38 protein-coding genes, 1 tRNA gene and 1 pseudogene are annotated in these 43,562 nt (G+C 50.7%); 17 read left to right on the top strand and 23 right to left on the bottom strand.

The features are described 5' to 3' along the window. The first annotated feature begins 313 nt into the window (after positions 1–313). Genes ABLV11_RS18400 through ABLV11_RS18415 form a run of 4 tightly spaced genes read left to right on the top strand, consistent with a single transcriptional unit; the run spans position 314 to position 3,377 of the window. Positions 314–1,123 carry an ABC transporter substrate-binding protein gene (locus ABLV11_RS18400; RefSeq protein ID WP_004099328.1) on the top strand — a complete coding sequence of 270 codons (810 nt, stop codon included), beginning with the start codon at positions 314–316 and terminating at the stop codon, positions 1,121–1,123. A 13-nt stretch (positions 1,124–1,136) separates the two neighbouring features. Continuing rightward, the gene (locus ABLV11_RS18405; protein WP_004099327.1) at positions 1,137–1,955 is read left to right on the top strand and encodes an amino acid ABC transporter ATP-binding protein; all 819 of its coding nucleotides are present in this window, start codon (positions 1,137–1,139) and stop codon (positions 1,953–1,955) included. After that, positions 1,952–2,704 carry an amino acid ABC transporter permease gene (locus tag ABLV11_RS18410; RefSeq protein ID WP_004099326.1) on the top strand — a complete coding sequence of 251 codons (753 nt, stop codon included), beginning with the start codon at positions 1,952–1,954 and terminating at the stop codon, positions 2,702–2,704. The genes ABLV11_RS18405 and ABLV11_RS18410 overlap by 4 nt, the downstream gene beginning before the upstream one ends. Next, on the top strand, positions 2,694–3,377 hold the full coding sequence (locus ABLV11_RS18415; RefSeq protein ID WP_126488565.1) for an amino acid ABC transporter permease: 684 nt from the start codon (positions 2,694–2,696) through the stop codon (positions 3,375–3,377). Before ABLV11_RS18410 ends, ABLV11_RS18415 begins: the two co-directional genes overlap by 11 nt. Before the next feature lie 192 nt (positions 3,378–3,569). Here the strand turns inward: ABLV11_RS18415 and ABLV11_RS18420 are convergent, their stop codons facing one another. The 7 genes from ABLV11_RS18420 to ABLV11_RS18450 all read right to left on the bottom strand — a co-directional run bounded on the left by ABLV11_RS18420 (position 3,570) and on the right by ABLV11_RS18450 (position 11,673). After that, on the bottom strand, positions 3,570–4,112 hold the full coding sequence (locus ABLV11_RS18420; protein ID WP_004099323.1) for a helix-turn-helix transcriptional regulator: 543 nt from the start codon (positions 4,110–4,112) through the stop codon (positions 3,570–3,572). A gap of 687 nt (positions 4,113–4,799) precedes the next feature. After that, positions 4,800–5,504 carry a fimbria/pilus periplasmic chaperone gene (locus tag ABLV11_RS18425; RefSeq protein ID WP_004099322.1) on the bottom strand — a complete coding sequence of 235 codons (705 nt, stop codon included), beginning with the start codon at positions 5,502–5,504 and terminating at the stop codon, positions 4,800–4,802. Next, positions 5,473–7,086 (bottom strand): hypothetical protein, encoded by a 1,614-nt coding sequence (locus ABLV11_RS18430; RefSeq protein ID WP_224226431.1) that lies wholly within the window; start codon positions 7,084–7,086, stop codon positions 5,473–5,475. Before ABLV11_RS18430 ends, ABLV11_RS18425 begins: the two co-directional genes overlap by 32 nt. A gap of 19 nt (positions 7,087–7,105) precedes the next feature. After that, a complete protein-coding gene (locus ABLV11_RS18435) occupies positions 7,106–9,634 on the bottom strand; it encodes a fimbrial biogenesis outer membrane usher protein (RefSeq protein ID WP_004099320.1) in 2,529 nt (842 codons plus the stop codon). Positions 9,635–9,659: 25 nt separating this feature from the next. Then, complete coding sequence (locus tag ABLV11_RS18440) at positions 9,660–10,328, bottom strand: hypothetical protein (RefSeq protein ID WP_004099319.1); 669 nt, start codon at positions 10,326–10,328, stop codon at positions 9,660–9,662. A gap of 60 nt (positions 10,329–10,388) precedes the next feature. Next, a complete protein-coding gene (locus ABLV11_RS18445; RefSeq protein WP_004099318.1) occupies positions 10,389–10,976 on the bottom strand; it encodes a common pilus major fimbrillin subunit EcpA in 588 nt (195 codons plus the stop codon). Between the two features lie 154 nt (positions 10,977–11,130). Next, positions 11,131–11,673: a helix-turn-helix transcriptional regulator gene (locus ABLV11_RS18450; protein ID WP_004099317.1), complete on the bottom strand. Its 543-nt coding sequence runs from the start codon at positions 11,671–11,673 to the stop codon at positions 11,131–11,133. Positions 11,674–12,604: 931 nt separating this feature from the next. Here ABLV11_RS18450 and phnC point away from each other — a divergent pair. From phnC to phnE (ABLV11_RS18470), 4 genes are all read left to right on the top strand, one after another. Next, positions 12,605–13,447, top strand: coding sequence for a phosphonate ABC transporter ATP-binding protein (phnC, locus tag ABLV11_RS18455; protein ID WP_004099316.1), 843 nt, complete (start codon positions 12,605–12,607; stop codon positions 13,445–13,447). A 22-nt stretch (positions 13,448–13,469) separates the two neighbouring features. Further along, the gene (phnD, locus tag ABLV11_RS18460) at positions 13,470–14,411 is read left to right on the top strand and encodes a phosphonate ABC transporter substrate-binding protein (protein ID WP_026056037.1); all 942 of its coding nucleotides are present in this window, start codon (positions 13,470–13,472) and stop codon (positions 14,409–14,411) included. Positions 14,412–14,479: 68 nt separating this feature from the next. Continuing rightward, positions 14,480–15,352, top strand: a complete 873-nt coding sequence (phnE, locus tag ABLV11_RS18465; protein ID WP_004099314.1) for a phosphonate ABC transporter, permease protein PhnE — start codon at positions 14,480–14,482, stop codon at positions 15,350–15,352. Then, positions 15,349–16,230 (top strand): phosphonate ABC transporter, permease protein PhnE, encoded by an 882-nt coding sequence (gene phnE, locus ABLV11_RS18470; RefSeq protein ID WP_004099313.1) that lies wholly within the window; start codon positions 15,349–15,351, stop codon positions 16,228–16,230. The genes phnE (ABLV11_RS18465) and phnE (ABLV11_RS18470) overlap by 4 nt, the downstream gene beginning before the upstream one ends. Before the next feature lie 142 nt (positions 16,231–16,372). On the opposite strand, the gene ABLV11_RS18475 is transcribed toward phnE (ABLV11_RS18470), so the two are convergent. Continuing rightward, entirely contained in the window at positions 16,373–17,035 is a 663-nt protein-coding gene (locus tag ABLV11_RS18475; protein WP_126488563.1) for an HAD family hydrolase, read from the bottom strand. Positions 17,036–17,245: 210 nt separating this feature from the next. Continuing rightward, positions 17,246–18,055, bottom strand: coding sequence for a sulfite exporter TauE/SafE family protein (locus ABLV11_RS18480; RefSeq protein WP_024273811.1), 810 nt, complete (start codon positions 18,053–18,055; stop codon positions 17,246–17,248). A gap of 101 nt (positions 18,056–18,156) precedes the next feature. Between ABLV11_RS18480 and ABLV11_RS18485 the strand changes: the two genes are divergently transcribed. Next, the gene (locus tag ABLV11_RS18485) at positions 18,157–18,954 is read left to right on the top strand and encodes a helix-turn-helix transcriptional regulator (RefSeq protein WP_348855618.1); all 798 of its coding nucleotides are present in this window, start codon (positions 18,157–18,159) and stop codon (positions 18,952–18,954) included. A 7-nt stretch (positions 18,955–18,961) separates the two neighbouring features. Here the strand turns inward: ABLV11_RS18485 and ABLV11_RS18490 are convergent, their stop codons facing one another. The 3 genes from ABLV11_RS18490 to ABLV11_RS18500 are packed head-to-tail and all read right to left on the bottom strand — an operon-like array spanning position 18,962 to position 23,081. Next, the gene (locus ABLV11_RS18490; protein ID WP_016809784.1) at positions 18,962–20,749 is read right to left on the bottom strand and encodes an aryl-sulfate sulfotransferase; all 1,788 of its coding nucleotides are present in this window, start codon (positions 20,747–20,749) and stop codon (positions 18,962–18,964) included. 23 nt (positions 20,750–20,772) lie between these two features. After that, entirely contained in the window at positions 20,773–21,516 is a 744-nt protein-coding gene (locus ABLV11_RS18495) for an ABC transporter ATP-binding protein (protein ID WP_004099303.1), read from the bottom strand. After that, positions 21,513–23,081, bottom strand: a complete 1,569-nt coding sequence (locus tag ABLV11_RS18500) for an ABC transporter permease (protein ID WP_126488561.1) — start codon at positions 23,079–23,081, stop codon at positions 21,513–21,515. Before ABLV11_RS18500 ends, ABLV11_RS18495 begins: the two co-directional genes overlap by 4 nt. Before the next feature lie 222 nt (positions 23,082–23,303). Between ABLV11_RS18500 and ABLV11_RS18505 the strand changes: the two genes are divergently transcribed. Continuing rightward, positions 23,304–24,371: an ABC transporter substrate-binding protein gene (locus tag ABLV11_RS18505; RefSeq protein WP_126488559.1), complete on the top strand. Its 1,068-nt coding sequence runs from the start codon at positions 23,304–23,306 to the stop codon at positions 24,369–24,371. Here ABLV11_RS18505 and ABLV11_RS18510 read toward each other — a convergent pair. Next, positions 24,368–25,312 carry a LysR family transcriptional regulator gene (locus tag ABLV11_RS18510; RefSeq protein WP_126488557.1) on the bottom strand — a complete coding sequence of 315 codons (945 nt, stop codon included), beginning with the start codon at positions 25,310–25,312 and terminating at the stop codon, positions 24,368–24,370. The genes ABLV11_RS18505 and ABLV11_RS18510 overlap by 4 nt on opposite strands. Positions 25,313–25,642: 330 nt before the next feature. Between ABLV11_RS18510 and ABLV11_RS18515 the strand changes: the two genes are divergently transcribed. Further along, the gene (locus ABLV11_RS18515; RefSeq protein ID WP_004099299.1) at positions 25,643–26,206 is read left to right on the top strand and encodes an NlpC/P60 family protein; all 564 of its coding nucleotides are present in this window, start codon (positions 25,643–25,645) and stop codon (positions 26,204–26,206) included. Between the two features lie 62 nt (positions 26,207–26,268). Here the strand turns inward: ABLV11_RS18515 and phoE are convergent, their stop codons facing one another. After that, positions 26,269–27,321: a phosphoporin PhoE gene (gene phoE / locus ABLV11_RS18520; protein WP_126488555.1), complete on the bottom strand. Its 1,053-nt coding sequence runs from the start codon at positions 27,319–27,321 to the stop codon at positions 26,269–26,271. A gap of 290 nt (positions 27,322–27,611) precedes the next feature. Between phoE and proB the strand changes: the two genes are divergently transcribed. From proB to ABLV11_RS18535, 3 genes are all read left to right on the top strand, one after another. Beyond that, positions 27,612–28,715, top strand: a complete 1,104-nt coding sequence (proB, locus tag ABLV11_RS18525) for a glutamate 5-kinase (protein ID WP_126488553.1) — start codon at positions 27,612–27,614, stop codon at positions 28,713–28,715. 10 nt (positions 28,716–28,725) lie between these two features. Continuing rightward, positions 28,726–29,979 (top strand): glutamate-5-semialdehyde dehydrogenase, encoded by a 1,254-nt coding sequence (gene proA / locus ABLV11_RS18530; RefSeq protein ID WP_004099295.1) that lies wholly within the window; start codon positions 28,726–28,728, stop codon positions 29,977–29,979. 112 nt (positions 29,980–30,091) lie between these two features. Further along, positions 30,092–30,167 (top strand) — tRNA-Thr (locus tag ABLV11_RS18535). A 564-nt stretch (positions 30,168–30,731) separates the two neighbouring features. On the opposite strand, the gene ABLV11_RS18540 is transcribed toward ABLV11_RS18535, so the two are convergent. The 3 genes from ABLV11_RS18540 to ABLV11_RS18550 are packed head-to-tail and all read right to left on the bottom strand — an operon-like array spanning position 30,732 to position 34,360. Next, positions 30,732–32,672 (bottom strand): AAA family ATPase, encoded by a 1,941-nt coding sequence (locus ABLV11_RS18540; RefSeq protein ID WP_126488551.1) that lies wholly within the window; start codon positions 32,670–32,672, stop codon positions 30,732–30,734. After that, positions 32,665–33,156, bottom strand: a complete 492-nt coding sequence (locus ABLV11_RS18545) for a hypothetical protein (protein ID WP_126488549.1) — start codon at positions 33,154–33,156, stop codon at positions 32,665–32,667. Before ABLV11_RS18545 ends, ABLV11_RS18540 begins: the two co-directional genes overlap by 8 nt. A gap of 1 nt (position 33,157) precedes the next feature. Then, positions 33,158–34,360 carry an ABC-three component system protein gene (locus tag ABLV11_RS18550; protein ID WP_126488547.1) on the bottom strand — a complete coding sequence of 401 codons (1,203 nt, stop codon included), beginning with the start codon at positions 34,358–34,360 and terminating at the stop codon, positions 33,158–33,160. Positions 34,361–34,557: 197 nt separating this feature from the next. Here ABLV11_RS18550 and ABLV11_RS18555 point away from each other — a divergent pair, with 197 nt between their 5' ends. Then, positions 34,558–34,683, top strand: a complete 126-nt coding sequence (locus ABLV11_RS18555) for a transposase (RefSeq protein WP_224250625.1) — start codon at positions 34,558–34,560, stop codon at positions 34,681–34,683. 481 nt (positions 34,684–35,164) lie between these two features. On the opposite strand, the gene ABLV11_RS18560 is transcribed toward ABLV11_RS18555, so the two are convergent. The 6 genes and pseudogenes from ABLV11_RS18560 to ABLV11_RS18585 all read right to left on the bottom strand — a co-directional run. After that, the gene (locus ABLV11_RS18560) at positions 35,165–35,644 is read right to left on the bottom strand and encodes a hypothetical protein (RefSeq protein ID WP_072011046.1); all 480 of its coding nucleotides are present in this window, start codon (positions 35,642–35,644) and stop codon (positions 35,165–35,167) included. A gap of 350 nt (positions 35,645–35,994) precedes the next feature. Further along, positions 35,995–36,918 carry a hypothetical protein gene (locus tag ABLV11_RS18565; RefSeq protein ID WP_126488545.1) on the bottom strand — a complete coding sequence of 308 codons (924 nt, stop codon included), beginning with the start codon at positions 36,916–36,918 and terminating at the stop codon, positions 35,995–35,997. A 141-nt stretch (positions 36,919–37,059) separates the two neighbouring features. Continuing rightward, positions 37,060–38,031, bottom strand: coding sequence for a hypothetical protein (locus ABLV11_RS18570; protein ID WP_224250624.1), 972 nt, complete (start codon positions 38,029–38,031; stop codon positions 37,060–37,062). A 266-nt stretch (positions 38,032–38,297) separates the two neighbouring features. After that, entirely contained in the window at positions 38,298–39,704 is a 1,407-nt protein-coding gene (locus ABLV11_RS18575; RefSeq protein WP_230138188.1) for a hypothetical protein, read from the bottom strand. Between the two features lie 135 nt (positions 39,705–39,839). Next, positions 39,840–40,442 (bottom strand): site-specific integrase, encoded by a 603-nt coding sequence (locus ABLV11_RS18580; protein ID WP_137273309.1) that lies wholly within the window; start codon positions 40,440–40,442, stop codon positions 39,840–39,842. A 159-nt stretch (positions 40,443–40,601) separates the two neighbouring features. Continuing rightward, positions 40,602–40,930 (bottom strand): annotated as a pseudogene (locus tag ABLV11_RS18585) (transposase); the annotation flags it as partial. 224 nt (positions 40,931–41,154) lie between these two features. On the opposite strand from ABLV11_RS18585, the gene ABLV11_RS18590 reads away from it, so the two are divergent. Both ABLV11_RS18590 and ABLV11_RS18595 read left to right on the top strand, forming a co-directional pair. Beyond that, positions 41,155–41,664: a hypothetical protein gene (locus ABLV11_RS18590; RefSeq protein WP_224250631.1), complete on the top strand. Its 510-nt coding sequence runs from the start codon at positions 41,155–41,157 to the stop codon at positions 41,662–41,664. 425 nt (positions 41,665–42,089) lie between these two features. Further along, entirely contained in the window at positions 42,090–43,325 is a 1,236-nt protein-coding gene (locus tag ABLV11_RS18595) for a hypothetical protein (RefSeq protein WP_230138189.1), read from the top strand. Positions 43,326–43,562 lie beyond the last annotated feature (237 nt).

A 43,562-nucleotide genomic window follows, 5' to 3' on the forward strand; every position in this document is an offset into this window, starting at 1 on the left:
ATTTCTTTGCGGGACCGCGGGGATTGTAAAGGGGGAGACGGTTTTCTCCCCCTTTTCCCGTTCACGTACCTCGATGAGGCATTTTCTGCGACTTGATGGTGAACGGAACCCCTCTACACCCTCCCGGAGGCGGTGCTACGCACCTGTCCGGGCTACTTTTCCCCAGCGTAGTAGCCCATCCGGTTAAACAATATCCACAACTTTGTTAAGTTCTTTTTCGTTATAGATAAGAACTTTTTCTTCTTTGCCGCCGACGGGCGATTTGTGGGAGCGTGATAAACACAAAACAAAACAGGGATTCAGGGGAATAACAATGCGCATTGCAAAAACAAAAATCGCGCTGGCGCTGGGCATGCTGGTGCTCGCCGCGCAGGCTCAGGCCGATCAATTAGCCGATATCAAAGCCGCCGGCGTGGTCAAAGTCGCCACCTTCGACGCCAACCCGCCGTTCGGTTCGGTAGATCCGAAAACGCATAAAATCGTCGGTTACGACGTGGACTTCGCCGAAGCGCTGGCCAAATCTCTCGGCGTTAAGCTGGAATTGGTCGCCACTAACCCGGCCAACCGCATTCCGCTGCTGCAGTCCGGCAAGGCCGACCTGATCGTCGCCGATATCACCATCACTCCGGAACGTGCACAGGTCATTGATTTCTCAACACCTTACTTTGTGACCGGCCAGCAGTTCCTCGTTCCGGCAAAATCACCGGATAAGCTCGATGATTACAGCAAAGCGCGCATCGGCGCGGTAAAAGGCACCACCGGCGAACAGGCGCTGCATCAGCGTTTCCCGCAATCGCGCGTGCTCTCTTATGATGATATTCCGCTGGCGCTGACCGCCCTGCGCAACGGCAACGTGCAGGCCATCACTCAGGACAGCACCATCCTGGCCGGACTGCTGGCGGAAGCGCCGGACAAAGCTAACTTCAAAATCATCCCCGACCTGCTGAGCAAAGAAGAGATTGGCGTCGGCGTGAAGAAAGGCGAACCGGCCCTGCTGAAAGCGGTCAATGACGAGCTGGTCAAGCTGGAGAAATCCGGTGAGGCGGCCAAAATTTACGACGTCTGGTTTGGCCCGAGCACCAAAACCCCGCAGCCGCGCGCCTTTACTATCGAAGCGAAATAAGCAGAGAAAGATGATGTTATCGGCTCTATTTTCACGCTCCGCGGCATCGTCCGCGGATTTTTCGCATCTGCAGCGCGCCAGCATTGAGTTTCGCGATGTTGCCAAAAGCTACGGCGACCATCGGGTGCTGAACGGCGTTAACTTACAGGTTGAACCCGGCGAAGTGGTGGCGATCCTCGGCCCTTCGGGATCGGGCAAATCAACCCTGATCCGCCTGATCAACCAGCTTGAATCACTCAGCGGCGGCGAAATACTGATCGACGGCAAACCGACAGCGCAGCTCACCGGCAGCGCTCTGCGCCAGCTGCGCAGCCGGGTCGGCTTTGTTTTTCAGCAGTTTAATCTCTATGCCCACCTGACGGCGCAGGAGAATATCACCCTCGCGCTGGAACGCGTCCACGGCTGGGGCAAAAGCGCCGCCCGCGAACGCTCGCTGGCGTTGCTCAACCAGGTCGGCCTTGCGGATAAAGCCCGACAGATGCCGGCCCAGCTCTCGGGGGGCCAGCAGCAGAGGGTGGCGATCGCCCGCGCCCTCGCCTCCTCGCCGCAGATTATTCTGTTCGATGAACCCACGTCGGCGCTCGATCCGGAGATGATCGGCGAAGTACTGCAGGTCATGAAAAACCTCGCCCATAGCGGGATCACCATGGTGGTGGTGACGCATGAGATGCAGTTCGCCCGCGAGATTGCTGACCGGGTGGTGTTTATCGACGGCGGCGATATTCTCGAAGTCGCGCCGCCGGCCGAGTTTTTTGCCCGGCCGCAGCACGCCCGCACCCGCCGTTTCCTGCAAAAGGTGCTCGATCCGCTGCACCAGGAGAGTGAGGCGTGATCCCGCATCTCGACTGGCATGGCGTGCTGAGCGGGCAGCCGCTGCAATGGATCATCTCCGGTTTTCTCACCACCGTCTGGGTCAGCATCGCCGGGATGGTTCTGGCGACCGTGCTGGCCATCCTGCTGCTGGCGCTGCGTCTCGGGGGCGGCAGACCCGGCCGCTGGCTGGTGGCGGCCTGGGTTTCACTGTTCCGCAATACGCCGCTGCTGGTCCAGCTGCTGTTCTGGTATTTTGCCGCCTGGAATCTGCTGCCGCTGGGGGCGCGGGATTTTATTAATGACGATCGCAGCTGGTCGATTCTTCCGGGCAACGTCTGGTGGCTGACGCCGGAGTTTCTCTGCTCAATGTGGGGACTCGGGGTCTTTACCTCGGCGTTTCTGATTGAAGAGATCGCCTCCGGGCTGCGCGCCGTTAGCCACGGTCAGCGGGAAGCGGCGCTGTCGCAGGGGTTTACGCCCTGGCAGGAGCTGCGCCACATTCTGCTGCCGCAGGGGCTGGCTAACGCCTGGCAGCCAATTATCGGCCAGTATCTCAACCTGATGAAGCTCTCTTCGCTGGCGAGCGGTATCGGCTTTGCCGAACTGACCTATCAGGTGCGGCAAATCGAGAGCTACAACGCGCATGCGCTGGAGGCGTTTGCCGTCGGCACCGCGCTGTATCTGGCGCTTGGGGTGCTGATGGGCGTGGCGCTGACGCGTCTCGGCCCGGGAAGAGCTCAGCAAAGGAGAGCCGGTTATGAACGCTAATCTGGCGGTCATCGTTGATAACCTCGATTATCTGCTGTGGGGGCGGCTGGCGGACGGTATCCCCGGCGGCGTGGTGCTGACGCTGCTGATGGCTATCGGCGCCGCCGCGCTGGCGCTGCCGGGCGGCGTTCTGCTGGCAGCTATCGCCTGGCGCTACGAGGGGATGGTGCGGCGGCTGCTATTTCTGTGGGCGGAAATTATTCGCGGCATCCCGCTGATCTTCGTGATTTTCTGGCTGTGGTATCTGCTTCCTATGCTCACCGGCAGCGATCTCCCGGGCGCGGTCACCGTCACGGTGGCGCTGGCGTGGTTTACCGCCGCCTCGGTGATGCATTCAGTGCTGGCGGGCCTGCAATCGCTACCCCGTGGGCAATACGAAGCAGCGCTGACCCAGGGTTTCGCTCCCGGGCAAACGCTGCGCCTGATCCTGCTACCGCAGGCCCTGCGTAACGTTCAGCCGTCGCTGGTTGGGATATTTATCGGCCTGCTCAAAGACACCTCGCTGGCCTTTATCGTCAACGTGCCGGAGCTGACTACCGTCGCCGGGCAGGTCAATAACCGGGTGCAGATCTACCCGCTGGCGATTTTTGTTTTTACCGGCGCGGTTTACTATCTGCTGTGCTGCGGACTGAGTCTGCTGGCGAATCGCCGATATGGGAGAGCGACCGGGTAGCCATCGGCCGTGGCGCGGTGAAGGATTATCGCGCCACGCTGCGTTTCCTGAGCAACGCGTCTCTTCTGCGCCGGAGCAAGGCTGCTTGATACTATTTCAGGTAATACATTGATTTATATAATATATATTATTTACGACCCATAACATTTACGCTCGCCCGGCGAAGGGATAAACGGCCGCCGAGCTTAAATCTCAGATGGCTAATTTATTTATTTTAAAATCCAGCTTCACCTCCGCGTTACGCTGATGGGTATAAACCGTTTTGACGCTGCAGTTCTCAATTTTGGCAATAGATTTCGGCTGTATCCCCTGCGCAAGATGACCAATGATTTGCATCTCTTTACGGGTCATTTTTCCTTTTTTTATATCACTGCGGCGAAAACGACCGTTTATGGCTCGGGTCAGCTCATGGCGAATAGCGTATAAGGATTCCGTATAAACCACGCCTCTGGCCTGGCTATTGAAATACCAGTAATTGGCCAGCGCCTCCAGCCTGGTTGCGGCAATTAATATCACCTGTTTTTTCTCGGCGATTTTCAGCCATTGGTGTTCATGGCTGATAAAGTGGCTCATAAATTTAGGGCTAATATTAATAAACATAAACCCGTCGCGCAGTTCGTCCAGAGATGGGTAGATCAAATCGCGGATATCAAAAATAATCGTGGATAATCCGTCAACAAAGTAGCGATCTTCTCTCGGCCAGATACATGACCGTAAATCAGTGAGATAGTCCATATATCACGCGCTCCTCATCCATGATTTGCCGCTTTCCTTAACGGGAAGAGTACAAAGGAAGGCGACTCCTCTGCGCAAAAAACGCCACTAAACATATATAAGATGAATAATTCAGATTCTATATAAAACAAAATAAAACATATGCATGGCATATAATTTGTATTTAAATGCGCAATCACAATATGAAACAGCCACTTTATGTTTCAGAAGTTATGTGTTTAATTAACACGAGTCAATATGAAGGATGGATGAAATGGCACTTCACAACTAAGAAATTAGAACCCCTAAAATAAAATGATAAAAAAAATTAGAGTATCTTAATTAACTTAAAAACAAGAAATCACAAAAAAACCATTAATTACAATGAGATAGGAAAAACACAGCGCTTGAAAATAATTCTCAATTCATCTGGTCCAGGAATTTCCCCATCAGCCATTAGGAACTTTCTTAGGAAAAGCCATATTAATAGAAAAAATTCATAGCCGGAACGATAAAGACAATTAGCATGAATTATTTAATGATGGAATATCATATATATTCGGGATACGAAAACATCATTTCATCACGTATCAAAGCGGACATAATGTTGATATTTTTTCGGCGCAAAATAACATCAAAAAAACATAAAAAATCAAAAATAGATCATTCTCAATGATGAATGTTATCCGGATGGCGAGCGCTGCCCGGCTACTTCACCGGACAGTCTTTTGTCATTTTAATAAATTTGTCGTTATAGATAATGTAGTGGTTCCCCGGCTGGCGCAGCGAAGCCTTGCGGACAACGTCCCCGGGCCGCAAATACCATGCATCCCCTTCCTCTTCCGTCGTATCGCATCCGGGCTTGATCAGCAGCTTAAACCAGGTATTGCCGGTGTTGCTGACGGTCCCCGCCGCGCGATCGTAAGCCCATTTGAACTGTACCTCGCGCGGGCGAACGACGAGGATAGTGTCCATGACCACCACCGGATCCATACTCACTTCCGTACCGCTTTGATTACGCATTACGTAATTACGGGTCGGAATTTCCCGGAACGATACCCGATAATAGCGCTCGCGGTTATCTTTCGGGCCGTGGTAGTAAAACTTAAAATATTCGCTCTCCCCCGCCTGTAGAGTGAGCTGACGCGGGGCAAACAGCAGCTCGCCGTCCGCCGGACGGGAACGCACCTCTTTGCCGCCGGGGCGGTCGATAGCGACGATAGAGACCCGATACAGCCGGGCGCTTTTATTGTTGTTGATAACCCGCTTAGCAGCGAAATTGTCTTCCGCTGCCAGCGAGAAGGTTAAATTCCCCACCGAGATAGCCTGCGCTGCTGTCGCCAGTCCCAGCGACAGCAGGCAGATCAGCATCCGCAGCAAATTAGTTAATGTTACGCCACGTCGCCTGGACATGAATTTCTCCTGAAGCACTCACTTCACCAAACCAGCCGTTATCATCCACCGTTCGCAGCGATATCGCATTATCCATCGGGATGGAAAACTTCACCGTCGTTTTGTCCATCTGCCCGACATCGCCGGAAATATCCGTCCATGGCGTGGTTAACCACAGGGCATCGGTCATATCGCGCCAGGTATCATCGCATCCGGCATCGTAAGTTTTGGTTGACCCGGTCTGCGTCGTAAACGCCAGCGTCGCCGGGAACGGCACCTTCGCCGTGCCGTCGGATGAACTAAAAATACAGTATGAACGCCCGCCAATAACCTGTGCCGGGCCGGTGACTTTAATCAGCACTTCATCGGCGGCGGTCTTACCGCTGGTCGTCACAATATAGCCGAAATCCAGCGACGGCTCGCCGCTGCCCACGTAGCCCTCGCGGGTCGGCGCCGAGGTGTACTCATCGGAAATAATGCTGATGCTGAAATCACGCGGCTTAATTATCAGGGTGTTAGAGGTTGAAAACTCGTACCAGCCAGACTCGGGCGAGGTGGTGTTATAGAAACGGAAATTAAACAGATCTTTGGTATTCACGTCGCTGATGCCCAGCGTCACCATCTGCTTAAAAAAGTTGCTTGAGAAGAAGACATACACTGAATCTGATGATTTCATCTCATTAAACGTATAGTACTGAGAGATGCCGCTCACCGGCTTCCATGAGTTGCCGTCGAGGCTGAACTGCATATCGTAGCTGCCCACCGCGGAGGCCAGCGCCGAGTTGCTGATAGCCGGGAAAATATGAATTGAGGTATTGCTGAGGCCGTTGGTTTGCAAATTGTAGTTCACCATTTTGCAGCTCAGACCGGAACGGGTACCGATAGTCTGGGTGCGACAGTCGGCATTGCCTTCGCCCAGCGTCGGAACCCCGTCGCTGTTGATAAACACTTCCGCCAGCGCATGGGTGTTAATCAGCTTCAGGTTTGCCGCTTTAGTATGGGTGACGTTACGCACGTACCAATACCCTGAGGCCTGATCTTTGCAGCGTGCGCCGCTGCTGGCATCGTAGCTCACCGACGTCATGCAGGAGTTGATGGTCATTGAGAAGCTGCTGCCCACCGACATCTGCTGCAGATACTGGTAGAAAGCATCGGACATCATGCCGTGCATCCACTTTTGTCCGCCGGTGGTTACCGTCGCGCCATAGAAGCCGTTGGCATCGGTAGTTTGCGGCAAGATCAGGCTGGTGGCCATATCGCAGCCCGCATACCAGTTGATACAGCGCAGGCCGAGTAAAGGGTGCGAAGCCGGTGAGTTATCCAGCCACATATCGAAGAACCAGTTGGCGTACAGGCCGGTGTTATAGCCGTTGTCGATATAGCCCAGGCTCTGCTGATAAATGGTGCCCGAGCCGTTATATTTCAGTCCGGTCCAGCGGTTAGCCCCGGTCATACGCGGGTCCAGCGCGCCGCCCGGGGTGACAAAGAAGTTATCATCCGAGTTGTTTTCCACGAAAACAAACTGCATGGCCGCCGCATCCGGCCAGGTGGTTTTGGTGACCGCGGCGTTGACCCGCGTCACGCACAGCGCCGCCGTTAACATCACTAAACATGCCAGCCACTTAGCTTTCATTACCTTCTCCTGTCGGCTGCACGCGGGCATAGGTGGAGAGGCCGCTACAGACCACATCGCCCACCCATACCGCGCCGCGCGCCTGGCTTAGCTCCAGCGCCACTTCGCAGCTCTGGTTTTTACCGTAACTGAAATCGATGGTGGGATACTTTTTATCCACGTCCATCACAAACTCACCGTTCTCATCGGTGCGGGTACGACCGATATGGTTATTAATCCGCGCATTGGCCAGCAGCGTGCCGTCTTCCGCGCGAATGCGCCCGGAGACCGTGACCATCTGCTTCACTTCCGGCTCAATCACCGCCACGTTCCCCGGATAAAGGGTCAGCTGGCTCTTGCGCCCGGTCACGATGTCGTAGCTGTCGAGCGAATTTTTACTGTTCTGCAACTCCACTTCATAGCGGCTGTAGGGCGACAGCGGCAGGTAGTTGCGGTTGCCGGAGAGCTGAACAATGCGACCGTTAACTTTGGCGCTCAGCTTGCCGTCATTTTCCAGTCCGGTGTTGAAAATCACCCCGGCATTGCCGTCGGTGCGGCCGCTGGCGGCGATATTTTTCCCCTGCCAGCCCACGCTGCCGTTGGCGGTCAGGTTGGTGTTCACGTAGCCATCCACGCCGCTGTTCACGTTCAGCGTACCGGTGGAGTAGCGGGTATCAAACTGAGCATATGCGCCGCCGCTGAGGGTTTTATCATCGCCTGTGTCGCCGGAAATCGCCCGCGAAACGTTGGCGCCGATGGTACGGATGGTGCTGCCTTCATCAAACTGTTTACGCGCCGACAGGTTGGCCATGGTGTAGCCGTTCTGATGGGTCATCCCGGCGCTGAACCAGTTGCCGAGCGGCAGCGAGAAATCGAGCGCAATATACTTCCCGGTGCTGGCGCTGCTATCGCCGTTATTAAAGCGCTGTATCCCTGCGCGCAGGCCCAGCGATCCCCAGGATCCGGTATAAAGCGTCTGGTAGTAATCCGCCGTGTAGTAGTGGCTGTTATAGCGGCGGTCATCGTTATAGCTGATGCTGAACGTCCCCAGTTTTGACCAGAGTGAATTGAGATTCAGCGTACCGCCGATAGCCCGGTTGTCGGCATTACTGCGCCGAATCCGGTCGCCAATCTGCGTTTTTTCCTGGTTGACCCACACCGAGCTGAAGCCGCCGGGCAGCGTAGCGCTGATGCTGCCGATGCTGCTCCACGAGCTGTCGCTGGCCAGCATATTCTGCAAGTTCACGTTAATGGACTCAGTGATCGGCAGGGTCAGGCGCGTCTCGGCGACGGCGTTGTTATCGTAACCGTAGCCGGTCGCCGCCCAGCTTAAGGTGCTGAGCGAACCGGAGGCCGAGGCGCCCGCCAGCCAGCTGTCTTTAGCCGGAAGCGTCTTTTTACCGCTCTCAGACCAGCGGTCCATATGGAAGCTGCCGCCCCAGAACTGCCAGGCCAGCGGCGCGCCGGCGCCGCGTCCGCGGCTGAACAATTTATTGACCCGCTGGGTACGCTTGCTGACCACCCGGCCGTTCACAATGACTTCAACCTCGACATCGTAAATGCCATACGGCAGGCCGCGCGTGTCCACTTCGTGGTTACCCATGGCAAAGTTCTGCACGCTCATCAGGCGCCCGTCGCGGGTGAGATGCACTTCCCCGGCGGCGGGTAAAAAGGCGACCACCGGCGTCGCCGACTGGGAGTTGTCGAACACCGTTGAACTGGCCTGGTTGCCCCATGAGGCGCCGTAAATCTTCCCTGCCGAAACGGCGGTCATCGGGCCGAGGGACTGTAAATTCCAGGTATCCAGCATCCCGCCCGCAAAACGATGGCCGGCAAAATCGCGTTCATACATCGCTTTATAGACTTCGCTGTCCTGATTGCCGGAGCCTATACCGTACAGCGAGCCGTCGAGCACCACGTGATGCTCGCGCAGCGCGGTGACGTTGTTCAGCGACAGATAGCTGGAGGTGTTGTTGCCGCCGTTGCGCATCTGGTTGTTATATACGCCGAGGTTATAGTTCATCGTGCTGCTGAGGGTATTGACGCTGGACTGACCGATATCTTCGCTGCGCGAACGCAGCACGGTACCCAGCGCCTCCTTTCTCACCACCAGCTGCAGCAGCAGCTGGCGCAGGCTGAGCTGTAGCTGCGCATCATCTGTCAGACTAATTTTGAGTTCTTTAGTGAATGCTTCATTGGCCAGCGCGGTCAGCTGCTTGCGGGTCTGTTCACTGACGGTGGCATTGTTATCGTTCTCTTCCAGCTGTATTTGCCGGACGCGCAGTACGCCGTTATCCAGCCAGATAAAAGCGTTGCCGATGCGCTGATCGTCCTGGGTACCGTTGCTGCCTTCGAGGTGAATAAACAGAGGAATGCTCATTCCGTCCTGCAGCGCCTGGCTGAAGGCCTGAGGGATAATGACGCCGCCGATTTGCTGTACTTTGTCAGCCGCGGCGGAAACGCTGAGCGGAACAAGCAAGATGGCCATGCCAGAGGCAAGGAGCACTTTAAGTCCTGGGGCAATCCCTGGTATAAGCATAGTTTTGGTCCGTCAGCACAGTTGTCTATTTCACGGGAACAAACTGCTCACCCTGCCAGAGCGCGACCCGTCCTTTTTTGTCAGCCACATTGACGCGCGTAAAGCGGCGCTCTTTTCCGGGCATCAGGAAGTAGTTTTCTTTGCAATCCTTACCATCCGCCGGTTTCAGGCACGGGCCATAGGCCAGAATGCGCAGGGTGGCGTTGCCGGTATTGGTCAACGTGCCGTTGGCGTACTGATAGCGGTAATTCACTTTTCTCGGGGCCACCACCAGGATGGTGCCGATGCGTGCCGAAGCCGTGGCTACCGCGCTGCGGGTCGAGCCGTTGCGCTGGGCATCGCTGAGCGCCTGATCGAACCAGACGATGCGGTAATAGCGCTCTTTATCGTCCGCCGGGCCTTTATAGAAAAAGCGGATCACGTCGCTGGCCTTCGCGGGCAGCAGCAGGCTGGCGGGAGTCAGTAAAATCTCGTCCTGCTTATCCATCGGGATCACCTTACCGCCATCCAGCGGCGAAGAGAGGCGTTCCATATGGATGTTGATTAAGCGACCGCTGTCGGTCGTATTTTTGATCTCTTTGCTCAGCGTGCTGCTGTCGCTGTTCATAAACGAAGAGATATCGCCCACATCCAGCGCCAGGGCAGGCGTCATTGTGCTGAGCAACAGGCCGATGGCCAGAATGTGTTTTTTCATATCATTTCATTCCGTGAAAGAAAGCAGGGGGAGAACCCCCTGCCTGGTGCTACGAGAGGATCAGCTGGTCCAGGTGGCGTCGAACTGTACGCTGACGTCACCGCTCCAGATACCTTCCGGTAGCGTGCTGTAGTCAGTAACGGCAGTTGTGCCGTTGGTGGTGCCGCTGATGATGGAGAACGTGAAGCCGTCCTGAGCGGTGGTGCGACCAGCGGTGTTATAGCCGTTAGACAGCGCGCTGAGGTTGCCGCCCAGGGTGCCCGCAGCGGTGTCGATCATGACGGTGTCAGCCGTTTTTTCGACCGCAGCGCCGTTGTAGTCAACGCCCACGCTCAGGGTGGAACCAGAGGTATCCAGCTGAGTCAGGGTATTGGTGATCAGACGAGAGGTCAGCTTGAATGCGGTCGCGGTGGTGTCACCTTCAATAGCCACATCAAACAGGCCTTTCTGTGAGTTAAAGCCTTTAACCCCTTCAGCATACTGGAAAGCCAGGCTGCCCAGCGGAGTCACAACCAGCTTGCTGGTTGTGTCTTTTTTGGCGGTTGCGGACCAGGTAGCGACTGCCTGAGCAGTAACGTCAGCTGCCTGAGCGACACCCATACCGGCAAACGCGGTTACCAGAGCAATTGCAAGAACCTTTTTTTTCATAGCTTTTTCATCCTGAGTTTATTAAGGGACCTGATGTCCCACGTCTGTGTGCATTCCCGCCATAGTTCAGGCCGCATCATTATTATCTGCGACGCAAATTATTTTGGGTGTTACGACCTGGTGCACAATTTTTAAATACAACGTTTATTACTAATTACAGCGCTAACTTATATATTTTTGAATACAATTTGGCCTCAGCATTTCGCCGATGGGTATAGACTGTTTTCACACTACAATTCTCAATTTTGGCGATAGATTTCGGATGCATTCCCTGCGCCGTCATACGAATTATCTGCATTTCCCGGTTAGTAATTTTATCTTTCTTTATATCTTTACGTAGAAAACGGCCATTGATAACGTAAGCCAGCTCCTGACGAATATCCTTAGCTAAGTCTACGTAGACCACGCCTCGAATGGAGCCATTGTAATACCAGTAATTGGCCAGCGCCTCCGAGCGCCTTGCAGCAATAAGTACAATCTGCTTTCCTTTCATTTCAGCCAACCACTCATTATCGCGGCGGATAAAATAATTCAGCGAACTGGCGCTAAGGTTAATAAATACAAATTCCCGGCGTACCTTTTCTAGTGAAAGATAGATTAAGTCATCGATATCCAGAATAAGCTCAGCGAGACCTTTTAAAAAAAAGCTATCATGCGCCGGCCAGATGCACTGATCTAAAGAATATTTATAATCCATATAGTGTTAAACCCCATAGTCCTGGAAATCTTGAACGTATCACAACACTGCTGATAGCCCAGGCCTGCAAAGTCTAATTCAGCAAATTCCCTCTTATAAATATATCCAATCTAAAACCACAAAATAGTATTGCTTGAGGCAAAGAACACTAAATGACTTGCTTGTTTCTTGTGTCACCAAATTTAGGATTTTTCTCCATGTGTGTCAATAAGTGCGCTGGGGGCTAATTACCGACCAGGTCAATTTAAGCCTGAAGAATAAAAATAAGGATATTGAGTTAAACACAAAAAGTATTTGTTTTCATATGGTTATTGGTGGGATATGCGTAGATTCTTAAGTGAATATTATATGTTCCAGGATCTTAGCTATTAGCTGTTAAGATTATTCTTAACCACACTTTCATTCGAAAAAGCAAAAAAACCGAAGAAATTCAAAAAATAAGAAGAAAAAACCAATAATCAATACAAAAATAGTGGTTAATTTCATTAATTAGCGTAAATAATGAAATTATGCTCCGCACAAAAGGTATAGTCGCCGACAAAAAATTTAGCGCGGTGAATCGTAAACAAGCACGAAAATATTATCTATTCGGTTAAATCGACGCAGAAAGAAGATTTGCACGAACATCCTGAGGCCTTGCTTTGCGCCAGCGGCAATAAAACCGTTGCGGCTAATGTCGCATAAAACGCGGCATCTCTATCAGATGAAATACGTATCATTCTTAATATCGTACGCATAGCGTATTAAAGGTAGGCTGAGTATTTTCAGACGCCGGATTGCCGATGCAAAAATGTGATCCCTGACGGAATTTTTCGTCATCCGTTACGCTGACTCACCGGTTCGTTCACTATTTGTTCGCCTTATTGTCATCTGGCAGTCATATAAAACACCATTAATAGTGCCCAGTTTACTGACGAATCTGGACGCACTTATGAACAGTTCCCTGGCTGCGGTTGCAGAAACCGATTATCAACCGTTTACGCCGCCGTTTATCGACCGGCAGCGTAAGGTCCTGAGCGTACGCAACCTGAGTAAAGCCTGGCGCGCGCAGCAAACCGTACTGGATAGCATCAGTTTCGATCTGCATGCGGGCGAATTGGTTGGCGTGATCGGTCGCTCCGGCGCCGGAAAATCAACGCTTTTGCACGTCATTAACGGTACCCATCGCGCCAGCGGCGGCGAAATCCTCAGCTTCCCGGAAGGAGGGACGCCGCAGGACGTATCAAAGCTGTCCGGGCGGGCGATGAACGCCTGGCGTAGCCAGTGCGGTATGATTTTCCAGGATTTTTGCCTGGTTCCGCGTCTCGACGTGTTGACCAACGTGCTGCTGGGACGCCTGAGCCAAACCTCAACCCTGAAATCATTATTCAAAATCTTCCCCGACGCCGACCGCGCCCGCGCTATCTCCCTGCTGGAATGGATGAATATGCTGCCGCATGCGCTGCAGCGAGCGGAAAATCTCTCCGGCGGCCAGATGCAGCGCGTGGCCATTTGCCGGGCCCTGATGCAAAACCCGGGGATTTTGCTGGCCGATGAACCGGTCGCCTCTCTCGACCCGAAAAATACGCAGCGGATCATGAATGTCCTGCGCGAAATTAGCGAACAGGGCATCAGCGTGATGGTAAACCTGCATTCGGTGGAGCTGGTGCGAGAATACTGCACGCGGGTTATCGGCATAGCCAAAGGCAAGATTATTTTTGACGACCATCCCACGCAGCTGAATCAGGATATTCTGCATCGGCTGTATGGCGATGAAATTAGCCAATTGCATTAATTTCACTCACACGGGCAAAATAATGAAAAAGTACATCACTGGCGCAGTTCGTTTATCCGCAGCGGTTGCAGGCATTATGATGGCGTGGCAGGCAAGCGCTGCTGAACAACCGAAGGAATTAAACCTGGGTATCCTTGGCGGTCAGAACGCAACGCAGCAAATTGGCGACAACCAGTGCGTTAAGCAATTCCTTGATAAAGAGCTGAAGGTCGATACAAAATTACGTAACTCCTCCGACTATTCCGGCGTCATTCAGGGATTACTGGGTGGCAAAGTTGACGTGGTATTAAGTATGTCGCCGTCTTCTTACGCCTCCGTTTATATTAACAATCCGCAAGCGGTCGATATTGTTGGGATTGCCGTAGATGATAAAGACGGGTCCCGCGGCTACCACTCGGTGGTTATTGTCAAAGCGGACAGCCCGTATAAAAAGTTAGAGGATCTGAAGGGCAAAGCGTTTGGCTTCGCCGACCCGGATTCCACTTCCGGCTTTTTAATTCCGAACCACGCCTTTAAACAGCAGTTCGGCGGCACCGCGGATAATAAATATAATAACTTCTTCTCCAGCGTGACCTTCTCCGGCGGCCACGAGCAGGATATTCTCGGCGTGCTGAACGGTCAGTTTGCCGGTGCGGTGACCTGGACCTCCATGGTCGGTGACTATAATAGCGGCTACAGCGTCGGCGCCTTCAACCGCCTGATTCGCATGGATCACCCGGATTTGATGAAGCAAATCCGCATTATCTGGCAATCGCCGCTGATCCCGAACGGCCCGATCCTGGTCAGCAATTCCCTGCCTGCTGATTTTAAGGCCAAAGTCATTACCGCGATTAAAAAGCTGGATACCGAGGATCACGCCTGCTTTATTAAAGCGATGGGCGGCACGCAGCATATCGGCCCGGGCAGCGTGGCTGATTTTCAGCAGATTATTGATATGAAACGCGAACTGGTTAGCGCGCGTTAATCCCACCCTGACGCTGCCGCCCGGCGAGTGTCGCGGGGGGCAGCGACTCGTTGAAGACACAGCGACGCATGAATAACACCCACACCCAATTCGAACGCTACTATCAGCAGGTACGCTCGCGACAAAAGCGCGATACCTTTAGCGGGTCCCTCCTGCTGCTAGTACTCTATTTTGCCGCCGGCAGCCTGGCCGAGTTTAATCTCCTTACCATCTGGCACTCGCTGCCCAATTTTCTCGATTACCTGTTTGAGACGTTGCCCACGCTGCACATCGCCGATCTGTTTGCCGATTCGCATACTAAGGGCTCTCTGGCTTACTGGGGCTATCGCCTGCCGATTCAGCTACCGCTTATCTGGGAAACGCTGCAGCTGGCGCTGGCGTCGACGCTGGTTGCGGTGGTGATTGCCACCCTGCTGGCGTTCGTTGCCGCTAATAATGCCTGGTCCCCTGCCCCCCTGCGTGTTGCCGTCCGCGTGCTGGTGGCTTTTCTGCGCACCATGCCGGAGCTGGCGTGGGCGGTGATTTTCGTGATGGCTTTTGGTATCGGCGCCATCCCCGGCTTCCTGGCATTAATGCTGCACACTATCGGCAGCCTGACCAAGCTGTTCTATGAAGCGGTAGAGAGCGCCCAGGATAAACCGGTGCGCGGCCTGGCCGCCTGCGGCGCGTCGCATCTGCAGCGTATCCGCTTTGCCCTGTGGCCGCAGGTCAAACCCATCTTCCTCTCATACGGCTTTATGCGCCTCGAAATTAACTTCCGCTCCTCAACCATCCTTGGGCTGGTGGGTGCGGGCGGCATCGGCCAGGAGCTGATGACCAATATCAAACTGGACCGTTACGATCAGGTCAGCATCACGCTGCTGCTGATTATTCTCGTGGTCTCGCTGCTGGATATGCTGTCCGGCCGCCTGCGGCAGTGGGTTCTGGAGGGGAAAAAATGAGACAGTGGCAAAATCAACCGGATATCGCTGCCAGCCGTCGCCAGCATCGGCATTTGTATCAGGCCCAGGGGCGCTATCTGCGCTATATCGGCCTGCTGACGCTGGCCTGCCTGCTCTACTATGTCTGGTTCTTTATGCAGTTCGGCATCAGCGGCGAGCAGCTCGCCAGCGGACTGGAGCAAATCAGTCGCTATCTGCTGCGGATGTTCGTCTGGCACGACTTTTTTAACTGGCCGTTCCGCTATTACTTCACGCAAATCGCTATTACCCTGGCGATTGTTTTCGCCGGGACGCTTACCGCGACGGTTATCGCCCTGCTGCTCTCTTTCCTGGCGGCGCGCAACATTATGCGCGGCGTGATTCCGGGGACGATTGCCCTGCTGATGCGCCGGTTGTTCGACGTGCTGCGCGGTATCGATATGGCGATCTGGGGGCTGATTTTTGTCCGCGCGGTGGGGCTCGGGCCGCTGGCCGGGGTACTGGCGATAATCATGCAGGATACCGGGCTGCTGGGGCGTCTGTACGCTGAGGGGCACGAAGCGGTTGAGCGCTCGCCGGGACGCGGGCTGACGGCGGTAGGCGCGAACGGGTTACAGAAGCACCGTTTCAGCATTTTCACGCAATCTTTCCCCACTTTCCTGGCGCTGAGCCTGTATCAAATCGAATCGAATACCCGTTCAGCCGCGGTGCTCGGCTTTGTCGGCGCGGGAGGGATCGGCCTGATTTATGCGGAAAATATGCGTCTGTGGAACTGGGACGTGGTGATGTTTATTACCCTGCTGCTGGTGGCGGTGGTGATGGCGATGGATACGCTGTCCGCCTGGCTACGCCGCCGCTATATTGGCGGCAGCGTGGTGCCGCTGTTTAAAGCGGATTAGTTTTTTCCGGATCGCGCTGCGCCTCCCCGGGGAAGTCTGATATCACAACATTCCCGGAGGCGGCGCTGCGCAGCTATCCGGGTTACCCAAACTGCACGAAAAAGTAGCCGGGTAAGGCGTTTACGCCGCCCCCGGGGGAAAATCACAGCCGCCACGTCAGTACCGGCCACTGATGCTGCGCATTCGCCGCCGTCAGCTGCGGACACGGGTTGACCAGCCGTACGCGATCGGCGCGCAGGCACAGCGGCAGATCGTTAATCGAATCGGTGTAGAAGGTCACCACACCCGAACAGGCGGGATGCGCCGCCAGCCACTGCTCAAGACGCACCACCTTCCCCTGCTGATAGCTCGGCGTACCGGCAATCACTCCGCTATAGCCGCCGTCCACCATCTCAACGTCAATGCCCAGCGCCTGCTCGATGCCCAGCTGCGCCGCGACTGCCTGTACCAGCAGGCTGACCGAGGCTGAGATCACCAGTATCTGCTCGCCCTTTGCCTGTAAAGTCCGAATCAGATCCCAGGCCTGCGGATAAACGCGCGGCAAAATTTCTTCACGCACGCAGCGCGCCAGTAGCGCATCAACGTCCTGCTTTGCCACACCAACCAGCGGCGCCTGAATCAGAGCCACATAATCGGCGATATTCATCTCGCCGCGATCGTAATCGTCCATCAGCATCGCTTCCCGCGCCAGGTAATCGGCATCGTTTACCCACCCTTCGCGCACCATAAAGCGGCTCCACAGCGTACTGCTATCGCCCTTAATCAACGTATTATCCAGATCGAAAATGGTCAGCGTTTTACCCATCGTTTATTTTCCTTTATCGGCCACAGCGCCTCGCGAGAGCATGCGCAAGTAAAATGACAGCAGAATGAACCGGGCATAACGAGTCTCCTCTTCTATGCCAGTTATAACTGTTACCCATGTATCCGGTCTAAAGTGTTACCCATGTTTCCGGTTCATACCCTACGCTTACCCGGGCGACTCTCGGATGGATGCGCAGCGCCGCGTCCCTCATTATCCCCGCACGCTCATCACCAGCAGTACGGCTATCAGCAATAGCGGATAAATTCTCACATGCCAGCGATCCGGTAAACGCGCCAGCCAGCGGGAGGCTATTTTTAATCCCAGCCAGCTTCCCGCCACCAGCTGCGCCGCCGCCGATAGCCAGATGTTGCCGATAAACCCATTCGGTAACGCCACCGGCGACAGCCAGGCGAGCAATAGCCAGGTCAGCGTCGCCGTTGCCGCCAGCGGCAGCGTCAGCACGTTGGCCATCGCCGCTGCTTCGGACATCAGCACGCCGCGACGGCGCATCAGAGGAACGGTCATCACGCTTCCCCCCACGCCAAGAAAAGAGGCGATCAGGCCAATGATACCGCCTGTCGTAAGCTCATGTGGCACCGACGGCACCACCCGACGGGAGGGCGGGGTCATAAATCCGGCGCGAAGGTAGCAATCGGCAACGGTTGCCAGCAGGTAGATAACGAACAGCCAGCGGATCCACTCCCCGCTCACCTCAAGCGCCAGCAGCGCGCCGGCGATGCCGCCAACGGCAATGCCGGTGAGCATGGCCCACAGACGACGCCAGCTCAGGGTGCCGGTACGCACGTGCCGCCAGGTCGCCAGCAGCGCGGAACAAAGCATAACCAGCGCCGAAGTGGCGACCGCGATTTGCATCGCCTGCTGTCCGACTGCGCTTTGCGCTCCCCACGCGCCGGTGACCAGTAAATAGAGCAGCGGGACGGTAACGAAACCGCCGCCGAAACCAAAGAGCCAGGTGGTCACGCCGGATAGTATGCCGCACAGAAAAAGCCAGTCGCTCATTCGAACTCCTCCACAAAAGGAGGCAACGATATAGAATAACCTCATGGCCGGCTTACGCTTTAAAGCCAATCTATTACGAATTTCAGCCAGGGCAACTTTTTATGCGCAACGTTGCGATTAATGACGTCGATCATCTGCCTCGCCGGGTGCTGGCGCTGGGCAGCGACTACCCGCCCAATACGCTGCTGGAGCGCCACAGCCACCGCCGGGCGCAGTTTCTGTACGCGATGAACGGGTTAATGAAGGTCGAAACGGATGACGGCCAGTGGCTGGTCCCGCCGTTCAGCGGAGTATGGATCCCGGCGACAAAACCGCATCGCGTCTGGATGCCCGGCGTCAGCACCCACAGCCTGTATATTGATGCGCAGGTCGCCCCGCGTGATAGCGAGCGCTGCGAAGTGTTACAGGTTTCTCCGCTGACCCATCAGCTCCTGCTGGCCGCCTGCCAGCTACCGCTGCTGTATGAAGAGAGCGGGCGCGATGCCGCCCTGATTGCGCTCCTGCTCCATGAACTGGGCGCCGCCGCGCCGCTGCCGATGTTTACCCCGCTCCCGCAGAACAGCCATCTCGCGGCGCTATGCGGCGATTTTCAGCAACAGCCCAGTATCCGCAGCACGCCGCAGCAGTGGGCGCAAAAGCTGAGCAAAAGCGTACGCACCTTTAATCGTCTGTTTCGCCGGGAGACCGGGATGGCGTTTTGCGACTGGCGCCAGCAGGCGTGCCTGATGTACGCCATGACGGCGCTGCGTGAAGGGGATTCGATTACCGAAGTCGCGCTGAGTCTGGACTATGAGTATCCGGCCGCCTTTACCGCGATGTTCCGCAAAGCGATGGGCTATTCGCCGATGGCCTTTATCCGCCAGATCAACGGCGGACCGGCAAACGCCAGTCCGCAATAATCGCGACTTACTCTGCTGCGCGATTCAGCCAGTCGAACAGATTGTCCACCGAAAGCTGCGCGGGCGCGCGCGTTGCTGGCTGCCCCGCTTTAAGCAGCAGCAACGTCGGCAGGCCGCGCACGCCGAGCGTGGTCGCCAGATCCTGATGCTGGTCGGCATCCAGATAGCGCGTATCCAGTTGAGCAATTCGCGAGCTGAGTTTCTCATGCGCCAGCAGTTGCCAGAGCTTGCGGCAGTGCACGCAGCGCTCCGCGCCTACGAACAGCAGCACGGGCCTTTCACTCTCCAGCTCGCTCGCCGCGCTTATCGGCGTGAACGCGCTTTCCGCGACGCGGAACAGCTTCGGACTGCGGCGCAGGGTATCGTTATCGGTTGCCACGCACAGCGCATCGGCGCTCTTACTGTACGGCTGTACGCCCGCCACCCGCACCACGCTTTGCGCCGGTCCCGCTGCCGCCGCGCCGGGCTGGCGCAGGGTTCGTACATCGACCGCCGCAATCGGCGTCTCCTGCGGCTGCGCCAGCTGCGGGATCCAGGCGTAGGGAATGCGGTAGGCGCGATAGACCATATTGTTGTTCAGCGTCTTGCCCCAGAACGGCGAAATATATTCCCAGACAATTTCGTGATCGCGGGTCACTTCAAAAATGCGTCCGTTCGATCCTTCGTTAATCAGGGTATTGCCGTTTTCCAGGCGCTGCATATTGCTGATGTACGGGCTGTAAAAGCGGTACGAATCGGTCGGCTGCGGCAAATCCGCTTCATAAGGCGAATAGCGCCATTCGATATCAAGGGTCAGCGGATTGATCTCCAGGATCCGGGAGTAATCGCGCCAGGCGTTTTTCACTCCGTCCGCCGATGCCGGATTCGGCGCGCCGTATCCGGCCCAGCCGCCGTTATCGAAAATCAGGATATTGCCCGCGCCCGGTAGCCCCTGCGGGATCATATGCGCATGATGCTGGCCGATAATCCAGCCGATGTGTTTCAACTCCGGTTTGCTGTAGTCCGGGCCCAGCTGCCAGACGATCTTGCCGCTCTGTTTGTCGATAATGGCGATAATGTTGGATTCACGGGCGTCCCAGATAATGTTGTCGGGATGAAAACGCGCATCGCCAGCGTCATACCACTTATTCGGCCCCAGCGCCGACATCGAATTGATATGCATCCAGTCGCCCATTCCACCGCCGCTGGCGCGCATATTCGGATTGTTGTAGAGCGCGGTACGCGCCGCGTCGTCGAAACCCAGCTCGTGGAAATGGTCGCTGCAGCGCCACTCCCACACCACGTTGCCCTGCCAGTCGACTTCAATAATGGTGTCGTCCAGCAGCAGCTTGTCGGAGATCGCTTCGTTCAGCAGGTTGGTATGGGCGAGGATCAGGGTATTGCCGCCATCCACCTGCGGCTCCAGCCCCGGCGCGTAATAGCCCACCGGATTGCCTGCCCGCTGATAGTCGTGATGAGCTCGCGCCATCCAGCGCGTTTCATTGCCGGGATCGCTCACCTGCTCATAGCGATCGAATTTCCAGGTCACATTGCCTTCCCAGTCCACCTGGATCAGATCGAGCATATCCTGCATGCCGTAGCGCGGATCGCGCTCGCCGCTGTGGCCAAGGATGGCGCCGCCGGGCAGGATTTTATTGGGAAATCCATGCAGTTCAGGCCATTCGCGTACCACGTGACCGTTCATATCTACCAGCACCGCGCCGTGTTCGGTGGCCTGGAAAAGGGTGTAGCCGCTCCAGGCGCGCTGCGGATCGTAGAGGGTGGCGCCGGTCGGGAAGACGGAGGGGTGTCCCATAAGTTGCTCCTTACATTAAAGAATCAGGCAGAAGTAATCAGATTGCGTATCTGGCGGCAGGCGGCGGTAAACGCGGCATCGTCGCGCTGGCGCGGATGGGGCAGCGCCAGGCTTACCACTTCCCGTATCCGCCCCGGACGCGGCGAGAGCACAACGACCCGGTCGGCCAGGGCGACGGCTTCTTCCACATCGTGCGTCACCAGCAGCGTGGTGGTTCCCGCGCGCTGATGTATCTGTAAAAGTTCCTGCTGCAGGGTATGGCGCGTCAGGGCATCCAGCGCGCCGAAAGGCTCATCGAGCATCAGAATCTGCGGACGGGCCACCAGGCCGCGGGCAATGGCGACCCGCTGGGCCATACCGCCGGAGAGCTGCGCGGGCAGCGCGTTGGCGAATTCGCTGAGCTGCACGCGTTCCAGCATTTCCAGCGCCCGCTGGCGCTTCTCCGCCCGGCTGAGCTTTTCATCCGCCAGACCGAGCATCACGTTGTCGATCACCTTCAGCCACGGAAACAGGCGCGGCTCCTGAAATACGATGCCGCGCTCTTTGCCCACGCCGGTGACCGGCTCGCCGTTAATGCGAATTTCGCCCTGGGTCGCTGACTCCAGGCCTACCAGCATCCGCAGCAGCGTCGATTTACCGCAGCCGCTGCTGCCCACCAGCGCCACCAGTTCACCGGCGGCGATATCCAGGCTGAAATTCTGTAGCGCCGTTACCTGTTGCCAGGATTTACGCACGTGGCGAAAAGAGACCAGAGTTGAAGAGGTCATAGCTGCTCCTGTTGACGCCAGCGGGTGGCGCGCATTTCCAGTAAACGTCCGGCTTTATCCAGCGCCGCGCCGGTGATACCGACCAGCACCATGCCGCAGAGAATGGTGGGCATATCCAGCAGCTGCTGGGCGTTGATCATCAGGCTGCCGATGCCGACGCCGGAGGACATGAAATATTCCGCGCCGATATTGCCAAGCCAGGCGTAAATCAGCGCCAGCCGTAGACCGGCGAAGATCCCCGGCGCCGCGCCGGGAAGAATAACCCTGCGCAGGCGCGCTAATTCGCCCAGGCGCAGTACCCTGGCCACTTCATCGAGCTGCGGGTTACGCTGCAGCACGGCCTGCAGCGTGCTGAAGAACATCGGAAAGAACGACGCCAGCGCGATAAAGACGATTTTGCCGCCGTTATCGTTGCCCACCCATGCGGTCAGCAGCGGTAGCCAGGCAAACAGGGCGATATGGCGCAACACGTTTAACGTGGGCGTGAAGATTTGCCCGGCGCGCGGGCGCAGCGCCAGCAGCAGTCCGCAGAGCAGGCCGCCCGTAATCCCCAGCGCGCCGCCGACAAAGGCCCGTCCGAGACTGGCCAACATCGCCGTAGTCAGCTCCCCGCTCAGGATGCCCTGAATAAAGCGCACCGCTACCGCCAGCGGCGATGAGAACAAGGCTTCATCAATCCAGCCTGACTGGCTGGCCAGTTGCCACAGCGCCAGCAGAACTAACGGCAGCTGCAGCGCCCGCCAGCTGGCCTGCGGTTTCCACGCCAGGCGTCCGGCGGCAGGCTGCGGCCAGAACACCAGCCGGGAACAGGCCCGGTTCGCCGCCCACTCCATCAGCATGCCGCTCAGGCCAACCACCGCAATGGTGACGAAGACGATATCCAGCTGAAACAGCTGACGACCCCAGACCATCAGGTAGCCAATACCTTCCGAAGAAGCCAGCAGTTCCACGACGATAAGCGACACCCAGGCCTGCGATAGCGCCAGACGCAGGCCGGTAAACCAGCCCGGCAGGCTTGCCGGGATCACCAGCCAGCGCAGCCGCTGCCAGCGGGAAAAATTCATTACTCTTGCGGCTTCGCTCAGGGTCAACGGCACGCCGGCCACCGCCTGCTGCGTATTAATGGTCATCGGTACTATGGTGGTTTTGACGATCACCGCCAGCTTGAGGCCGTTATCGATCCCGAACAGCACCATAAACAGCGGGATCCAGCCGAGCGTCGGGATTTGCGCCAGCGCGTAAAACAGCGGTTCCACCCGCTGCGCGGCGGCCGGCACCAGGCCGAACAGCGCCCCGAGCAGCGTGCCTGCGATGGCGCCCAGCAGCAGGCCAAGCGCCAGATGCTGAAGGCTGAATCCCCACTGCGCCAGTAGATCGCCGCTCAGCAGCGACAGGGCGGTATCGGCAACTACCGACGGCGCGGGCAAAATTTGCTCCGGCATCCATCCCTCGCGAGCGGCCATGTACCACAGCAGCAGCAGTAACGCAGGCAGCAGCCACGGCCAGCCGTTAAGCCTGAACCCCGGACTGCCGGGAGCATCCGTTCTTAAGATCATCTGCGACATTTCGGTCCACTTTTCAGTCAGTCATGTCGCTATCAAAACGTGCCTCACGCTTCGCCGCCATTGCGTAAGGCGAATAATCCCGATGCATCAAATGCATTTCAGCCTGGCGGGCACGCGGCTTCTGATTTAGCTTTTTTTCGGCAATGCTTGGCGAATAAAAGCATTTAACACGTTGCCCGTCGGCTCTTTAGGGTGAGAAAAAACTCAAGGGAGCAACACGTTATGATGAAAGCAATATTCAACCGCACCTTGCTGGCGCTGGTCGCGGTCATCAGCCTGGCGTCCAGCGTCCAGGCCGAAACGCTACGCACTATCCGCATCGGCGTGCCGGACCAGAGCGCGGGCAGTAAACCCTTTATTGAGGGGCCGGTCGGCATGGCGTTTATCCGCCATCAGCTGGAAGAGGTGTTTAAGCCGCAGGGCGTGGAAGTGCAGTGGCAGTTTTTCAAAGGCGCCGGTCCGGCAGTAAATGAAGCGTTAGCCAACCGCCAGCTGGATTTTGTCTACCTCGGCGATCTGGCGGCGATTATCGGTAAGGCCAACGGGCTGCCGACGCGCCTGCTGCTGGGCAGCCGGGGTTCGGAATCTTACCTCGCGGTGACCAAAGCTTCCGGGATTAAAACCCTCGCCGATCTGAAAGGCAAACGGGTGGCGGTTTATCGCGGCACGGCGGATCAGCTGGCCTTTGACCGGGCGCTGCAAACCGTCGGCCTCAACGAGCGCAGCCTGCAGGTGATCAACCTCGACTGGAACGCCGGCAAAGCGGCGCTGGCGGCCGGTCGCGTCGATGCGGTGTGGGGCGGCGTTTCGCTGCTGGCGCTACGCGGCGATAAGATTGATGTGGTCGTCAAAAGCGGTGACTCCGGCCGCCAGAACACCACTCAGGCCGGGTTCCTCGGCACGCAGACGTTTATAGACGCCTGGCCGCAGGCGACCCAGCAGATCGTTAACGTGTTGGTGAAGAACGCCGCTGAAATCAGTGACCCGGCCAATCGCGACGCCTGGTCCGCCGAGATGGCGCAGCAGAGCCAGATCCCGCAGGCGCTGTTTCTCGAAGAGCTGCAGCCGCAGGATCTGAACTTTACCACCTCGCCGCGCATCGACCCGTTCCTGACCGCCAGCTTTAGCAGCAGCGTCGAGCAGGCTCACTCGGGCCGCCTGATCCGCAGCGCTTTCGACGTCAGCCAGTGGGTGGACGGCCAGTTTGTCGAGCGGGCGCTGAAAGCCCGGCAGCTGGAAAATCGCTGGCCGCAGTACGATGCCGAAGGCCAGGCGAAAAACGCCGGTTAACTCCCCTCCTCCTGGGCCAGCAGCTGCAGCTGATGCTGACGATCGGTATGGAGGATCATCTCAATCAGCTTCGCAACCAGCGGCGGCTGAGCCGCATGAACCGGAGAGATAATGGCAAACCGGGTCTGCATCAGCCGCCACTCTTCAGGCAGATCGCTGAGCTCCAGCTTAACCAGCCGATGGCTGTGCTGGCATAGCGCGAAGCCATCCTCGCTGGCGAAGCTAATCGCATTGGTTCGCGCCAGGGTCGAAAGCAGCGCGTAGATATGGTCGCACTGAATCGCCGGCGTGAAGTCCTGCTGCTGGCTGAGGGTCGCCAGCACCTTGCGCACGCCCGGCGGCAGATAGGGTGCCGCAAAGGGGTAACGCAGCATTGCCTGAATAGAGACCGGACCCTGTTTTGCCAGCGGATGCCCGGCATGGCAGACGAAAAAGCAGCGCTGCGGGCTGAGTGGCTGAACGCGCAGCTGCGGGTCGAGCTCGGCCTGCCAGCTGTCGGCGACGACAAAAGGATAGCTCTGGGAGGTGAGCGCCTGATGCAGAGCCAGCCAGTTATCAATCTGAAAGCGCACCCTCGCCTGCGGCAAAAGACGATGAAACTCGCCGATGGCAGCCGGAATCAGCCTCGCGGCGGGGGCCGGGCCGCAGCCAAAGGCGACCTCGCCGGTTTGCGCATCGTCCGCTTCGCGCAGCTGGCTGCTGAGCTCGACGTTAAGTTCCTGAAAACGGCGGGCGTAGGGCAGCAGCTTTTGCCCATGCAGAGTGAGCGTCGGTAGCTTGCTCTGCCGGTCAAATAAAGGATGCCCGACGCTCTGCTCCAGCGCCTGGATGCTGCGGCTGAATGCCGACTGCGACAGGCACACCGCCTCGGCCGCGCGATTAAAACTGCCGTACTCAACGAGCGCCACAAAGTTGCGCAGTTGGCGAAAATCCAGATGCATTAGCCCGCCCCACTCTCTCTTTTATCCCTCAAAAGTACTGGAGGGGAGCCTGGCGGCGCAATGGCGGGATGATGAGGATCTTTCACCTTGAAGTGAATCTGCCCGGTTGCGTCACACGCGAATATTTGTGAAATATTGTTTCACGGAGAAAAAATTTATTAATACGATAAGTTCAGGTTGGCGTTAAATAATGCGCGTTATTTTTCACTGCACGATCCTGCCCCTATTAATTACGTAAGGTTTCGTAAATTTTGCGTTTGGTCATTCTGAGGCCGTAGCGAATCGGCTATAAAATATCACGGCCCGTTTTCAGTGACGAAAAACAATGATATGAAGCCCAGACTCTCTCACGCGCTACTGTTTGTTCCTTTTTTGCTTTTGGCAGGATGTTCATCCTCATCGAAACCGCATAAAACCGCCGCCCAGAGTAGTCACTCGACCATCGACGGAGGTTCAGACGATCTGATCCCGGTGATCGCCGCGCTGCACGATCAAATGCATACCTGGGAGGGAACGCCCTACGAATGGGGCGGGACGGAGCAAAGCGGCGTCGACTGCTCCGGGTTTGTCTGGCGCACGCTCAAAGATCGCTTCAACCTGCCGATGGAGCGCATTACGACGCGCGAGCTTCTGCATATGGGCGAGCGCGTGAGCCCGCGGCAGCTGCGGCCGGGAGATTTAGTCTTCTTCCGTATTAAAGGCGGCATGCACGTCGGTTTCTATGATACCGACCGTAATTTTCTTCATGCCTCCACCAGCCAGGGCGTGATGCGCTCTTCGCTGGATAATCCATACTGGCAATCGGTATTCTACCAGGCTCGCCGCCTGCCGAAGGAATATAACGCCCAGATAACCATGAATAACGATAATCTGCATCTGGCAAAAAATCGTTAATCACTCATAACAAAGCCGCCCTGTCACCACGGCGGCTTTGTTGTCTGTTAGCTGTTAACTTATCAGAACTGATAGGTCATACCGACAGCAACGATATCATCATCGTTAATGCCGAGCTTATTATCGCTCTTCAGCTGGTTGATTTTGTAATCCACAAAGGCATTCATATTTTTGTTGAAGTAATACGTCACGCCAACGTCAATATAGTTGACCAGATCTTCGCTGCCTACGCCCTCAATATCCTTGCCTTTTGACAGCACGTAGCCCAGGGACGGACGCAGCCCGAAATCGAACTGGTACTGCGCCACGGCTTCGAAGTTCTGCGCTTTATTGGCAAAACCGCCGCTGGTTGGCGTCATTTTGCGGGTTTCTGAGTACATGGTCGCCAGGTAAATATTGTTGGCGTCATATTTCAGGCCGGTTGCCCAGGCTTCCGCTTTTTTACCCGTACCGCGAGACAGCAGGTTCTGGTCGTTCGTGCGATCGGAGCTGGTATAGGCCGCGCTGACGGCGAAGTCGCTGCCGCCGAAGTCGTAGCTTAGGGCGGTGCCGAAACCGTCGCCGTTCTGTTTCTTCGCGTCGCGACCTTCATTTTTGCCCTGATATTGCAGGGTCAGATTCAGGCCATCTACCACGCCGAAGAAATCGGTGTTGCGCCAGGTGGCCAGGCCGCTGGCGCGTTTGGTCATAAAGTTATCGGTCTGCGCGGAAGAGTCGCCGCCGAATTCCGGGAACATATCGGTCCAGGCTTCGACGTCGTACAGCGCGCCGAGGTTACGACCATAGTCGAATGAGCCGTAGTTTTTCACTTTCACCCCGGCGAACGCCAGACGCGTTTTCTGCGTGGAGTCGCTTTCGGTTTTGTTGCCGGAGAACTCCGATTCCCAACGGCCGTAGCCGGTCAGATCGTCGTTAATCTGCGTTTCACCTTTAATGCCGAAACGAACGTAAGTCTGATCGCCATCTTTGCTGTCATAGTCGCTCATATAGTGCATCGCTTTGACTTTGCCGTAGACGTCCAGTTTATTACCGTTTTTATTATAAACTTCTGCCGCCTGGGTAGCCGAAGAAGCAATAAGACCCATCATCATTAATGCCAGTGAGCTCTTTTTCATTATTCAGTCCTGGTAATTTATTTATACGCGCTAATCAATTCCGGGCGGAAGCCCTGTCAAAAACTGCAGGTTTTTTAACGCTCTAATATTAAAAATTTATGACAACATGGAACTTTTACTTAAAAAGAGTATTAAATTATTTCCGTCATGAATGTGTCATATTTTCTCGCCAGAATGCCCGATCCGCGCAATGAAGTGGTTCGTCCACCACGCCAGGTGTTGGCAAGCGGGCTCACTCCTGTTACAACATCAACTCGATATCGAAACTCCTTTTTGAACGGCAGAGAATCATGAGTGATAGCCAGACGCTGGTGGTAAAACTGGGCACCAGTGTTTTAACGGGCGGATCCCGCCGCCTGAACCGCGCCCATATCGTTGAATTAGTGCGTCAGTGCGCGCAGCTGCACGCGATGGGTCATCGAATTGTGATCGTCACCTCCGGGGCGATAGCCGCCGGACGTGAGCACCTCGGTTACCCGGAACTGCCCGCGACCATTGCGTCGAAACAGCTGCTGGCAGCTGTCGGCCAGAGCCGTCTTATCCAGCTGTGGGAACAGCTTTTTTCTATTTATGGCATTCACGTTGGCCAGATGTTGCTGACCCGCGCCGATATGGAAGACCGCGAACGCTTCCTCAACGCCCGCGATACCCTGCGCGCGCTGCTGGATAACAATATCGTGCCGGTCATTAATGAAAATGACGCCGTGGCGACCGCTGAAATTAAAGTCGGCGATAACGATAATCTTTCGGCGCTGGCGGCAATTCTCGCGGGCGCCGATAAACTGCTGCTGCTGACCGATCAGCAGGGACTGTTCACCGCCGACCCGCGCAACAACCCGCAGGCCGAGCTGATTAAAGACGTTTACAGCATTGATGACGCCCTGCGCGCTATCGCGGGCGATAGCGTGTCGGGTTTAGGTACCGGTGGTATGGGCACCAAGCTGCAGGCCGCCGACGTCGCCTGCCGCGCGGGTATTGATACGATCATTGCCGCCGGTAGCCGCCCTGGCGTGATTGGCGACGTGATGGAGGGGGTTTCCGTAGGCACCCGCTTCCACGCCCAGGAGTCGCCGCTGGAAAACCGCAAACGCTGGATTTTCGGCGCACCGCCGGCGGGCGAAATTACCGTTGACGCCGGAGCGACCCAGGCAATTCTTGAACGCGGCAGTTCCCTGCTGCCGAAAGGGATTAAAACCATCACCGGCAACTTCTCGCGCGGCGAAGTGATCCGCATTCGCAGCCTTGAAGGCCGCGATATCGCCCACGGCGTCAGCCGCTATAACAGCGATGCGCTGCGCCGTATCGCCGGGCAGCACTCGCAGCAGATCGATGCCATTCTGGGCTATGAATATGGCCCGGTCGCCGTCCACCGTGACGACATGATTATCCGTTAAGGAGCTGAAAATGCTGGAACAAATGGGCATTGCTGCCAAAGCGGCCTCGTACAAACTCGCGCAGCTTTCAAGCCGCGAAAAAAACCAGGTGCTGGAAAAGATTGCCGACTATCTTGAAGCGCAGACCGACGCGATCCTGCGGGCTAACGCTGAGGATCTGGCTGAAGCGCGCGCTAACGGTTTGAGCGAGGCGCTGCTCGATCGCCTGGCGCTCAACCCGGCGCGCCTGAGCGGGATTGCTCACGATGTTCGTCAGGTCTGCAACCTGGCGGACCCGGTTGGTCAGGTGATCGACGGTGGCCTGCTGGACAGCGGCCTGCGCATTGAGCGCCGCCGCGTGCCGCTGGGCGTGGTAGGCGTGATTTACGAAGCGCGCCCGAACGTGACCGTCGACGTCGCCTCTCTATGCCTGAAAACCGGCAACGCGGCGATTCTGCGCGGCGGCAAAGAGACCTGGCGCACCAATGCCGCCACGGTGAAAGTGATTCAGCAGGCGCTGCAGGAGTGCGGCTTACCGGCAGCCACCGTCCAGGCGATTGAGAGTCCGGATCGGGCGCTGGTCGGCGAGATGCTGAAGATGGATAAGTATATCGATATGCTGATCCCGCGCGGCGGCGCAGGTTTACATAAGCTGTGCCGCGAACAGTCGACGATTCCGGTGATCACCGGCGGGATCGGCGTTTGCCATATTTATATCGACCACTCCGCTGACGTTGCCGAAGCGCTGAAAGTGATCGTTAACGCCAAAGTGCAGCGCCCGAGCGCCTGTAACTCGGTCGAAACGCTGCTGGTACATCAGGATATCGCCGAACGCTTCCTGCCCGCGCTGAGCAAGCAGATGGCGGAAAGCGGCGTCAGCCTGCACGCCGATGCGGCCTCCCTGCCCGCGCTGCAAAACGGCCCGGCCAGCGTAGAGCCGGTGAAAGCGGAGCAGTATGACAACGAGTACCTGTCGCTGGATCTGAACGTGAAGGTGGTGGCCGATCAGGATGAAGCGGTAGCGCATATTCGCGAGCACGGCACCCAGCATTCCGACGCCATCCTGACGCGCACCCTGGGCAACGCGAACCGCTTTATCAACGAGGTGGACTCCTCGGCAGTGTACGTCAACGCTTCTACCCGCTTTACCGACGGCGGCCAGTTCGGCCTCGGCGCGGAAGTGGCGGTCAGCACCCAGAAGCTGCACGCGCGCGGCCCGATGGGGCTGGAAGCCCTGACGACCTATAAGTGGATTGGTTTCGGCGACGATACCATTCGTGCTTAATGCTCATTGGGTGATGCAAAAGTAGCCGTTTGATTCACAAGGGCATTGACGCATCACCCACTTAGTTTTAACCTTCTATCCCGTGCTTACGCTCGTCAGCACGTCTTGCAGGGCCGATATAGCTCAGTTGGTAGAGCAGCGCATTCGTAATGCGAAGGTCGTAGGTTCGACTCCTATTATCGGCACCATCTTTTATAATAAAATCATCAAGTTATTATTGCATTGTTTTGCTTTGTTCAACACTAATGTGCAATTTTGCGCGTTGTAGATGTGGCAAAATTGTGGCAAGTACAGTGAGATTGTTTGTGGCTCAATGCAAGGGTATGCTAACGGCACGTGTTACCTTGTAGCTCCCGTCGATCTTGTCTTTTGAGCAATATTACTACTTTGATGGTTTCTGGTTACGGATGTTGTCAGTCCAGTTCGCAGCCAGCACGGTTTGACCTAAAGGATGTTATTACAATAACCTACGCAGGCATTCAAACACGTTTAGTCTGCCATTTAGGTTATTGCATTCACTTGACGACCCATTTGCATTTCACTTAGTCATATCTAACAAAAAAATGCATCCGATACCCTACTATTGACAGGCAGCTTTGAGCGAACAGCGGAAGTTCGCAGTTGATCTCGTAGCCAAACAGTCACGTTGCTAACATTGCGGCGTGTTAATCAACGGGGAGCAGGTCACAAGACCTAGCATCTACTTATGTACTAAATTAGTAGATGCTAGATATAAATGATTGGTACAGTAATTATTTATTCGACTTATAGTCGTTAATTAAACCATAATCATAGTTTGAGTCGTGCTTGCTGAAACGTTTTGCTATATGGAACTCATTTGGGTTATTTGCAGCAAACTCGGCAAGGTCGTTATCAACTATGAGGACTTGAAAAATACGTTGTTTCTTATTTGCCAATTTTTGTATTTTGAATAATTGCTCATATACTCGTTCATATATTTTTTGATCCGAAGCTATTTCATCACCGTTGGTATTGACTGTACGATAGCGGCCAATGTTATTGCCCGGGGTGTCGATCATCAGAAATGAAGGTATGTTTGAGTCATATAAAATAGAAAAGATCAGGAATGACATATATGTACTAAGAGATGTTATAGTCCTTACCCCTCCGGAGGTTAACTCTGTTAAAATTTTATCGCGTACAATATAATCTAGATTATCATTTACATGTGCATTACTTACATTTTGCAAAAGGCTATTTTCCATTAGCCATTGAAATATCTTACTTAACCTTGATACTATTATATCTTTACCTTCATTTTTTTCTTTAGCATCAATAAGCCTTACATTTAATACATCTATTGTTTTTTGCAGATTACTTTCCTGTGAAGCTAAGATTTCTATCTTATCTTGTATTATAATGTCTCGTTTCTTGATTTTATTCTCAGCAATCAAATCAGCTTTATGGTTTTCAAGGATTGATATGGTTTCGACTAATTCAGAAACTTGCCTTGCATAGCTATCGTCAAATGAATATTGTAATTCATGTATTTCATTTCTAGCTTGCTGGCAGGTCCTGATATTTAGTTCTAGCTTGAGTCTGGTTTTTTCTATATAATCACTGAGGCTCAATATTTTTTTGTTTAATGAGGATTTTTCAGCGTTCATATATTCTATAGATATTAAGCTATCTACTTCATCGGAATGTTGAATGTGTTTGCAAAGCGGGCACTTGATCTCAATATCAAGTGGAGCATGAAAATCTTCATGGAGCTTTAAAGATAGCGTAATTGAACTCTTTTCTTCATTATAACTATTTCTTAATTTAATGAAATTTGTTAGGTCATCATTCAAATTTGAAATAACTTCACTACAAGTAATGATTGTATCATTCAATTCTTTTAGTCTTTTTTCGACCAACTCTGTTGTCCCAGAAGCTGCATTATAGTCATTTTTAACCGCTTCTATTTTACTCTCTAAATCTGACAATTCATCTTCATTTGAATAGCTATCAAGGATGCCCTCGGAAATATTTTCGAATCCTATATTACGTAAGAATTTTAGTATATCCTGGCGTTCATTTCTCTTTGAATTTAATTCTTTTTGATTTTCTGCAAGTTCTGCCTCTATTTCGGAAATAAGCTCATTATGTATATTCAATAGAAACTTTAATATTTCTTTATTTTTTACATATCTGTATTTTTCACTCATATTCAGCATTGTATCTGACGCGATTTCTTTTTGTTTTAAATACAGGAACTTGAGAACATCCTTAAAGCCAACTCTATTAAGTGTTGAGTCCGTTTTACTTGGTGATATTTTTATTTTGGCTATAGGGAGACCCATTAGACCCATAATATAAAAAGCGATATACCCATCAGGAGCGTCTCCATCTAAATCGGGGGATAAGATCACTGATGGTCCTGCGGGATTAATTTTATTCTTGAATCCTTTAATATAGGCGCCTGGTTTAAAAAGGTATCTTTCAAATATGTACTTATCACCGTTAATAGTCACGCTTACACGTGCAGAATGTGCCTTTGTTTCTAGTTCGCTGTAAGAATCTAGATTTGAAGCTCCGAGACAATAGGCTATAATTCCTAAGATGCTACTTTTCCCACAATCAAGATCTCCCCATATTATATTTATACCTTCCTTGAAAAAAACCTCATACGATTTTGTAGCTCCTATAATTTCGAGCTTGTCTATAATGAGCGCGGGTGAGTTATTCATAAATCAATCCTATTAGCAAATTAAACAGTTCTCGGTCGCTTTTTTTTAAGCAAAATCGTATGAGATTGATGTTCTTCAACCATTTATCGGTCAAATGATATCCATCATAAAAAATCATGTCCTTATTTAAGCTAACATAAAGATCATGATTAATATTTTCGACATTTACTTGTTCTGAACTTGATAGCTTTAATATTGCATTACGAATGTAATCTCCCTCAAAAGCCTCACGGAGGTGTTCTTTATTATGATATGAAAAACCTTCCTCATAATTTTCATCATCTATCCCTACAGATACATCGTCATAATGTCGAAGTACTGAATATGTTAGACTATCACTCACAATAATAGCATTGAAAAAACATAATTTATTTATGGTTAATTGTTTGCGTTTTAATCTATTATATTGTAACTCTCTAATAATAAGACATAACCGTAACATATTTAGGTGCGGTTCTGATAAAACATCGCGATAAATTTTCATCCTAAGCCTCATAATGACTTTCTGGGATGTCTTTCTCACCCCAGTAAACCTTACTCTCTTTCTTGTTTGCTAATTGGTGTAACATGCCGATTTTTTCAAGAAAAGAAAAGTGTTTTAAGACTATTTTTAGTGCTGAGTCGTTGTTATCTTTTATTTCTTTATGAACCTTATAGACTAATTCAGAGCTAGTTATTTGTCCATTACGTCTTCTGTAATACTCTTGCTGATATAAAAATTTAATTTTATCATAAATATCTTCTAATTTTTTTGCTTCTTTCCTGTGTAGTCTGCATGCTACCTCTGCTCTAAAAAATGATTCCTTGGACGAATCAATAAGACCTACATCAACATCAGCTAGTATTAACTTTATAACAAAAATCTCTTTTTCATATGATGATAGCTGAGAAGCTTTGCTTTCTAATAATTTATCTTGGACTAACATAGAGTTCAGTTTATTTAAAATAAATCTTTTAATTATTATAAAGCTTGTTTTTGTAATATCTTCTGGTTTACATATGGATGTATGATCTTCATCATTTATTTCGTAACAAACGCTCTTGCTAATTCCGGCAGGAATGGCGCAATGCGGTGATACAACTTCGTCATCTAATGCTATTAAGTATAATGAGTCAGGATGGTGTTGGATATTTTTCATCCATTCAACGTCTAAATTCATAGTCTGTTCGTTTAAGGGTTCAAGTTCTTTGGCATGTTTATTTTTACTGAACTTGGTTAGTAATGCTTTGAGCGACCCATGGTGAGGAGTGGCTATAGAAATATAGCCAGTAATATTGTCTATGTTTCTATCTTCAATTCGTTTTAATATTAGTTTTTTGGCGACAAGCCCCCCTAGGCTGTGGCCAATCAAGATAATTTCATTGTGATCGATAAAACGGATCCGTAGCTCTGTTTCAAGGCCACTTGCTAGATGAGCAATTGTTTTATTTTTTCTATTCTTTCTATCACCCAATTTTTTGGAAAAAAATGGAATTTTACTTAACAGATTGCTACCATATTTTGCAACAATTCCATCCATAAATTCAATTAGCTTACTATAATAATTATATTCATAAAAATCACAATAATCTTCAATTTTCTTATCACTTGCCTTAAGTAGGTCTTTTAAAGAGTTACCATTGCTATGCACCCATGTTTCATCGTTGCCCGTTAAGCCATGTATGAGAACAACTGCTATCTTATTCATTTTAAGATTGTCCATTCACTGTATCATCATAAATCGTTTAGTAAGCTCCAGATATTACCAACAAACCTAAAAACTCATATCTGAAGAATTGATGGATTTCTAGCATAATTGATAATATTACACTTAAGAAGTGACCCTGCGCAATTCAGAAGCAGAATTCCGGCATGGTCTACACTCCCTGAACGGAGGTGATGCCGATGAAAACATCAAGATTCACTGAAGAGCCAATTGTCTTTGCCTTGACGCAGTCCGTACTGGGGACGTCCGTACGGGACATCAGTTCCGATGCCACGTTCTATTTCTGGCGCAACCTCCTGAGTTGAATCACATACGGCAGTTGGAAGAGGGAAATCTGCGGCTAAAGAAACTGTTGGCCGATCTGAGCCTCGATTAAGCTACGCAACTGGACGTGCTGGCAAAGAAGACCTGACGCTGGCACGCCTACGCGAATGACTCCGGGAGCTGCAGGCACGTTACGGTGCCAGCGAAAGGAAAATCCTTGCTATGCGGGTCAACCGTAGTTCGTTCAATTTAGGTATCGTTTGTGGCTGCTGACGACAGTGCGCTACGCCTTCGTATCAGGAAGATCATCGAAACCCGAGTCCATTATGGTTACTGTAGGGTTCACGTCATGCACAGGCGGGATGACCTGCTCCCCGGTAATCATAACAGAGTGTTTCTAGCTACTTCCGCTAATGGCACAGAGCGGAAGGGCTAACGGCCCGCCGTCAGTAAGTAACGGATGTTTGCAAGCACTCTTACTGCTGACAATGATCGCAGCCAAGATAAGATAAGGGGTGTCACTCAATCTATCCAAGGTACAGGTTCACCAATATAAGTGTGTGTGCAGCAACGGCAAGTCACCTTAACATCATTTCTCGTAATCGAAGGGTTTACCTGTTGCAGAACTCCATTCTCATCAACAAACAAACCCGGGTAAAAACTGCTTTCGCCAATGCAGACTAAATCCCTTCGCTGATGCTCATGTAGCGCGACCAACCAGAATACCGGCTCGGTGGTATCAAGACGTCCACATACTTCACTGAATATTTCATTCCACGGTTTGCCAATCTGTTTGATCAGAAAATAAAACAATGGTGTGTAGTCTCGGCCACGCTTCTGTCTACCATGCATTGTCTCGCGCTTTACCAGTAGCTCATCTCCGACTTTTTTGCGATTGCGTTCCCACCGATACTCAGCACCTGGATTATTAGAATGATGCAGCGTCGTTGTGTTGACGCTGCGATATAGTTTACGGGACTTATTCTGTTGATGAATACGCATAGCTCGATCTCATGCATCCTTTCATTTGTGGGTCAGTAGCCCCTTTTGAACCTGGATTCAATAGTGTGTGGTTGTATAAAAAACGGTCATACTTAAAGGCTGTCTCATTCTGCTCAAATATCGTCCTACTGACAACTACCAAAGGGCCGCTCCTGGCACGCAGCGGACATTGCTGGCTGAGTTGAGGGTCCGCTGTGAGCGATGAGCTGAAGTTCGTTCTTAGGTACATAATCCATATGCAAGAGGATCTCTAAAAGAGAATGGAGCGTCTAAGCGGGATACTTACATTATGAGTAATCTGACTTAAATGTGTTATTGAGTTAAAAAGCCCCCCCTCCTTTTTTCGCTTATTAGAAGTTATCTCTCAATACTTCATCATATCTTTCAATTAAAGTTAACTGCTTTTTGCTATCTTTGTAGCTATCAACCCACCTATCAACAGCTTCATCAAAGATGAATAGAAAGTCTGTGAAGTTGAAATATACGATTTCATCGTGGTACTGAGTCGGATGGCCTTTTTTGCAAATTGCAATACTCAGGCGGCGATGTTTTTTCTTTAAGACATCTCTGGAGTTGAGATTGGTCATATGTAACAGGGAGTTTCTCAACTGATAAACTTCATCAGATGTAATATCCAACTCACTAATTTCTGAATAATTATCAAGCCATTGCTGGAAGTTTCTTTTCACATCACCATATTCAAGGTAAGCAATAGTATCAATTAATGATACAAGCAGCTTAAAGCTCGATATATAATTTTTTTGATTAAAGAGTAGCTTAACAGGCTCCATGTGATCATCATTAATCAGTTTTTTGAGATGAAACTCTCCCCCCGTCAAATACTTATTAAGGTAGTCCGGTATATCAAGAACTCCCTCAATATGATAGTTAGGCGTATGCTCATTCCTTAATTGTTCGCCTACAGGGTGTTTAACATGATATTGTAATTTACCCTGAACAACCGGTGTAACAATCGTTAAGGGGTTAATGGGGGCTTTTACAGCCTCAAGAGCTAACTCAAATGGTGCGTAACTGATACCCACTCTCAAGTTGGTGTTGTACCTGGTAAGACTCAGTTTTTTGTCGTCATCGAGAACAGAAGGGTGAATGTCATGAAATGACCTACAAGAAGCTAAATCAGTGTCTAACTGCTTACTTAAAAATTCCAGTTTTTGATTATCGTCACCATCAAGTTCATGAGCAACGATTCCGCAATGTGTGATGTGAACACCATCTGGACAAAAGTAGAAGATGTTATAAATGGTTTCTTTCATTTCCTTTGGAACTCCTTTGCTGCGTAGACCTTATTATCTAAGCTAACCGGCAACGCCGGCTTGCTCTACTGGCCGCATAGCGTTCCGGGACATTCTACGGACATTACTAGCATAGCGGTGTATGAATCATTAGGGAGCAGGTCAGAGATCCTGAACCATTTCATCTAGTTCATCATCAGGTATTACATAACTCAGCTCTGGAAAGAGGCTTCGTAATCTTGCCGGTTTTATGTGAACTTGTGCAATCATCTCAAGAAATCGCCGTGTACTGTAAATTTTATCAGCGATTGCTGAACCATTACCATCATCATACCATGAACCTGTATCAACAATAGCGGTGCTAACAAGAGGTCTAATATCTTCAAAATCGCTAGCGCGTAAAGACACAGCGAATTTAAAGGGATAAGAGTCGCCTTGAGCTAAATAATCATCACCCCGTCCGTATTGACGTGTAATTTCGAGCGTTCCCCTAACCAAGAGATAAACATAATCTTCTGTAAGACTGAGAGGTTCTATCGATTCAACAATGCAAGCTTCTACAATCGTCTGTGACGATAGTATATCAACTTCATCAGGAGTATTATCTCTCGTAACCTCGTTTACATGGTCGCTGACCTCATCAATAATGGAATCAGTTAGTATTCGTTCCAGATCACCAAAGTTAGAAAATATCTTGTTGCAAAGCTCAATCAACAGTTTTGCTTTTTCAAAAAAATCCTTTGGCTGGCTTTCAAGCGACTCTGCAGTAATATGAGTGTAGTAATTCAATGACTGATAATTTTTGTTGAACCAGCCAATACCGTTATCCAGCTCCTGAAGTGCTGCAGCATCTAAGAGTCCATCAGGTATATGTTTTTGAGCAATGTATTTAGCCTGCTGTTTACGAGTTACTGTCGCATTGTTTCTATTGGGAGTGAACCATGGGGCAGCCATCACCCTTTCATCTGGAGCCATCCGTGACAGGACGTGGTTTATAAGCTCACGTATGGCGTAAGCGAAATTGCTAAACCTCAACGGATTGCCGTGAGAACAATAATTTCTGAGGCAAGCAATGAAGAGCTGTTCTTCGAAATCAGTATCCAGGTTCTCATGAAACTCCTTAATAAAGTCCATCTGAAGCATTCTTTTTAGTTTAATTTTCAAAACCCTTTCTAAAAAGTTTTCTATAAAAATACGATACCCAATTATAATCTAATGTTCGGCTTCTATCAACTGACCAGCTCCCAATAATTATTACAATGTTGATTTACCAACGTCCGCCCTTGGCACGCAGCGGACATTGCTGGCTGAGTTGAGGGTCCGCTGTGAGCGAGAAGCGGTAATAAAATTCTATTACCTAGATTTCATCGGATGAATGCCAACATAGTTTGAACTAGTAATCATTCATACAAACAAGGCTTAATAACTTCCATTATTTCCATTGAACTCATGTCATTAAGTTTTCTCAAAGCATTTTCATAAAAAGAAGATGCATACCTACTTAACGGTGATGAGCCACGAAAACGGTCACCTAAAGCCTCGAGAAACTTTTCTTTTCGTTCTTTAGATGGAGGATGTGTTCCCAGCTTAAAGTTTACTGGTAATATTCCATTTAGTTTCCCCTTCAATATTTCATTAGCCTCTTCGACGAAATGCATATGTTCGAAAAGTATTAATGCTGAGATGATGGATAAATCTCTAGACTTGATTACTTCAAAAGGAATTTTTTCATCCCCTCTTTTTTTTGAGCGATTCTCAGCATCGTAGAATTTCAGCAACATCATTTTAGCAGGTAGATAATCTGCTTCTAGTTCAAACTCTTTCAATTTATCAATAGCATCATCATTTTTTAATACTTCATGTTTTCTTTGTGGGTGCTTAAATAAATGATGCGATAATTCATGCATCATAATGAAATCAATCTGCTCTGCCGTAAGCTCATGAATTAATTGTGGACTATCTTCAAAACATATAGGATTAGGTGGAAATTTTAAAGGAGATATTTCAGTTGAAAAATACAACGCTCGGGGAATTAGGCAAGTTAACGCTCTAAGATAGCGTTTTGCACCAGCCATTGCTTCGGTGGAATGAAAATGAATCAGTATAGTATTAAAGTCGTCTAGAATAGGTTCAAGTGCATAATTCACCCTGATAAATCTCGTATTTTCATACACTAAAGAAGTTGCATTCATTCCTCTCTGTTTAACAGGGTAGAAAATTATATTATCTAATTCGGTTTTTCTTATGAAATGTTCGGGGATATGCATCATAATGCGTAATTGACTAAGCCTAGGCCAGTATGGCTGTAACACCATTGGTTCAGAAAATTTTTCTGACAATTCATGCGCTATATTTAAAGCCACATCGTTCTCAATGTGTCTGTAATAGCACATTTTGATGAGCGCTTCTTCATTTTCAGGTAAAGGAAAACTAGTAAACATAACAGTTCTTAATGCTTGAAAAATCAGCTCGTCTGGTGATATTGGTGCGGAATTAAACAGTTTTTCAATCACCATTTTTTGTCTATCAGTAACATTAGGTAATGAACGATAATCAAGAGTCATTAGTTGATCTAGATCTACTGCGATTTTTTTAACACCCTCCAATTCAATATTAAGGCTTTTAAGGTGTTGATGAGTGCAATACATCATGTAAAGAATTTGATTTTCATTTAATAATGGATGGCAAATTTTAAAATCACTACTCATATAGTTAGAGTATTTTTTGTTTATTGAATAAAGTGATTTTTTTGAAGAATATTTACCTTTAGAATTTCGTTTTTTTTTCTTGGTTTTGTTTCTCTTCATAATTAAACTCCTTTTTATCAATGTTAGATAAAATATATGATAGTCTGCAAACACACCAATCGAAGACTTTAGAATCAATATGATACCAGCAACGTCCGCTGTTGGCACAGGACTGCTGTTGCAGCCCTGGCAACCTTAGACTTCAATCGATTCAGAGATCTCTAACGCATCATCGACTTCAATGCCCAGATAACGGACTGTGCTTTCCAGTTTCTTATGACCCAACAGAAGTTGGATCACCCGGAGATTCTTGGTTTTCTTGTAGATCAGGTAAGGTTTTGTTCTTCTCATGGAATGTGTGCTGTAAAGCGAATCTTCGAGACCAAGCTTTTCTACCCACCCATGAAAGATTCGGTTGTATTGCCGGGTTGAAATGTGCCGGTTAGTTCCGACCCGAGAGCGAAACAAGAAGTCTTTATTGTGCAAATTGCTAAGCTTTATCAATGCAGCAACAGCTTCTCTTGTCCCTTTAGTTATCTCAAATTGCACAGGGCTACCGGTTTTCTGTTGCAACACCATTGCTCTGCTTGAAACGGAGCTACCATATGCAACATCAGAAACTTTTAGCTTAACCAGATCACAACCCCGAAGTTTACTGTCTAGGGCCATATTGAACAGGGCTAAATCGCGCGTTTTACCTTCCAGTTCAAGTCGGATTCGGATACCCCAGATATGAGATATCTGAAGTGGTCTTTTTTGGCCAATGATACGGTCTTTGTTCCACGGTGACGTGTTCATACTTAAATCTCCTGCAATGTGGGAGATTTGAGTATGGTTGTCCCTCATGAGCGAGTAGCGGAAGTTAGGGCTACAAGATGACTAATTAAGTTGCGGTAATTAAGTACAGGTTATGGACTTCCTGATCACGATGCCTTCTAACTCGTCAGTAGCTGGCTAAGAATTGATAACCAGGTAAGCAATTGTGTCTCTCGTGGAGCTTTTAAGCGGGATGCTAACGGATTTAACCCGCTTACTGACGCAGGAATAATCCGGACAGCGAAGCGGGAGATTCATCATGGTGGAAATGGCAAGTTCAGAATAACCTTGCGGGCCCCCCGCGAAGCAGTTTTTGGTTTGTCGTACCATGACTGAATGGTCGACTCATCAAGCCGGAATGTCAGTGAACCACGATTGACGAGCGCCTTGTTGTAGGTGTTCCAGTTGGTGATTTTTAGCTTTTTTTTGCCATGAGATACTGCTACAAGACCGTAATGTGGTGATCTGATCCTGATATCTGCCAAAAGTTCGATTTATTCAACATAGCCCTTTCCAGTTGTAATCCTTATACAAAAGTTCATCTTTGGCTATATCAGTCTTAAAAATCCCAGTATATTATTTGCCAAACAACACCGGTCTTATAAGGACATGTCATGCCCGTGCCCGGCTTAATCATTTGACTAAAATCTCAAAATGTATACTGAATAAACACTCTATCTAAAGGAAATTATCAGTGAAAGCATCCGATTGGATTCAACAAAACGTACGACACTCAGCACAACTTGAACCTAATACACTCGAAGCAGTATCCGACTTCACTCTTATGTGGTCGATTTTTGAGGCTTCAGAAGCTCATAATGAGAATGTTGTAGAGCAGATTGGGGTTCTTTCAAAGCGAGTCGCAAGGGATATGCCATCAGATGCGATCGACTCCCAGTTATCATATTGGTCTAAACGCTATATACATGAAAGCGGTGAACCAACAGAGCATTTCAATTACCTCTATTTTAGAGAACTTTCACAAACTGTGAAATCACTTAACGTACTAAGAAATGAAGAAACTTCTTTTGAAGATAAAATCGAAGTGTGCCTCTTAATTGTCTATAGGTATCGAAATAATTTATTTCACGGTATCAAAGATATCACGTTGCTAAATGCACAGGTAGAAAATCTTCGGAACGCAATAGAATTATTACAAATAATTATGCCATATAGCGGGAGATACCTTTTCCTCGGGGCCTAATTAGCTATATGAAGCAGTGGAGTCTATTTCAATTATAATCTAAATAGACTCACTTCCATAGGTGTTTTGAATTGGTCGATGGGTTTTGTTATGGCTGTCCAATATGAGCTAAGAGCAGATTGTGTGGTTCAATACAGAATCACGATCCTTTATTAAGATAAGATTCAGCGATAAAGAAGGTTTTTATATTTTAATTTATAAGAAGAATTTTTGTTGTGCGCCTATACAAATAATTAATTTTATAGTAATGAGTTTCTCAATGACTTATCAAAGTGAAAATCATTCTGGAATGAGGCTAAAAGCAACGCGGAATTAAAAAAGCTTTCATCTTTGAAATATTGAAGTATTTCCCTTTCTATATCACTAGACTGACAATAACTAAAGAGCTATAATGCAATTATTTCAAATTATTAAAGGGTGGGGGTATGAATAGCACGTTAAAAGAACTTGAGAGAAATTGCGCGCCAATAGATTTTATTGACCCATTGGCTCGATTGGTCTTAGATGATTTAGCTATGTGGGCAAATGATAATATATACTCAAAACAATCTGGGTGTTTAACTTATGAATTGCCTCTTGATGGAAACATCAATGCAGCGTGTACAAGTTATCATGACTCACGCTATCGAACCCATATTAAAATAAACCTGGGGATGGTTCAGGAAATCTACATCCAGTCATTTACCTATCCAGGTTACATTAAATATCTAGAAAGTGGAAATTGGCATTTCAACGCTCTTGATGAACCCTTTAGTGATGCTGAATTTTTATTCGAAGGTGGCATCCCTCCAAGAGTTAACGCGTCTGACACGGTCACTCATATGGTAGAGCTATACAAAAGCATTCCTAACAACAGCAATACCATGTGGACTGATGAAGAATTAATTTGCCGTTTTGCCATGTTCGAATTAATGATTGCGTGGATATTTTTTCATGAACTTGCGCATCACGTACAAGGGCACTACAAGATCAAAGGTGAAATAAAAGAATCGGCTACTTATTACGAATTAGATTACTCAAGCAACATTAATAATTCCAATCCTGAGGTAACTCCCAGCGTCATCCAAAAGAACATTGACCAGCATGCCCGAGAGATACTTGCAGACCTCGAAGGTATGTATTTAACACTCAGAATGATGGTGAGGAATGACACATTAACACCACCTAACACGTTTTTGCTTTTATATGTCCAAACCTCAATGTTTAATGTATTCTATAAATTATCTGAGGGAAAGTATGCGGAGTTAGATAGCGTTAAAGTTTCTCACCCCCACCCTGTAATTAGAAACAAATTTGTACACGCCCTGTATGTTTCTGTGATGAAATGGGAATTGGATAATGATATATACCAAGATTATCGTCACTCTGTTAGCCGAGGTCTTGAATATTATACTGTAAAGTCATCATTGTTAGCTGGAATGATATGGGCAATGAGACAACCTGATTACAGTCCAGATGTAATGCCCCAATTTCTTAAATTTAGTGATGAGACCGAGCATGCCACAGATTATAACTATCTCAGGGAATTGACCTTAAGCGCTGAAAGGCAATCATCTATCATATCACTCATGCATATCATCGATGATGACACAGATAATATTTTTAAATTAACAAAATTAGACAAGCTATTCACTCATTTTTTAAATGTTAATGAAGAATAAGATACGATGATTAGTGTTCAATTTCACCATGGATCTGAACACCTGTCATTTGTACAGGGCACTGTTACAGTCCTGACAACCCTAGAGTTCAATCAACTCATAGATCTCTAACTCATCACCGACTTAATGTCTATATAGCGGAATGAGCTTTCCATGTCAGATATAACAATGTCCGCTTCTGGCTGTGAGTTCAACCGATGGATGCAACACACTTATTGAACCGCTCTGCGGGTGATT

This window comes from Klebsiella sp. GW_Kp181 (genome assembly GCF_040062315.1).
GTDB lineage: Bacteria > Pseudomonadota > Gammaproteobacteria > Enterobacterales > Enterobacteriaceae > Klebsiella > Klebsiella oxytoca.

What these genes read in the sequence shown, in the direction of transcription:
- ABLV11_RS18400 (WP_004099328.1), top strand. Translation starts at nt 314, where the DNA reads ATGCGCATTGCAAAAACAAAAATCGCGCTGGCGCTGGGCATGCTGGTG.
- ABLV11_RS18405 (WP_004099327.1), top strand. Translation starts at nt 1,137, where the DNA reads ATGTTATCGGCTCTATTTTCACGCTCCGCGGCATCGTCCGCGGATTTT.
- ABLV11_RS18415 (WP_126488565.1), top strand. Translation starts at nt 2,694, where the DNA reads ATGAACGCTAATCTGGCGGTCATCGTTGATAACCTCGATTATCTGCTG.
- ABLV11_RS18420 (WP_004099323.1), bottom strand. Translation starts at nt 4,112, where the DNA reads ATGGACTATCTCACTGATTTACGGTCATGTATCTGGCCGAGAGAAGAT.
- ABLV11_RS18425 (WP_004099322.1), bottom strand. Translation starts at nt 5,504, where the DNA reads ATGTCCAGGCGACGTGGCGTAACATTAACTAATTTGCTGCGGATGCTG.
- ABLV11_RS18430 (WP_224226431.1), bottom strand. Translation starts at nt 7,086, where the DNA reads ATGTTAACGGCGGCGCTGTGCGTGACGCGGGTCAACGCCGCGGTCACC.
- ABLV11_RS18435 (WP_004099320.1), bottom strand. Translation starts at nt 9,634, where the DNA reads ATGCTTATACCAGGGATTGCCCCAGGACTTAAAGTGCTCCTTGCCTCT.
- ABLV11_RS18440 (WP_004099319.1), bottom strand. Translation starts at nt 10,328, where the DNA reads ATGAAAAAACACATTCTGGCCATCGGCCTGTTGCTCAGCACAATGACG.
- ABLV11_RS18445 (WP_004099318.1), bottom strand. Translation starts at nt 10,976, where the DNA reads ATGAAAAAAAAGGTTCTTGCAATTGCTCTGGTAACCGCGTTTGCCGGT.
- ABLV11_RS18450 (WP_004099317.1), bottom strand. Translation starts at nt 11,673, where the DNA reads ATGGATTATAAATATTCTTTAGATCAGTGCATCTGGCCGGCGCATGAT.
- phnC (WP_004099316.1), top strand. Translation starts at nt 12,605, where the DNA reads ATGAACAGTTCCCTGGCTGCGGTTGCAGAAACCGATTATCAACCGTTT.
- phnD (WP_026056037.1), top strand. Translation starts at nt 13,470, where the DNA reads ATGAAAAAGTACATCACTGGCGCAGTTCGTTTATCCGCAGCGGTTGCA.
- phnE (WP_004099314.1), top strand. Translation starts at nt 14,480, where the DNA reads ATGAATAACACCCACACCCAATTCGAACGCTACTATCAGCAGGTACGC.
- phnE (WP_004099313.1), top strand. Translation starts at nt 15,349, where the DNA reads ATGAGACAGTGGCAAAATCAACCGGATATCGCTGCCAGCCGTCGCCAG.
- ABLV11_RS18475 (WP_126488563.1), bottom strand. Translation starts at nt 17,035, where the DNA reads ATGGGTAAAACGCTGACCATTTTCGATCTGGATAATACGTTGATTAAG.
- ABLV11_RS18480 (WP_024273811.1), bottom strand. Translation starts at nt 18,055, where the DNA reads ATGAGCGACTGGCTTTTTCTGTGCGGCATACTATCCGGCGTGACCACC.
- ABLV11_RS18485 (WP_348855618.1), top strand. Translation starts at nt 18,157, where the DNA reads ATGCGCAACGTTGCGATTAATGACGTCGATCATCTGCCTCGCCGGGTG.
- ABLV11_RS18490 (WP_016809784.1), bottom strand. Translation starts at nt 20,749, where the DNA reads ATGGGACACCCCTCCGTCTTCCCGACCGGCGCCACCCTCTACGATCCG.
- ABLV11_RS18495 (WP_004099303.1), bottom strand. Translation starts at nt 21,516, where the DNA reads ATGACCTCTTCAACTCTGGTCTCTTTTCGCCACGTGCGTAAATCCTGG.
- ABLV11_RS18500 (WP_126488561.1), bottom strand. Translation starts at nt 23,081, where the DNA reads ATGTCGCAGATGATCTTAAGAACGGATGCTCCCGGCAGTCCGGGGTTC.
- ABLV11_RS18505 (WP_126488559.1), top strand. Translation starts at nt 23,304, where the DNA reads ATGATGAAAGCAATATTCAACCGCACCTTGCTGGCGCTGGTCGCGGTC.
- ABLV11_RS18510 (WP_126488557.1), bottom strand. Translation starts at nt 25,312, where the DNA reads ATGCATCTGGATTTTCGCCAACTGCGCAACTTTGTGGCGCTCGTTGAG.
- ABLV11_RS18515 (WP_004099299.1), top strand. Translation starts at nt 25,643, where the DNA reads ATGAAGCCCAGACTCTCTCACGCGCTACTGTTTGTTCCTTTTTTGCTT.
- phoE (WP_126488555.1), bottom strand. Translation starts at nt 27,321, where the DNA reads ATGAAAAAGAGCTCACTGGCATTAATGATGATGGGTCTTATTGCTTCT.
- proB (WP_126488553.1), top strand. Translation starts at nt 27,612, where the DNA reads ATGAGTGATAGCCAGACGCTGGTGGTAAAACTGGGCACCAGTGTTTTA.
- proA (WP_004099295.1), top strand. Translation starts at nt 28,726, where the DNA reads ATGCTGGAACAAATGGGCATTGCTGCCAAAGCGGCCTCGTACAAACTC.
- ABLV11_RS18540 (WP_126488551.1), bottom strand. Translation starts at nt 32,672, where the DNA reads ATGAATAACTCACCCGCGCTCATTATAGACAAGCTCGAAATTATAGGA.
- ABLV11_RS18545 (WP_126488549.1), bottom strand. Translation starts at nt 33,156, where the DNA reads ATGAAAATTTATCGCGATGTTTTATCAGAACCGCACCTAAATATGTTA.
- ABLV11_RS18550 (WP_126488547.1), bottom strand. Translation starts at nt 34,360, where the DNA reads ATGAATAAGATAGCAGTTGTTCTCATACATGGCTTAACGGGCAACGAT.
- ABLV11_RS18555 (WP_224250625.1), top strand. Translation starts at nt 34,558, where the DNA reads ATGAAAACATCAAGATTCACTGAAGAGCCAATTGTCTTTGCCTTGACG.
- ABLV11_RS18560 (WP_072011046.1), bottom strand. Translation starts at nt 35,644, where the DNA reads ATGCGTATTCATCAACAGAATAAGTCCCGTAAACTATATCGCAGCGTC.
- ABLV11_RS18565 (WP_126488545.1), bottom strand. Translation starts at nt 36,918, where the DNA reads ATGAAAGAAACCATTTATAACATCTTCTACTTTTGTCCAGATGGTGTT.
- ABLV11_RS18570 (WP_224250624.1), bottom strand. Translation starts at nt 38,031, where the DNA reads ATGGACTTTATTAAGGAGTTTCATGAGAACCTGGATACTGATTTCGAA.
- ABLV11_RS18575 (WP_230138188.1), bottom strand. Translation starts at nt 39,704, where the DNA reads ATGAAGAGAAACAAAACCAAGAAAAAAAAACGAAATTCTAAAGGTAAA.
- ABLV11_RS18580 (WP_137273309.1), bottom strand. Translation starts at nt 40,442, where the DNA reads ATGAACACGTCACCGTGGAACAAAGACCGTATCATTGGCCAAAAAAGA.
- ABLV11_RS18595 (WP_230138189.1), top strand. Translation starts at nt 42,090, where the DNA reads ATGAATAGCACGTTAAAAGAACTTGAGAGAAATTGCGCGCCAATAGAT.